We start from the raw sequence: 57,671 nt of genomic DNA on the forward strand, positions 1-57,671 counted from the left end.
TTATCAAGATACCAAAAATACTGATCATCCTGGCTTATTATATTATCACTGGTCACGCAATAATAATCAGTCAGCACTTACTAAGTTGCTTGCGCTTGAAAACGATCCCAGTGTGACACAAAGTGCTGAAATGCAGTTTTTCTTAGCCAGTTACTTTATTAAATTTGATGAAGAAAAGACTATTGATTTACTTTATAAAACTTTAGAGTTAAATAAAGCAAACGAAACTCCCAACCCTGAAATTTACACCACTTTGGTCAGTTTATTTTATAAACATGAAAAATATAAACACGCCTATACTTTTGCCAAGGTTGCACAGCTTTCTGGAATAACCAATGTCGAAATATTTCCGATTGAACAACAATTAACTGCGGCAGGAAAAAGTCTGGATAGTTTAGATACATTGGCACAGCAAACTTATGACAGCATCCAATCCGGTCAGTTTGTCTCACCACGCGAATTTTAGGCTCAATATTTAATACTGATAAATTTGCGCAATAGCAAAGAAAAAGGCAGCTTACGCTGCCTTTTTTAATTTATTTGCTCGTGCCGACTTCAACACGAGTTTTCAGCTTTTGACCCGGTCGAAAAGTCACAACACGTCGCGCCGAAATAGGGATATCTTCCCCTGTTTTCGGGTTACGGCCAGGCCTTTCTTTCTTGTCACGAAGATCAAAGTTACCAAATCCAGAGAGCTTAACCTGCTCGCCTTTTTCAAGCGCTGAGCGGATTTCTTCAAAAAACGCTTCAACTAAATCTTTGGCATCCTTTTTATTGATCCCCAATTTTTCAAATAGGTGTTCAGCTATGTCGGCTTTAGTAAGCGCCATATCTAGTCCCTCAACGATGCATTAAACTGTTCGGCCAGTGCGGCCACCACGTTATCAACTACTAGATTGATATCTTTCTCTTCGAGTGTTCTATCAACCGCCTGCAGTGTTAGAGCAATCGCCAAACTCTTGTAATTTGGCTCAATACCTTTGCCCTTATACACATCGAATAAGTTTAGGTCAACCAATTGATTTCCGCCAACTTTTTCTATCACTGATAAAATGTCGCCAGATTTAACCTGATTTTCCACTAAAATCGCGATGTCGCGGCGGTTTGAAGGGAACTTCGAAACTCCAACAGCCTCTGGTAAATTTCTTTTTTCAATGGCAGACATTTCAATTTCAAACACATAAGTCGCATTATTGATATCTAACGATTTTTGTACTTGAGGATGAATAGCACCAAAAAAACCAACTTTTTTACCATCAACATAAATCACTGCAGATTGACCCGGATGTAGGCCATCTGATTGTTCTGCTTTGATCTCAAAACGTGTTATATCATTGGTTAATGAAAGTAATGCTTCAACATCACCTTTTAAGTCATAAAAATCAACGACACGTTTTTCTTCAATCCAGTGCTCACCATGGGCAAGACCGGTGATCGCACCACCAATAACCGCCACTTGATTAACGCCATTTTCAGCATTCTCATCACGTAAAAATTTAAGGCCATGCTCAAATAAACGAATACGTGGTTGCTGACGGTTTTGGTTATACATTACTGACGCAAGTAAACCCGGCATTAAACTCACTCGCATTGCCGACATTTCAATCGAAATAGGATGTGGTAAAACGAGCGCATCGCTATTTGGGTGCAAAATAGTTTGTGCTTTAGGATCAACAAAGCTGTATGTGATTGCTTCTTGGTAACCACGAGTCACTAAGGTATTACGGAATTTATTCACCGCAATTGTCGCTTCATTGTGCGTAGTCATTTTTAATTTAGCAGTTGGTGCTACATTTGGAATGCTATTGTAACCATATACACGAGCAACTTCTTCGATTAAGTCCTCTTCAATACGGATATCAAAACGGTAGCTTGGTACATCCGCGCTCCACACACCATCAACAATTTTAACATCAAGGCCTAAGCGGGTTAAAATGTCTGTTACTTTCGCATCATCAATATGATGGCCAATAACGCGGTCTAAACGTGCACGACGCAGGCGCACTTCGGTGACCTTAGGTAACTTATCAGCTGCAACAGCTTCAACCACAGGACCTGCTTGACCGCCTACGATTTCAAGTAGTAAGGCTGTTGCACGCTCCATTGCATCATGTTGTAGTGCAAAATCAACACCTCGCTCATAACGATGCGATGCATCAGTATGTAAGCCGTAGCTGCGAGCTTGACCTGCAATTGCTACCGGATTGAAAAACGCGCTTTCTAATAAAATATCAGTCGTTTGCTCTGTAACGCCTGATTGCTCACCACCAAAAATACCTGCAATAGCAAGCGCTTTGTTATGATCGGCAATCACTAATGTCGATTCATTTAACTTTGCTGTGTTGCCATCAAGTAATACCAGCTCTTCCCCAGCGTTGGCGCTACGCACTTTGATACCACCTTCAATAGCATTTAAATCAAACGCGTGCATTGGATGACCAAGTTCAAGTAACACATAATTAGTTACATCGACGACAGGATCAATTGCGCGCACACCACTACGACGCAGTTTTTCAACCATCCACAGTGGCGTTTGCGCGTCTAGGTTAATGCCTTTGATCACACGCCCTAAGTAACGTGGACACGCATCTTCATTGACCAATTCAATCGATACTTTATCGTCAATTGTCGGTGTCACCGCAGGAATATCCAGTGCTTTAACATCAATGCTGTTAAGTACACCTACTTCACGGGCAATCCCTTTAATACCAAGGCAGTCGCCACGGTTAGGGGTTAAATCAACATCAATGATGTTGTCATCAAGGCTTAAATACTCACGTAAGTCGGTGCCCACAGGTGCATCACTTGGTAACTCCATGATGCCGTCGCCTTCTTCGCTAATACCTAGCTCTACAAACGCACACAGCATACCGTGAGACGGTTGGCCGCGTAGTTTGGCTTTTTTAATCTTAAAATCGCCAGGTAACACAGCGCCAACAGTTGCTACAGCAACTTTAATGCCTTGACGGCAGTTTGGTGCACCGCACACAATATCGAGTAGCTCATCGCCACCGACATTAATTTTTGTTACGCGTAATTTGTCTGCATCTGGGTGTTGGCCGCACTCAACCACTTCACCGACAACCACGCCTGAAAACTTTGCAGCAGCTGACTCTATACCATCTACTTCTAGGCCAGCCATCGATAACTGTTCCGAAAGAGCCTGCGTGTCAATTGCAGGATTAACCCACTCTCTTAACCACTTTTCACTAAATTTCATGTTATTTCTTCACTCTTAACGGAACTGATTAAGGAATTTTAAATCGTTTTCGAAAAACGCTCGTAAGTCGTTCACACCATATCGCAACATGGTTAAACGCTCGACACCCATACCAAAAGCAAAGCCGGTGTATTTTTCAGGATCGATACCTACAGATTTAAGTACATTCGGGTGCACCATTCCGCAACCTAATACTTCTAACCATTTGCCGTCTTTGCCCATTACGTCCACTTCAGCTGAAGGCTCTGTAAATGGGAAAAATGAAGGACGGAAACGAATTTCCATGTCTTCTTCAAAAAAGTTACGTAAGAAATCATGCAAAATACCTTTTAGCTCTGTGAAGCTAACATCTGTATCAACCATTAAGCCTTCCACCTGATGGAACATTGGTGTGTGAGTTTGGTCATAATCGTTGCGATATACACGCCCAGGCGAAATAATACGCAGCGGCGGTTGTTCGGTTTCCATGGTACGAATTTGCACGCCACTGGTTTGCGTACGTAAAACCAATTTTGGATTAAAATAAAAGGTATCGTGATCAGCGCGAGCTGGGTGATGCTCAGGAATATTTAACGCGTCAAAGTTATGAAAGTCATCTTCTACTTCAGGGCCTGATTTAACAGCAAAACCTAATTCACCAAAAAAGCTTTCAATACGTTCAATTGTACGTGTTACTGGGTGTAAACCACCTGTTGGCATAACACGCCCTGGTAAAGTTACATCGATTGTTTCAGCAGCGAGCTTTTCTTCAAGGGCTTTGCTAGCCAGTAACTCACGTTTTTCATTAATTGCAACTTGCACGTCTTGCTTGGCTTGGTTGATCACTTGACCAGCTTCTTTGCGTTCTTCAGGGGCAATTTTACCAAGGGTTTTTAATAGGTTAGTGATTTCGCCTTTTTTACCAAGGTAGTTAACCCTGATATCTTCAAGCTGCGCGATTTCACTGGCACTGGCGACCGCCTCAAGTGCTTGCGCTAATATATTTTCTAAGTTCATTCGATACCTGATCTTTCACAGAGGTGATTGCATTTTAGTAATAGCTAATGATAACTGAAAGCACAGGCTAGATTCTAGACCTTATACCAATCTTCTTGAATTCTTTCCCATTCTGATTAAACAAAATGGGAACATTCGCAGATTTAACTAGAGTTTGAGGGTGGATTTTATGAACGGGATGGTGAGTTTACGTTGTGCGGCCATTGATGCATGATCGAGTTTATCAAGCACATCGAGCAGTGCTCGCATATCACGACTTAAGCGGGTTAATAAAAACCGCGCACATTCATCACTAAGTTCTAAACCTCGCATATTGGCACGTTTCACTAAAGCTTCGGCTTTATCATCATCACTCATTGAGCGAATTTGAAATGTGGTGCCCCACTTTAGCCTTGATTCAAGATCTGGCAGACTAATGTTAAGCATGTCAGGGAGCAAATCAGCGGTCACTACTAGGCACTTACCCGGTTCATTAAAACGATTAAAAAAGTTAAACAGTGCTTTTTCCCAAGCATCGTTGCCAGCGACTAAGTGCACATCATCAATACACAACACATCGAGGGTATCTAAACCATCAAGCACCATAGGACCAAAATCAATCACTTCTCGCATGGATAACAACATAGTCGATAAGCCATGCTCTTGGGCATGAATACAGGTCGCATACAGTAAATGTGATTTACCCGAATCCCCCAAGCCACACAAGTAAGTATACTGAAATGTGGTCGACAAACTTGCAAACGCATTTTTTAAATGGCTTACTTCCAGTGAGTTTTCGCCGCCAAAGTAAGAGGCAAAGGTTTCATCATCTGGTAATGTTACCGGTAATGCCATTTGCACCGGTTCCATTGCCTGCATTAGAGACCAACCCACTGATATTCTAGATCGTTTTTCGCTGCTACAGGGTAAAATGCACGCGGGTCCACAAAGGGTTTAAAGGCACGGTCAAGTTCTAATGCTTTTTGCAAATCATTCATACTTCCAGTGTGATTTAGAGCAAAACTAACCACCTCAGGTGTACGCGAGATAATAGTCACTTGTGTCACTACACTTAGACTTTGTAACTGACGTTTTGCCAATTCAATATCAACAAAGTTGTTGGTGCCTTTTAATTTAAATACCGCTTGAGCCTGCTGCGATGTGGAGTTTGGATCAACCGCGTACTCAGTTGCCAACCCTGCGGCTAAACTGTCAATCATTAAAGCGATTGCTTGTTGTTTATCCCCAGAGACTCTATTTGCTTCGAATAAGTCGTCGTTTGTAAATCGCCAATCAAGTAGCCATACTTCGCTGTCTGCTTGTTTGTACAATCGTGCGGTAATGCTGCGTTCAGCACTGTAACGACTTGACGCCTGCTCTACCGGCTCAGAGAAGTTCCCCCACACTTCTGGTATACCTACCAGCGCACGGTCTTGTAAATCAAGTAACGGTACCACAACAGGCACGCCACGACGGGCCGCGGTACTATAAATTAATTGCTCTAGTTGTGGGTAGCTTTCTTGTGTCACAAGCTCACGGCGCCAATTGTCTTCAATGGCAAGCCAAATAGCCACAAGTGGACGACGCGTCCCCCACAACGGCAGGCCGAGTTCTTTGACAAGGGCGTTGATCTTATTCGCCTCAAATTTAACCACCAAATTCAGTTGACCATCTGCTTTTTCGTCGTACTCAAATTTGAGCATGTAATCTGAAATATCTTTGCTGCGTTGCTGAGCGGCAGGATTTTTATCCGCGTCGGGATCACCGCTGACCTTGACCAGTACATTGAGTAACGCTTCACGGCTGGCATTCAATCGAGCATCACGAGATTTGTCAGATACTTTTAAAACATCTTGATATAGATCAGTCACTTCAACCGCTGTCGCAGTGAAGCTTAGGAAAATGGCGGCAATAACTATAAGTAATCTAGACACAGGGCATTAGTTCTTGGTTTTAAACTGATTTGATCCTAATTCAAAGCTACCAACAAAGCAAAAATATATTAGTAAAAAAACCACTTACGAATAAGTGGTTTTTAACAAGCTGAAATAAGTAAAAATTAAAAATTCCAGTTCAAGCCAACATAAAAGTTACGCCCGGTCGTGTAGTTATTACCTGCAACCTTTTCTTTACGCTGCGTGTAATAAGCTTCTTGTCCTTGAGGAATACCACCTTCTGGCACTTCAATTTGTTTACGAATGAAATAATATTCTTGTGCTTCATCCAGCAAATTTGTTACTGAGAAAGTTGACATAATATTCTCAGTAATTTGATAAGTCAGTTTCATATCAATTGACTGCCTATCATCAACCACAAGGTCTGATTGCGAGTCAGGGCCAACAAAATACTGTGAGCGATAATTATAAGAAAGGCGCGCGGAAAACGATTCATTTTCAAAATACACTTGTGCATTACCTGTGTGTTTTGAGTTACCTTCAGAGCGAACGTTTTCAGTGTAAGGTGTATCAGTTTCAAAACCAGTTACAATAACATCGCCATTATCATCGGTTTCAGTGATTGGTGTATAATCTTGCGAAGTAAATTCTTCATCAGGCACATTGATAAAAGTGTAATTACCTTGTACTCCAAAACCATTACCAAAATCATGCTGTAGCTGCACTTCGTAACCATTAATTTGCTGCTCACCAACATTATAGTTAGAGGTAATTGCGTACTCACCTTCAGCCAGCTGACCATCATTAGTGTATAAACCTGCTCCCGTTAAATCACGGATGGAGGTTTGGCTGCGGATGATATTTTTTAAGTCTTTATAAAAAGCCGTAATACCAACTAGCGACGAATCAGTAAAGTACCACTCTAAACCAAGTTCAAATTGATTTGCTTGATATGATGCTAAATCAGGGTTACCCACAACACCTACGCGCTGTGCATCCTCTTCGTTAACCGCACCTTGATCATCATAAGTACCACTAATATCGTAACCATCTCGTAATTGTGCCAAGCTTGGGTGATCAATCACTTTAGAGGCCGCTGTGCGTATAACTAACTCGTCGGTCAAATTGTAGCTTAGGTTCATACTTGGCAATACGTCTTGCGTATCTGATTGAGTAGATACAGGCTGCCAAATAGTATTACCAAGTTCATCGACCCCCACACTTTGATAGTTAAGTGATGAACGCTCAGTATCTACAAAACGAACGCCGATGTTACCACGCCATTTTCCACCACCAATATTTGCCATAATATAGGCTTCGTTGATATCACTGCCTTGATCGTAAAATTGCGCCTGCTCTTCTTGGAAGCCGGTACGACAACCACGATAACCAGACCCATCCGCAGCTAATGCTGCTTCACAGTTATCTAAATTATCAACAACTAGATGATCATTTTGCCAAATATCATCACGCACATTTTTATCCACATCAAAAAATGCTTGCGGGAAAGTACCTACGCCGTCACGGACACCTGAAATAGTCCCACTGGCAAGCTCTCCTGCAATAATTCGCTCTCCTTCGCCACGCTTAGAATTAGCAAGATAACGTGAGTTTTGTGAGGACTTTTTACGAATTTTAAAGCCTGATTCGATAGATGTGATATAGAATTCATTATCTAAAGACCAAGTAATATCACCTTGAAAATAGTTTTCATTATTTTCTCTAAATTGCTCACGTTTAAAAAAGCCATTGAGGTACATTTCAGAGGTTGGGTTTGCAAGCCAGTTTTCGGCTCCCCCTGTTACCCCCCAGCCCGGCGTATTTGAGTCAGCATCATAATCATAATATACCCCCACATCGCTGAGACCGGTATCCACGCCTTCTTGAAAATTTAAGTTAAACTCAGTACCAAAATCAGACACGTAAGACTCTGAAGTAGAACGGCCAACTTGAAATTTAACAAACACATCATCAAACTGATAATCAACGGTAAAGTTTAATTGATCATTACTGGCATCGCTGCCATCTCGATCCTGAAACTCCATCGCAAGTAAGTTATTGATAGGATCGCCATAGCGAACCCCCTGCGAATTAACAGCGGTAATATCATTTACATTACCTTGCGCATGCAATAGCAAATCTTGAATACGGTCAACATCGTAGCCTGGAGCCGAGTTAGCTTCACCCGTAGAATAAGCCCAACGTGCTAAGTAATAGTTGCGCATAAGCATCGCGTGCGATTCGTTGTCATTATCGTTGTAGTTATAGGTATAATCTAAATTAAAGTTTAGCTCATCCGTTGGTTGATATTGAAAAGCAAGCGTACCATTTAAACGTTTTTTCTCACGAAAGAAGCGAGCGGAATTAGGTATCCCCCAATAAGCGCCTGGCTTTTCATAAGTATCACTGCTGGTGTTATAGACGTTGTTATCATCAAGCGAGTTATTTATTTGGTTCGGTTTATCATTACGATAATAGCCATACCAACCACCAATCGCTTCATTACCATCGCGCTGGGTATTAACTTCTTGGTAACTGAGGTTGAGTGATGTACCAAATGAGCCTTCTTCATTTATCCAATTGTAAAGACCGCTCATCTGTGGTGACGTTTTATCATACGCATCGTTATAGTTCGCTTCAGCTTTAAGGTAACCAGAATGATTTTCACGCTCTAATGGCTTTTTCGTATGTAAAATTACGGTTCCGCCAATACCACCAGCTGGTAGATTGGCTTGCGGTGATTTAAATACTTCAATCTTAGATATTTGATCAGCAGACATCGATGAAAAATCGAATGAAGCGCTTTCTTCCCTTAATGGAAGTGAAGCTGCTGATTCAAGAGACTGACCGTTTAACAGTGTATTAGTAAATTGTGGTGCAGTACCACGGATTGACACTTGTGAGCCTTCGCCAAATTCATTCGTAATTTGCACACCTGGTACACGCTGTAAGGCCTCTGCCATATTGCGGTCGGGATTTTTAGCAATATCTTCCGTGTTTATTGAGTCAACAATTGCGTCAGAAAAGCGTTTATTATTTAAATTATCACGTAATGAACCACGAATACCAGTGACTTGAATCACTTCTACATCGTTATCTATTTGCTTTTGCTGATCTTGTTCGGCGGTTGATGGCCTTGCTACTTGATCAAGTTCATTTGCAAATGTTGTAACAGAAAAAGCAGATCCTAATAATAAGGCGATTTGCGTCGCCACTATGGTTTTTTTTACCGTTTTTTGTTTCATCAAAACTCCAAAACATAGTTTATCTATCAAGACTGAAGAACATTTGAATGCTTCTTTTACTAAACTGATCAGCACACGTGGTGAATATAAAATCACCAGAAATAGATAAATAATGAATAAATGATTAAGGAAGCGTGAAGTTAACAGATCCTTTTATTACATTCAAATAATTTATTCCAATCAACAAAAACAATTAAATTAAAATATTTACATCTAAATAAAAACAATTATAACTAAAATTGAGCTTTAAAAAGTTCTAACTACTGGTTTATAAGCATTACAAAAACCATTACTATTGCGCGTTCTAAGCATATAAACAACGGATATCGACATGTTCGACTTAGCTGTATTGGCAGCATTTATACCAACCTTCTTTTTTGTCTCTATTACTCCTGGGATGTGTATGACCTTAGCCATGACCTTAGGAATGAGTATTGGTGTACGCAAAACCATGTGGATGATGATCGGTGAGTTACTTGGTGTTGCCATTGTAGCGATTGCCGCCGTGGCAGGGGTTGCTAGTATGATGCTCAATTACCCAACTGTTTTTAATGGATTAAAATGGCTTGGGGCAGCGTACTTAGTCTATATTGGTATTGCAATGTGGCGTGCAAAAGCAACCATACAACTTAGCGAACAAAACCCTGTAAAAGTCAGCCGACAATCACTTTTTTCGCAAGGTTTTATCACCGCCATTGCCAATCCCAAAGGCTGGGCATTTATGATTTCCCTGTTGCCGCCATTTATTAATATTGATTATGCCATTGCACCACAACTGAGTATTTTAGTGGCTATTATTATGCTCAGTGAATTTACCTGCATGATGCTCTATGCCACTGGCGGAAAAAGTTTAAGGTTATTTTTAAATCGAGGCGACAACATAAAATGGATGAATCGAATTGCTGGCTCTTTAATGATCGGCGTAGGTGTTTGGTTAGCAGTTAGCTAATACCAATCGGCTTAAATATTTAACCATTCTAGCGAGCTAAATAAAGCGCTAACTGCGTTATAAATGGTCTGTAACTTATCACGATTGGTATAACTTATTTTAAATTGTCTAATAAAAAGCCTGCAAATGCCTGTCTTTAGCTTTCAAAGAGTTTTTAGAGCGATAAAACTAACTTTGGCTGACAACACGTCGGCCACTAAAAGCATGCATTAAGGTCATACCATCGAGTAAATCAAGTTCCCCGCCAACTGGAATGCCATGTGCAATACGTGATGCAGCAACGTTATAGCGATGGCACAGCTGAGCGATATAATGCGCTGTGGTTTCGCCTTCAACCGTCGGGTTAGTTGCCAAAATCACTTCATTGATGCCGCCTTGCTGCAATTTTTGCTCAAGCACGTCAAGGCCAATTTCATTAGGGCCAATGCCATCAATGGGTGATAGGTGTCCCATCAGCACAAAATACAGACCTTTGTATTGCCCTGTTTGTTCGATTGCCAACACATCAGTAGGTGATTCAACCACACATAAAATACCACTGTCTTGGCGCTTTGGACTCAAACAAATTTCACACTGTGGTTGCTCTGCAAATGTACGGCACGATTGACAATGACCAATCGCGGTCATTGCTTTGCTCAGTGCAGCACCTAGCTGAGCGCCACCTTTACGGTCACGCTCAAGTAAATGAAATGCAATGCGTTGTGCAGACTTTGGTCCAATGCCTGGCTGACAGCGCAACGCTTCAATGAGTGCAGAAAGAGAAGTTGATAATTGCATAAAATACTTTTAGCACCTTAATAATGACGAAAGTGATTGGCTTATTCATAGGATATACCCAAGCCGATTAAGGATACAAAATTCTTCATCCTTAATCATGCTACATACGCGATAATATCAGAAAACATTCCGCTTAGGCAGCTCGAAAAACATCACTGCACAACTATTAATAAAAACTATTTTCAAAAACATGTTCCCAAAAGTGATTAAACCCTGATAAAATTGATACGTTATAACATTTTACAAATCACAATAAAAATATAATCTTTAGCCAGGAACATCATGAACCAGTCTTTAATTACAATCAGTGCCTTCGCGTGCTTGGTTAATTCAAATAACTTGATATCTAATGAATTAGAAAGAATAGAGGTTAACGGTACACGTACTCCTTTGTACAGCACTCGCGATATTAACGCGTCAGCCCTCGGCCCTAAAGATGCACAGAATATCCCGATCTCAATTCAATCTTTCTCTGAAGAGCTAATTAGCAACCAACGCGTAAAAACCCTAGGCGAGGTATTAGCTAATGATGCATCCGTACAAAACACTTCAATAGGAACAGTATTTGATTTTGTTAGTTTACGAGGCTTTCAGCTCGACTGGACCAATGGTTTGCGCCGTGATGGTTTAGCCTTAGCGCCTTATCAAGATGTGCCCCTTGAAAACATCCAACGTATTGACATTATCAAAGGGCCTTCGGGTTTACTCTCAGGCTTTAATAACCCTGGCGGCTCTATTAACTTTGTCACTAAGCGCCCTACTTTAGAATCATTTGTTGATGTAACCGCAGAGCTGCGTAGCCGCGATGGAAAATACCTACATGTTGATACTGGCGGTGCTATAGCCAATAATGAAAATATCGGTTATCGCTTTAATGCTGCAGTTGAAAAAAATGGCGACTTTACCGGCGGTGATGATTTAGAGCGAACATTTTTAAGTGCCGCTTTTGACTGGCAGCTATCTGATAAAGTGTTTTTACGTTTAGATGCTGACTACCAAGATAAAGAAACAGTATCACAACCGCTTATTGGCCTCGCTGTCGACCCTAACGATGAAAGTAAATCAGTACTGCCCCCTTATGTTGATACCAGTGACGTTTTACTTGGTCAACCTTGGGCCAAATATAAAACCGAAACCTATAACCTAGCTGCTCGCTTAGATTATTGGCTGTCAGACGATTGGCTGTGGGTTAACCAAGTGGCTTTTTCGAGTAATAATCGCTTTACTATTTTTCCTGACATTTACCAAGTTAATATGCAAGGTGATGTTTTATCGGCAGCTATTCATGTCACACCTGATGAAGAATACAGTGCTATCTCAGCTCATAGTTTTATCAGTGGTATTGTGCAAACAGGTTCAATTGAACATGAATTAGTAATGGGTCTGAGCATTCGCGACTATCAATCAAAAGACGGTCGCTGGTTTGAATTAGAAAACCCTGTTGGCAATATTTTCAATCCAATTCATACCACAAAGCCTGATTTTCCCGAGTATCCCGATGCAACAACCACAGATACCAACGAAAGCTCGCTGTTTATTACCGATACAATGCATTTTAACGAGGTATTCTTTGCCACGGTGGGGCTGCGCCATATTCAATATGTTAAAAAACAACGTGCGCCAAATAGCAGCCAAGAAACCCTCGAAGATCGCCATTTTAACACACCAATTATTGGCCTAAATTATAATCCATCACAACAACTCGCTTTTTATATTAGTTATTCTGAAGGAGCCGGTGAAGGCGCAGTCGCTGTTATTGGCAGTGGTGCCATTAATGAAGGTGAATCTTTAGGTCCGCAAGAAAGTGATCAAATCGAAGTCGGTGTTAAATACCAAACTCAAAGCATGAACTATTCTGCGGCGCTATTTCAAATTGAAAAAATGCTTGAATATCACAACCGTAATAGTAATTACTTTGTACAAGATGGTGTGCAATCTCATCAAGGGATCGAGTTCAATTTAAGCGGTGAGCTGAGCGATTCATTGTCGAGTGTAACCTCTTTTACTTTGATGAACGCATCACTTGATGACCTTGCTGGCGAACAAAATTTAAATGGTAATCGCCCCGCTAATGTTCCTAAGTTCCAAGCAAATACATTTTTAGATTACACCTTACCTTTTATTGAGGCGCTGAGCGTCAATGCCGGTATTTTTTATGTCGGTGAGCGTGAGCAAAATGTTTTTAATACGCTGACCTTACCTTCCTACACACGCACTGATTTAGGCGTTAAATATTATGCCGCTCCTCTGAATGCAACTTTTAGAGTAAAAGTTGAGAATGTTTTCGACAAACACTATTGGCTCTCTGGAGGCGCTAAAGGCATTGACTGGGGTGTCGCACCGGGCCGTGGCAGAACATTTATTGCGTCTGCATCATTTAGTTTTTAAGGAATGAATAATGAATGACATTAGCACTCATGATCAACAATGTAATGAATTGGAAAATGTGATTGAAATTAGTCAGCTTAAAAAGCACTTTGGCGATTATCAAGCACTTAATAGCATTAGCCTTAACGTTCGTAAAGGACAAATATTGGCGTTACTCGGCCCTAACGGTGCGGGTAAAACCACGACTATCAATTGCTTATTAGGTTTTTTAAAACCAAATGCAGGTTATGTGAAAATTGCAGGCGTAGACCCTCAGCACGATGTGGTCTCGGTGCGCAAAAACTTGGCCTATATTCCTGAACAAGTTGCACTCTATCCTCGTTTAACGGGGCTAGAAAACCTAGTCTATTTCAGCAAAATGGCCAACGTGCATAAATCGACTGACGAATTTTTATCGTTACTTGAATACGTGGCATTACCTAGGCACGCGATCAATAAACCCATCAACAGTTACTCAAAGGGCATGAGGCAAAAGGTAGGCATTGCTATTGCTGTAGCAAAACAAGCAAAAGCGCTAATATTAGATGAACCCACATCGGGTCTTGATCCTTCTGCAAGTTATGAATTTAGCCAGCTGATTAAGCGCTTAGCCCAACAAGATGTGGCTATTTTGATGGCTACTCATGATCTATTTCGTGCCCAAGAAGATGCCCACAATGTGGCTATTCTAAATCAAGGGCGCCTTGTTGATTCACTCAGTTTTGAACAAATTCAAACCGTGCAACTCGAGTCAGTGTATTTACAGCACATAAAGGCGGCACAATCATGCTAGTGCTAACTGCAAAAAAAGAGTGGCTTGATGCAGTCCGACAAGGGCAAGCTGCGTGGATCTGTGCCATTGCAACATTACTACTTTTACTGGCCTCTATTGCCAGTTGGCAAAGTCATCAAAACTACAGCGTAACCAAAACGGCAGTAGCTAAATCAGAGCGTACGCGCTGGCTTGAACAAGGCGAGAAAGGCCCGCATTCTGCGGCCCACTATGGTGTGTATGTGCTCAAACCTGAATTGAGTTTAGCTATGCTTGATCCTGGCCTGCGAGATCATCAAGGTAATGTCTTACGTCTTGAAGCACATAAACGTAATGACACTGTTTTTCGCGCCATTCAAGACACGATTCCAATGCAACGCTTTGGTACGCTTTACCCATCATTCGTATTACAAGCGTTGCTGCCTTTGTTGATTATTTTAGTTGGCTACCCGTTAATTGCAGGAGAACGAGAACAAGGCACACTTAAACAACTACTCGCAGCGGGATGTTCACCAACAAGACTCTTTTTTGCAAAGGCTGCACTATTAATGTCAGTGGCTTGTGTGATGCTAATACCCTTTGCATTATTTTTACTGTATAGCGGCCTTAGCCTGCCAAATACTCATTGGTTAAGAGTCAGTTTGTTTGCACTGAGTTATGTCTCTTATTTATTCATTTGGTGCGTATTAACCATTGCTATCTCAAGCATAATGCCAACAGCAAGACGCGCGCTAATCGTTTTACTTGCGCTGTGGGCCACCAGCAGTTTATTACTACCAAAAGTGGCTATTAGTATCGCAACCTCGAAACACCCCATTGAATCAGGCCAATCATTTCAGGCTAAATTAGAATCACAGGTGTATACCCCTGAACGCCTGCAAGCAATTGCACAATTTAAACAAGACACACTACTAAAACATGCGGTAACAAACACAGCCGACCTCCCTTTTGATTGGTCAGGTGAACAACTACAATTTGGCGAGCGCTATGCTGATAAAATTTTTGATACACTCTTTGATACCCGCACTGCAAAGCTTAGTCAGCAGGCACAAAGTTACCAATGGGCCGCACTGTTAAGCCCTTACATTGCGCTGCAAAGTTTATCAATGGGCTTTGCAGGCACCGACCATATGCATCATCAACACTTCACCAGTGCCGCTGAGCAACATAGAAGAATGATGCAGCAAGTGCTTAATTTTGATCAGCGCGATCATGGCCATAAATCATCAGGCCAATATGTAGCAGATCAAACATTGTGGAGCGCCATTCCTACTTTTAATTATCAAATTCCTCATTTACAACACATGATAAATCATTATTACGTGGCACTATTTTGTTTATCGGTTTGGCTTGTATTGATCTGCCTGTCTAGTGTTTATGGTATTCGTCGTTTAAGTAAAGGAATGCAAAAATGAAGCAATTAATAATCGCAAACGACTTAAAAAATTTATGGCGCGAAAAACTCGTCACCTTTGTTATTGCAATCAGCCTTATATTCGCTGTATTAGCTTTTTATAATGGCTATCAGTTTAGTCAATCACAACTATCAGTTATCGATACCGCAAAGCAACAGCAACAAACAGCAATCGACTTAGCCAAGCAAGGTTTAGCTGCCAGACTCAACAATAACGATGCCATTAATTGGTGGGATGATGTGTATGATTTACGAGGCCAAGCTTTTTATTTAATGATTAATTATGCTACCAAACAACCGCTTGCAACGGCTCCCATAGCTACCGGTCAAGCCGACGTGTTCCCCTATTACTTTCGGATGTTAATCACCGAAAAACAAAATATAGTACAGCAATATGATTACGTTAATCCGTTGCAATTGTTACTAGGTCAATTTGATCTCGCATTTGTGATCATTTACTTATTGCCATTATTAATTATCGGCCTTAGTTACAACGCCTTGTCACAAGAGCAACAATCTGGTCAATTAAGATTGCTATTACTGCAAGGTGCAAACCCATGGGTATTGTTATACAGCCAATTAATACTGCGCGTATTATTAGTGTTACTACCCTTTTTAATTGCCGCTAATAGCCTACTGTTTTTTTACAGTGAAAGTTACACCGTTACCGATGCGGTGGCTTTCTCTACTACCGTGGTAGTTTATTGCTTATTTTGGAGCTGTTTATGCGGTTTTATAATCAGCCGAGGAAAAAGCGCAGCAAACAACGCCGCCATACTGATGACTAGCTGGCTAAGTTTAGTGATCATTATCCCCACCACTTTCAATACCATTAATCTAATGGCAAACCCAACCCCATCAAGGCTGCACTATATCGACTCTTTGCGCAGTAACACTGATGCTGCCAATAAGGCGTCGGAAAAAACCTTAGCAAAGTTTTTTTCCGATCACCCTGAACTGGCAGCCAATAATGACGGCTCAAGTGATTATGCCACAAAAAAGATTGCCACAATTATTGCGATTGAAAAAGCAATGCAACCTTATGATGAGCAATTTGCACAGGCTACAACAACACAACAGCAATACGCGCAAAATTATAAATTTTTATCACCTGCCACCATAGTGTACTCCGCATTAGTTGAACTTGCCGGCAATGGGCTTACGCGTCAGCATGCCTACATGTCAGCGGTAGAGCAACACCATCAAAAGCTGCAGCATTTTTTTAAAACAGAAATTGTAAAAGCAAGTCAAGCAGGTGATTTCTCTCCTTGTAACGGCTGCAATGCCAAACCTACATTGACTGATTTAGCAACCATTCCTCAATTCAACATGCCAACAAGCACAATTCCTCTTGCCATTTGGTCTTTAGCTTTACTATTTTTGATAAGCTTTGGTTTAGCTATAATTACCAAACGCAGAGTGACTCAAATCGGCTTAGCAGATGCTCAGCAGGTAGTAGTGTAAATCCATCAGTAAGGACTTTTAGCTTAAAAACACAAAAGCCCAAGTAAAACTTGGGCTTTTAAACAACGGTTGTGTTGTAATAAATTTAGAACGGCATTTTCATACCAGGTGGTAATTGCATACCACCTGTTACTTTACTCATACGCTCTTGTGTTTCTTCAGCTACACGGCGTACCGCGTCATTACACGCCGCAGCAAGTAAATCTTCAATCATGTCTTTGTCGTCTTCCATTAAGCTTTCATCTAGCTCAACGCGACGAACATTATGGTTACCAAGCATCGTTACTTTGACTAAACCAGCACCGGCTTCTCCAACCACCTCTAAGTTAGCAATTTCGTCTTGGGCTTTTTGCATGCGCTCTTGCATTTGCTGCGCTTGCTTCATCATATTACCCATTCCACCTTTAAACATAACTTTCTCTCTTTCTATTTCTAATTGCCATGAAGATAAGGGCTATTGCAGTGAATTACAATGCCTGAATACTGTTTTCATCGATAATTGCAGAAAATAGCTGCTGCAACTGCACGATGTTTTCATCATTGTTGATCACATCGATCGCTTGCTGATGACGTCCCGCATCTATTTTTTGCTGAATTAAATACGGCGAGTCAATTACTCCTGCTGCAAAGTTAATTGTCAACTCAACATTGTGCTCATAGATAGCTGCAAGTGCTGCACTTAACTTTTGCCGTAACATCGGGGTATCGAGGTGTTTTTGTGATTCATCCACTTCTAAATGCAGTTGTTGTTGCTGTTTAGAATAAATTGAATGCAATGCAAACTGACGCATCCGCCCACCAAGCCCCATACGCTTAATTAAATAAGCCCACTCATCTTGCTGATGCGCAAAACGAATATCGCTGATCGGACTTTGAAAATCATCCGGCACTTGAATATTTATTTCAGGCTCTGCCTCAGCCACCACTTTTTGTGGATTAATTTGCTCCAATAACTCGGGCGCTAAATTTTCTACTATCGTCTGATGCTTTTCTTTAAAGTCAGGCTTGATAACCTTTGTTGGCATACTCTTAGGTGTGTAGCTGCCAGCCTCGGCTTGACTAGGTGCCCCCGTTATCTGGGGTTGTGACTTTTTTTCGTCAGGAGTACTCTCAATTTCGGGAGGGGGACTCGTTTGCACTTGAGTTGATGCTTTTCCACCAGATAAAGTGCCTGCACCTGAAATATTTCTATCACGTAAAATACGAGCAATTGCAGACTGTGCTTGCGCTTCTTGTTGACTAATATCTGTCGCCATTGGTTCCACTGACGAATTGCTACTGTGTAAAGCCGAATCTGTTTGTTCACCATGATGAGCATTGTCAGGCTGAAAACCTTGCTCAACCGCGTTACTCATCACATCATCATATTGTGATGCTAACTGTTGCTCAAGTTCGGCCTCTGATGCGTACTCAGTGTCATGTATATTGTTCAATTGCGGCGTCATTGACGTCGCTTGCATAAGCTGATTATTCGCTACGCTAAATGGCTGTTGTTCCTGCTCTTGTTCTTGCTCTATAACTTGGGGGGTATCAGTATTCCTAATTGTTTTTTCATCATCAACAACCGCAGATGAAGTGGCGTGCTCAGTTGTTTGATCAGCAATAGATTCTGATGGTGTAGGCTTATTTTTATTAAGAATATCCCTGAGAGAGCCCGCACGATCACGCTTCTCATCAGCCAATGTGGCTGTTGAGGTTGTGCTGACAAGTGCTTGGTTATCAATTGGTTGAAATGCCAGTAAACGCAGCATGATCATTTCAAAACCTAAACGTGGTTCAGGCGCCCATTGTAAATCTTTTTTACCGTTAAGCAGCAATTGATAATAAACCTGAATTTGCTGTGAGTCGCAGCTAAGCGCTACTTCACTAATAAATTCTCGGTTGTAATCATCTAACTTGGCTGCATCAGGCACTAATTGGCTTAACTGCACTAAATGTGTCAGACCGATAAGATCGTCTAACAAAGCCGTATAATTTGCATGCTTGCTGGCAACTTGCTCAATTTGCGCCATTAATGCAGCGCCATCTTGGGCTAATAATGCGACCAACAAGTGTTGGCTATAATGGTTGTCCATCAAGCCTAACATTGCTTGTACTGCTTGATGCTTGATATCACCATTGGTTTGTGCAATTGCCTGATCGGTTAAGCTCAATGCATCACGCATACTACCATCAGCCGCTTTGGCGATAATTTGCAGTGCTTGTGTTTCAAAACGGAGTTTTTCTTCGCCTAATACATACTCAAGTTGTTGGCGTATTTCAGACTGCGATAATGAATTGAGATTAAATTGCAAACAACGTGATAAAATTGTGACCGGAAGTTTTTGTGGATCAGTGGTGGCGAGTAAAAATTTAACGTGCTCTGGGGGTTCTTCAAGCGTTTTTAATAATGCGTTAAAACTATGCTTTGAGAGCATATGCACTTCATCGATAAGGTACACTTTGTAGCGACCACGAGTGGGGGCATATTGTACGTTATCAAGAATTTCTCGGGTGTCTTCAACCTTCGTCCGTGATGCCGCATCAATTTCAAGCAAGTCAATGTAACGCCCTGCTTCAATATCTGTACAGCTACTACATTGCCCGCAAGGTTGTGCCGAAATCCCTTCGTCACAATTTAAACTTTTTGCGAAAATTCGCGCGATGGTGGTTTTACCCACCCCGCGAGTCCCAGTGAATAAATAAGCGTGATGCAGTCTATTTTGTGTTAAAGCATTGACTAATGCTTGTTTCACATGTGACTGTCCAACCAGTTCATGAAAGGTCTGTGGTCGCCATTTTCTCGCTAGGACTTGATAACTCATTAATTATTCGCCTTCGAATTCAACCAATTTAAGAATTTTAATACCCATTTTTTCAATACGTTGCTCGCCGCCCAGTTCAGGTAACGATACTACAAATGCTGCATCTGTCGCATGACCACCTAATTTGTTCACTAACTTAGCAGTCGCTTCGATCGTACCACCAGTCGCTAATAAGTCATCCACTAAGAGCACTTTATCACCAGGGACAATCGCATCTGTATGTAATTCTAAAATATCTTCACCATATTCTAGCTGGTAATCTTGAGAGATCACAGCCCGTGGCAACTTGCCCGGTTTACGCACAGGAATAAACGGGATACCAAGCGCATATGAAAGTGGTGCACCAAAAATAAAGCCACGAGATTCAGTACCAATGATTTTGGTAAAACCTTGATCTTTATAGGCACTAATGAATGCATTAATAGTTGCTTGGAATGCAGCCGGATCAGCCATTAACGTTGTTACATCACGGAACATAATGCCCGCTTTCGGGTAGTCCGCAATAGTAGTAATACTATCTTTGATGATAGATGGAGTTACTTGAGTCATAATTTAAATTATTTTATCTGTAATATTACAAAGCAAATAAGTATAACATCACAAAAATCAGTTGTCGGCAGGAAGTTTAGAAAAAGATAAGGCTGCAAAGGCAGCCTCTGAATTTGCTTGGTGCAAAATTAAGATACTGTGGTGATCCAACCTAGGATTGCATTTAAGCAGCCGATCCCAACAAACACAGCTAAAAATGCAAGAAAATACATTGCATTAAATGGGTCTTTAAAATCTTTATCTTCAGACATTGGTACTACCTTTTATTAAGCGCGACAAATTAAGGCGCTCATAATAGACGATGTAAAATAATCAATAAAGGTTTTAAGCGTGATTTTTTGTCACGATGACGCCACGGTCTGCCATCGCACTTAGCGTCGCAATTGCACCTTGCTGTAATTGTTCTATTGTAAATTGTTGGGCGTGCTGCGCAACTTGCGCTACCAGAGCAGATAATTGAATACCCGGTGTACTATCTATAATAGACAACAGCAAAGCTGTCATTGCATTGGTCGCAAGAAACTGCACTTCATCGTCTATATCACGATACACCACAAAGTAATGAGGCTGCTCACTAGGCTGCTGTGGCTGAAAATCAGCACTGATATGCTGTACAGGAAATTGATAACTTAGATTTCTAGCGCTACTACTTAAGTATAACGCCGCCTCACATAACTCCCCAGTAATGGGGCACTCCATTAAGTCTGTTTGCACTATAGATACATCAAGCTCAATCCATTCATAATGGGCAAGCTCCAGCATAAATACAGGATCACTTGCTTGAAATGTGTAGTCACTGCTTAAATATGCAACAAATTCAGCGGCAATATCCAAAAAGTAAGGTGATTGACAATCGTGCTCAGCAAAAAAACGCCGAATTAGCTGTAACCAGTCATCATCACAGTAGAGTGTTTTTAAAACTGGGAAGCCTGAGGAAATAAAACCGTTGATATTATTAAAAAATAAATCACGGTAAATCGCCATGCGACGATCTTCGATACCATCAGGCTTTGCTTGTCGTTGCGGGTTTCGTATATGCGCCATAAAGGCATTTTGGGTATCAATCAAACTCATATTAAGCACTTTCTTTATTTTCAGTAATCGCATGCTTCGCTTGTAACTGATGAATTATATCTAATTCTTTTATAAGCTCAGCTACGCTTGGAATATTAAAGTCACGCTCTAATAAAGTAGGAAACACACCGTGATGTTGGTATGCAAGATCAAGTAGGTGCCATACCGGATCAATCACATCGGCACCGTGAGTATCAATAATTAAATCATCCGCTTCATTATAGTGTCCTGCAACATGCCCATAAGCAATTCGATGTGAGGGCAAATTTGCTAAAAAGTGTTCACTGTCGTAACCATGATTGATTGAATTCACATATATATTATTTACATCAAGGAGCAATTTACAGTCCGCTTGCTGCAGAACCTCATTAGTAAAATCCAATTCGCTGATCTGCTGATCTGGCGCGGCATAATAAGAAACATTTTCAATGGCGATTTGCTGCTCTAAAATATCTTGTACTTGCTTAATGCGCGGTACAACATGCTTAATTGCCTCTTCTGTAAAGGGAATAGGCATTAAGTCATACATATGACCGCTACCAGAGCAATAACTAAGGTGTTCACTAAAAAGTTTAATATTATGGGTGTCGAAAAACACTTTTAACGATTTTACAAATTCAATATCTAGCGGTTCAGCAGAGCCAATAGACAATGATAAACCATGGCAAACGAAATTATTTGTATCTGTCAGTTGCTTAAACTGTTTGGCAAATCGTCCTCCCAACTTTAACCAATTCTCTGGTGCCACTTCCATAAAATCAATTTGACTTGGTATTTGGGTGAGCAGCTCGTCGAGCATCTCACGGCGCAAACCAAGACCTACCATGCCAAATTCATCTTGTTTCATTTCTGCCATTTTAATCTCCACCAATAAAAAGGGCCTATGCAGGCCCTTATTATGCATTGCGACTAATCGTAAAACTTAATTAGCTACGGCCACCGCATTTACCTTCGCCGCACTTACCTTCTTTTTTGGCCTTTGCGTCTTTAGCATCGCCACCGCATTTGCCTTCGCCACACTTGCCTTCTTTTTTCGCTTTTACGTCTTTAGCATCGCCGCCACATTTACCTTCGCCGCACTTACCTTCTTTTTTGGCTTTTGCGTCTTTAGCATCGCCACCACATTTGCCTTCGCCGCACTTGCCTTCTTTTTTAGTTTTGTGCTCTTTTGCATCACCACCGCATTTACCTTCGCCACATTTACCTTCGGTAGCATCAACTTGGTAACCCGTTACCATTTGTTGAAATTCAAAAGGGTTAGCTTGAGCATCTGCAGAAATAAAGCTTGTGCTGCCAACTACGACTGCGCCTAATGTTAACGCAATTGAATTCTTTTTAATTGTATTCATTTTATGACTCTCTCTAAACAAAGGATGTATACCCAAACCACCTCAAGATACTAATTCTGTATCTTGAGGTGGTTTGGGTATATTAGTAGACCTCGCTACAAAAAATAATATTTCACTTGCTCGCAAGTTTTTACATTATTTTTGCTTTCACGGCAAAAGTCACACAACTGACGAGATTAACTATGGGAGTAAAATCGGGATTTATCAATATATATTATAACTAAGCATTTATAGCTTAGCTGCATGATTGGCATCTTGAGGTAGCTTCAGTATACAGGTAGACTACGCTCCCTTTGCAGTAGTATTAAGTGCCTCTATTATGAAATTAGTTTTAGCGCCTATGGAAGGAGTTGTCGACTTTAAAATGCGTCAACTACTCACCGATATTGGTGGTTTTGATCTATGCGTAACAGAATTTGTTCGTGTAATAGATGCTTGTCTACCTGACAAAGTGTTTAATCGCTACTGCCCAGAGCTTACCAATCATGGATTAACTCGCGCTGGTACACCTGTACGTATCCAATTACTTGGTCAAGTGACACATGCTTTAGCTGAAAATGCGGTAAGAGTAATCGAATTGGGTTCCCACGGGGTTGACCTTAATTTTGGTTGTCCAGCGAAAACCGTCAACAAGAGCAAAGGCGGGGCTGTGCTACTCAAAGATCCAGAGCACATGTATGAAATCATCAAAGCAGTCCGTGATGCAGTACCTAGTGAGCATCAAGTCAGTGCCAAAATTCGCTTAGGCTTTGATGATGATAGTAATAGCCAAGAAATTGTTGATGCTGTTGTTAGCGCTGGTGCTACAAGCATAGCTATCCATGCCCGTACTAAACGCGATGGCTACAACCCCCCTGCTTATTGGGAAAAAATTCCACCACTGATTAAAGATAAAAACATTGCGGTGGTCGCAAATGGTGAAATTTGGCAAGTAGAAGATGCATTACTTTGCCAACAGCGTAGTGGCTGCACTGACTTGATGCTAGGGCGCGGCGCGCTTTCTCACCCTGATTTAGCGCGAAAAATAAAAGCACATGTCAATAGTGAGCACTATACAGGCTTGCATTGGGAACATATTCTGCATCATTTAATTAATTCTGCCATACACCATGATCCTGCCAAAGATGAAAAGTATTTTGCTTCTCGTACAAAGCAGTGGTTAGGTTATTTAAAGCGCCAATATTCACAAGCTGATGCTTTGTTTGACGAGATCAGACGTTTAAAAATAAAAGAAGATGTCGCTAATGTTTTGAAAAAATACGCTATTGCACCTTAATTTGACACACATCATAGTAGACTTTTTTTAATTAATGAATACTGCAGCATTGCTCAATCAGGATAATGATAATGGTCAATGCTCAACACCACCTACAACATTTAAATCAAGAGTTAGATCAAGTTAGGGCTTCTTTGCTCTTCACACTATCAAACTCAACTAACCTATTACATCAATCACTTGCTGAAACCTTGCAACAGAATAACCCTGAGCAATGGTTAGAGCTCATGCAAAAACAGCTTGGCACTGAATATAAAGAAAGTATTACTCGCTTAGAAAAGCTTGAAGCTGCGGTATGCCAAATAGATATTGGTCAATATGGTTACTGCTGTGATTGTGAGGAAAAAATTGACTCGCAACGGCTTAATGCCGATCCAACTGTACAACGTTGTATACGCTGCGAGTCAAATTCATAATGTAGTTACTGCGGTGTAAGTAATGAGGCAAACGAGAAGCTTTGTGCTGGGTAAAAAATGATATCAGCAAGTAAATAATCAACTTGTTGTGGCGTCATTTGTAAATGTTTCAGTAAATTCACTCTCGCTTGTTGCACAGTCCAAGCATGGTAATGGATCCCCAAGTCGGTTTCCATCATAGCTAACCAAAATGTGCGCTCTTCAGGCGTTAGCCGTGTTGCGATTTGTGCTGCATTAAGTGTGAGCTCATGGTAATTCTGTGCCCAATCAAAACCAGCTGTGTTCTGCTTAGATAATGTAAAACGTTGTGCAAGTACTGAATGCTGATGATTCTCAGCAAAAGTAATCATGTAAGGGACTTGCTTCATGTCCTTTAGCTGAGCTTGTATTGCAACTAACCAGTTTATTGGTGCTTTAGTTATACCAGAAAAGTAATTTAATTTACTTTGATACCAAGGCCCGCCATTAGATAAGCCATATAAACCAACACTCCCGCGTGGCGTATAGCTTGCTAAATAATCATTAAACTGAATAAGTGTGCGCTTAATTGTCTCAGGTAAGTCACTACGAGCAAGGCTTTTCGTTACCTGTGACTGTAGCGCAGTAAGTTCAATTGAATTGAGTCTTAGCTTACTTTCTTTAGCTGCTACTAGTTGTTGTTGAGTAAAGCCAATCCAGTTATTAATAGCGTCAGTAATGTCGTTATGCTGATTGTGATCCAGCATATTATCCAGCACTGGAATATGTGCAGGCCAAGTAAAATAACGCTGCGGAAAACGCTCTGCAATAATAAGATAATCCAATGAGCTCTGCGCAGCTGGTGTTAACTCAAGCCCTTTCATAGCTTTATAGATATTGTGCCGCTCCTTTAAATAGGCAGCACTGAATGGAAACTGTGACTCAGACACACTGCTAATTGCATCTGTTGGTCTTAGAAATTGATTTAATCTCTGCAATGCTTGTTGAGCTTGCTCTTTATTTTGATACTGGTTGTTTGTATCACCGCATGCACTCAAAAAAAGCACTAAGAGACATAGCCATATTAGGTGTTTTATCATCAGTGTAATCCAATAAAAAAAGCCCCTGAGGGGCTTTTTAATAATTGCTATAGCAAATTAAAGTTAAATTTTAACACCGTTGCGAGCGGCTTTATCTTTAATAAATGTAGACCAACCTTTAGCAAACTTGCGAGTGCGAGGGTCATCCATTGCTTTAGTAATTGCAGCATAAGCTTGCTTATACTTTTCTTGATAGTAATAAGCTTCTGCTAAATCTGAATAAATAGTTCCTTGCTTATCAGAACCTAATTCAAGCGCCTTGTTCAAACGAACCACGGCTGCACTATAATTCTGCGACTGCAATAATAATGAACCTGCTTTGCGGTAAAGCTCAGCGTCGTCATCAAATTTTGCGGCTTCTTCATAGTACTTAGCTGCTTTTTCAATATCTTTAGAGCGATGGTAGTTACTTGCCACTGCGCTGATATTTTGTTTAGTACGTTTAACAATCTTATCATCAATTGACTTCTCTAAAACCTTAGCGGCTTTATAAGGAATTTCATTCAATGAATAGAAGTTAGACAAAACTTTATAATCAACTTCAGCTTCAAAGTAACCGTTTTTGTAAGCTACTTCCATCGTCGCAAGACCTGTTTTATAGTCTTCCGTCTGAAGGTAGTATTTACCTAAACTTACCCATGCTTTTTTATCGCCAGGCCAGATACGAACAATTTCTTCACCAACTTTAACCATATTTTTATAGTCTTTAAGTTCAAAGTAAGAACCTAATTTAAGTTGATAAGGGCCTTTATTAGGCTCTTTTTGAAGTTTAATTGCTTTATCAGCAGGTGAAAAAACGTCTTTGAATAATCCTAACTGGTAGTTAGCTTGGGCTATACGAGTATAAACCGTCGCATCTTCTTCACCAGTAAAATCCATCCACGCTACGTAAGCTTTTTTAGCTTTTTCATACTGCTCAGTACCCGCGTACATATCGCCTAATGTTTTTAAACTTTGCTCTTGATCAGCAAAATTTAAAATATCAGGGGCAACAGCTAACTCTAGGTGTTTAATCGCAGTTTTATACTGCTCTTTTTGACCATACATACTACCTAAGTAGCGGTTAACGGTTGCTTTGTCGAAATCATCAGACGCTTCGATTTCTTTCAACATGGCGATTGCTTCATCAAGCTTTTCTTCGTTATACAAGTCAAACGCTTTAATAACTTTTTTACCAACGCGCTCACCCATAACTCTAGTCTTAGCTTTTTTGCGCGCTTCAATCTTTGCGGCATCCGGCGCTGCTAGAACTGGTGCAGTAAATACTGCACCCGAGAGAGACATAAGTACCGCAAGTGCTGTTACTTTAGATAAATTTCTCATTACTTGCCTCCTTAGTTGCCTTGGTTAATTTTAAAGTCTAGCTGAACTTGTAAACCAACTTGCTTTTGCGGCTTACCGTCAATGATTTTAGGACGGTATTTCCACTTGCTCAGTGCACGCTTAGCTTCTCTATCGAAGATGCGTTTAGGGTCTGCGTCAATTACTTCAACATCAGTTACCCCACCCAGCTCATCGATTGAGAACGAAAGTTGTACCCAACCTTCTTTACCATCACGTGCCGCTTGTGTTGGATATTTTGGTTCAATACGAACGATAGGTGTCGCATCACCATCTCGTCCAAATGCCCCTGGACCACTTAGACCACCGGCCGAACTTCCCACATCGATGCTGCCCATATTAAATGACATTGCACCCGGATTAGGGTTGTTGTTTTCCGGCTGTGGCGGCTGCGGTTTAGGCGGCTGCTTTGGCGGTGGAGGCGGCGGAGGCGGTACACGCTTCCGTTCCTGCACCTTAGATTCAGGCGGATTCGTCATAATTTCGACTATGATCTGCTCTTTTTGTTCCGTATTACGGTCAGCCCCACCAGAGATGAGGAAGGCCATGAAGTAGAACAAGCCGAAAGTAACTGCCCCACCTGCAATCAGTGAAAACAGAAAACGAATCATTACTGATCTCCAGCTATTGAAATTCTCAGGTTATCACCCGTCGCTTTGATCTGGTCCATAACTTTAACCACTGTGCCGTGTTTTGCTTCTTTATCAGCTTGCAAAATTACAACTTCAGTAGGTTGTTCTGCTAGTAAGCTTTCAATTTTTGCTGAAACACGTTCAACATCAACTTGTTGCTTATCAATCCAGATCTCGCCGTTGTTACGAATCGCAATAAAAATGTTAGCATTTTTTTGCTTCGTAGCTTGGGCCGCTTTTGGTTTATTGACCTCGATACCAGCCTCTTTAACGAACGATGTAGTTACGATAAAGAAAATAAGCATGATAAATACGATGTCAAGCATTGGTGTCATATCTACCGCTGCTTCTTCTTCTTCACGAAAACGTTGTTTACGTGCCATATTTAATTCTCTCTCTAGTGATGAGGCATGCTATCTACAAGTTTGGCTTTCACCATTCTCGCTCTTGCCTCAAGGCGTGAGCTAAAGAATACTCCAGATAGTGCCGCAACCATTCCAGCCATTGTTGGGATTGTTGCCATTGAAATACCTGATGCCATTAAACGTGCATTACCTGTACCTTGGCTGGCCATGGTTTCGAAAACCGCGATCATACCCGTTACTGTACCAAGTAAGCCTATTAAAGGACAAACAGCTACTAATGTTTTAATCAACAACATACGCTGATCTAATTTTTCAGACGCTTCAGAAATCCATGCTTCACGGATTCTGTGTGCGTACCAAGACGTAGTGTCTTGGCGGGCATCCCACTTAGCTACAATTTCCTTCGACATGCGAGGAAACTCAGCAAGTAAGAACCAATAGCGCTCAATCATTAAAACCCACATAAGAAAGAGTGCTATCGCGACCACGTATAAAACCTGGCCGCCTGTGCCAACAAAATCCCTGATAGATTCCCAGATCTCCATCAGGACTAGCATTAGGCTTTCTCCTTCTCCGCGTGAGTCGCAACGATACCCGCGCTTTGCTCATCAAGGATGTGTAATACCGACTTACTACGACCCGCAACAACAGCGTGAAGAAGAATAAGTGGTAATGCAGCAATTAGACCTAGCGCAGTAGTTACAAGTGCTAGAGAGATGTTACCTGCCATGATTTTCGGATCACCTGTACCGAACAATGTGATTGTTTGGAACGTTAAGATCATACCGATTACCGTACCTAATAGACCAAGTAACGGCGCGATTGCAGCAAGAATTTTAATGATATTGATACCAGCTTCAATGCGTGGCGTTTCACGAAGAATCGCTTCATCTAATTTAAGCTCAAGGTTTTCAACGTCTTGGTTCTTGTTATCATGGTACACTTTAAGAATACGACCCAGTGGGTTGTTTGTATTCGGTGTAGCAACATTTTTAAGTTGGCTCTTAATCTTACTTGTAGTAAGTGTAAGGTCAACAAAACGAACTGCAGTGATTAAGATACCTAAACCTAATAACGCAGTGATGATGTAACCAACTACGCCACCTTGGTGGAAGTATTCTTCAAGCGTCGCTTTTTGTGTATTGATACGTAAGATAGCACCACGTGTTGGATCCACGTATACACCTGCATAGTTATCAGCAGAAGTATTTGCTAACTCATCGATACCAGCAAGGATATAGCTATCAGGTTGCTTACCTAGCGGCTGAATTGATTTAGTTTCTGGTGAATAGATTAAGTAGCCGTCGTCTGTAACTAAGTTAAAGTTACCGATACGTGTTACTTTTTTCACTGATGGGTTACCGTCAAGACCAGCAACTTCAGTTTCAAATGTAGAAACTTTAGCAGACTCAGTCATTTCAGTTTGTAGTGAAATCCAAAGCTCTTCTAATTCACGTACTGTTGGAAGTTCTTTAGCAGCAGCTAATGAACGTAAGATTTCAGCACGGCCTGGCTTTTCAGCAGAAACAAGTGATGCTTCGATTGAACCGATTGCATCTTGTGCTGCACGACGTACAACACCAAACATCTCACCTAAAGTACCTTGTGCACTTTGAAGAGCTGCTTCTTTTTCAGCTAAGGTGTTTTCGTTTTGTGCATATTGCTTTGTTAAGCTATCACCACGTGCTTTTTCAGCAGCTAATTGGCTTTTCGCTTTGTTAAGTAACGCTTGCTTATCAGCACGATCTGCTAAAAACTCTTGCTCACGTTGCTTATTGATTTTGCCTTCAGAGATACGCTCTTGCTTTACTTGCTCAAGGATTTTATCTAAAGCATCTGTATTTGCATGTGCATTAAGCGCGGTACCTGCAGAAACAGATAGTACTGCTGCAACAGCAAAACCTTTAAATAGTTTCTTCATTATTGATTACTCCGCGCCAAAGATTGGTAGTTTAACAAGTTCTAATGTCGCTTGCTTACGCGCCATACGAATAACTTCTTTAACAGGTTTTAGGTATTCATCACCTAATTCTTTCCACTGCTTAGTGTTGTTATCCCATACCCATGCGTGCTTTAAGTCAAACGATTGAGCAACGTAAGTGATACGACCTAGTTGGCCGAAATCAACGTTGATGCTCTTACCATCAATCTCTAAAGTACCTTGTGATGCAGCAACTAAAGAGCTGTATGCTGCTTCAATTGTGTATGCTTCTAATACTTGACGGAACTTCTCTGAAGTCGTTACAGAAGAAGAAACCATTGTTTCACGTAATCTTTCAACACGCGCCAAACGATTGTCACTGTTAAACGGAACGTCCGCTTTGATGAATTGCTCAAGCGTATCGATCATGCGATACATCAAAGGCACAACGTTTTGTTTTGTGTTGTCGATCGTCGCGATTTGACGGTCAAACGATTCAATTTGTGCATTTTGGTCAGCGACCAAACGTGCAACGTGATCGTTGTATACTTTCAAAAGCTCAGATTCATCAACTACGCTACGGTACTCAGCTAATAGCTCTTGAGTTTGACCATATACGTTGTCAATTTTAGTTTGAGACTTAACCGCAGCCGTTTGAATTTGTAGACCTGCTTTTTGCACGTCATTCAAAGGATCTGCAATCACATTGCTGCTTGCAAATGCAAACGCGCCAACCAACGCAGTTGCTACAAGACTCTTTCTGATTTTAACAGACATAGTTCCCAACCAATTAAGTAATGTTACTTTTATAATTTAATTACCTCCCGAAGGAGACAACCCTGATATCTTTTAATAGATATCAACCCTCCAATAATGCTAAATGCAATGCACGCTGTCAACTTGATGTTTGGAATTAGCTGGAAATAAATTAATTCAATCACTGCAAACTAAAACACGAAAAACAAAGGATTAACATTATTGTAACAGCAGTAATTTCCCATATAGTGTAAAAGCCGCTAACTAAGGAGTGTTTTATCTACTTTAGTTAATTGCAAAACATTAATGTAACATTCTGTCTGTAATTTTTAGGCGCTAAAAAAAGTTAATAATATTTTTAAATAAGCGTAATCATTCAGTAAAAAAGCCTTTTTATGCAGAAGTTCATTCACACCTGTGTTTAAAAAAACTTCAAATCAGAACATCAACTAAAAAAGTGTACTGACATTTTTACATCCAAAACTGCGTGTATGCTTTTTTATGCTGATAATAATCGTAACGGGTGATATTTCTATGCCGCCACGATTTAGTTTTATTTAAAAGCCTCTCAATGAATAACCTTAACTATCCCCAATAAGCAAACAGGGTTAATACCAATCGACTTAAATATTTAACCATTCTAGCGGGCTAAATAAAGCGCTAATTGCGTTATAAATTTTTCATGTACGACTGCATGGATGCAGGAGGTAGAGCAATGCAGGAGCAATTGCCGAGAACAACTACATGTCAAAATTTATGCCTTGTTATCACGCCATTTATCTGTCGCTATAAATGGTCAGTAACTTAACACGATTGGTATAACTCGTTTATGAGGATGAACTTTTCCCACCTGATACATTTTCTGACTATATAAATACAAAAGGTCCATAACAACCAGATTGCTGCTTGCTTCATACTCAATACAGTGCTTAATTACGAGGATTTAAATGAAATAGCGGTTACGTAGAATAAGTATTTTAATGTAGAAGAAAGCAAAGGTAATAAGTAATAGTAGTCAGGGAGTTTTACGAGTAAAAGATTTTTATCTAACGAGATACAGAGCAATTTTGCATTGGTATCTATAAAAGTGAAGAGAGGAAATAGTATTAATAAAGGGGGAATTATGGTGAAACAGAGTCCTGTTTCACCAAGTTGAACCTAGGTTCACATAATTGAAATTATGCTACTTCTACATTCTCAGCTTCAGGGCCTTTTTGACCTTGCTTGATGCCGAAAGACACTTGTTGGCCTTCGCTTAGAGTGCGAAAACCTGAGCCTGTAATAGCGCTGAAATGTACGAATACGTCAGGACCATTTTCTTGTTCAATAAAACCAAAGCCTTTAGCTTCGTTGAAGAACTTAACTTTACCAGTAACCGTGTTTGACATACCAAATTTTCCTGTAAGTCAATAATTAAAATTCAGCCAGATTGGCTATATCCTCCCTGAGTGAGTGCCCAATAAATAGCTGGGATAAAGTACAGGAAGAAGTAATAACCATTAACCGGAAACCTTACACGCCGCACATAAACCAAAAATTCAATACGCAAATACTCAAAGCAAGTTAAGGTTAACACAATATAATTGTTTTAGCTCTATTAATTAAAAAATATTTTAATTGCCCTATTTCTATAGATAAAACAGGACTAAACGATTAATTATAAGGCTAAAATACCTGATACCGTGTTAATGATAAGCGGCTTATTTTACTTGCCAATCAATTACTGACTCAGCTTTAATTGGAACAACATGATCATTACCCAGCGGGTAGCTTGCAGGTACAGTCCATGGTTGCTTAACTAAAGTTACAGTATCTGTGTTTCTCGCAATACCATAAAAATCAGGACCAAAGTGACTTGCAAACCCTTCAAGTTTATCTAGCGCACCTGCATCTTCAAATGCTTCAGCGTATAACTCAAGGGCAGCATGTGCCGTGTATGCACCTGCACAACCGCACGCAGCTTCTTTTTTATCTTTATAGTGTGGCGCCGAATCCGTGCCCAAGAAAAACTTGGTACTGCCACTGGTGGCCGCTTCTATTAGCGCTTGTTGATGCGTATTACGCTTTAAAATAGGTAAGCAATAATAATGTGGGCGAATGCCTCCCGCTAACATATGGTTACGGTTATACAGTAAATGGTGGGCTGTGATAGTTGCGGCCACATTAGCGGGTGCATTATTTACAAAATCAACGGCATCTTTAGTGGTGATATGCTCAAGTACAATCTTTAAGCTAGGAAAGTCTTTTACTACATCAACCAAGATCGTTTCTAAAAATACTTTTTCGCGGTCAAATATATCAATCGACGAATCGGTCACTTCCCCATGGATCAACAGTAACATCCCAACTTCTTGCATAGCGTTTAGTACTGGGTAAATATTCTTCATTGAAGTAACCCCAGAATCTGAGTTAGTTGTCGCACCTGCAGGGTAGACCTTTGCGGCAACAATTTTTCCGGTAGCGTGCGCTTTTTTGATCTCTTCAGGAGAAGTATTGTCGGTTAAATAAAGTACCATCAAAGGCTCAAAATTACCTTGTGGTCCAGCTGCCATGATGCGTTCACGGTACGCAAGAGCCGTATCCGTACACACTGCCGGAGGCACTAAATTAGGCATTATAATTGCTCGTCCCATGTAGCGACTAATATCACGTACTGTGTCTTTTAACTGATCACCATCACGTAAATGTACGTGCCAATCATCCGGACGAGTTAGGGTTAATGTAGCTGTATTTTGAATTTCTTGATTTGACATTACTTTGTTCCACGGCTGAATTTAGTCGATCATAGGCATATGCCCTAGCCGAGTAAAGATTTTATTCTGGTTTTTAATGATGCTCATTAACTATACATCACTCCATCAATAACTTGGCCTGCGCTTGTGTTTACAGCTAAGCACCTAAAATTTTTAATTTTTCTTTGTTTGTAAGTTAACAATCCGTTAATGTGGGACTATATTGATGACAAGTAAACGGTATATTCACGCGTGCCACATGCAAAGTAAAATAGACTTATCTTCAGCGCTTGAGGTTAAAACAGAGCAACTGAGTATTATTAATCAGTTTTCATCAAGCTTACTGCAACTAGATAAACTCGATGAACTGTTCGACTATGTCACTACAGAAGTCGTCAAACGTTTAGGCTTTGTCGATTGCGTTATTTATCTCGCCGATAAAAGTGGTACCGCCTTGCATGAAGTCGCATCTATGGGTGTATCACACGCTAACAGTGACTACACTATTGAACAAAAGACCATTGCTTTTAATCAAGGCATCACAGGTCATGTGGCTTCAACAGGTCGCGCTGTTATCATTGGTGATGTCAGTACCGACAGCCGATATATTGCAGACATGCGCCCTGCTATGTCTGAGCTGTGTGTTCCTTTGGTATATAAACAACAGGTTTTAGGGGTTATTGACTGCGAACATCCTGCGCGTAACTACTTTACCGACGCCCACCTAGAAATTTTAACTACCGTAGCGCATTTGCTCAGCGCAAAAATAAATCAGGTCAACACTGTAGAAAATTTACAGCAAACAGTTAGCCAACTAAATAGCGCGCAAAAGCTCGAAGGCACATTACTACAAATCGCTAATTTAACCTACCAAGCCAATGATTTAGATGCTTTTTTAGCATCCTTGCACACTATTATGACCAACTTACTGCGCGCCGATAACTTTTTGGTAGGCTTATATAATAAAAATCTCGATATCCTGGATATTGTTTATATTGTAGAAGAAGGTGTGCGCTCAAATGCCCATAAAAAGATTTCTAAAGAACAGCTAAAACATACAGCATCCTACTACCTATTAAACTCCGAACAATCACTACTATTGAATAAACAAGAATATCAGCAATATATCGCAGCGGGTCATTTTAAAATGGTCGGCAGACAATCCGAGTCTTGGCTTGGTGTGCCCTTTAAGGTAAGTGATTATATGAGTGGTGTTATTGTGGTCCAAAGTTATGATAAAACCCACCACTATAATGAGCATGACCGAGCTTTACTCACTTATGTAAGTCGTCAGATCAGTATGGCTATTGATCGACAATTGTCTCGCCAGGCACTTGAGCACCGTGCTTTACATGACGAGTTAACGGGTCTTGCAAACCGTTCTTTACTTATTGACCGTATTAAACATGGGATCTTACGACTTACCCGCACACCTAAAGGGACCTATCATGCTCTGTTGTATTTAGATTTTGACAGATTTAAAAGCATCAATGACTCGTTAGGTCATGAAGTGGGGGATCATTTTTTGATTGCTATTTGTAAATCAATTCAAGGGACTATTCGTAATACCGACACATTTGCGCGGCTCGGCGGTGATGAATTTGCCATTTTTATGGAAAACATCACTCATAAAAACCAAGTGAATGATGCCCTAAAGCGGATCAAAAAAGCACTGGCTGCCCCACTTAATATTGATGGTCACTTATTGCAAGCCTCTACCAGCATTGGCGTTGCATTTTGCGAAAGCGAAAACGATAAAGCCTACCAACTACTTCAGCACGCCGATGCCGCAATGTACGAAGCTAAATCAACAGGTCGTGGACAGGTAAAGTTTTTTAATAATACCATGCGTAAAAAGCTAAAAAGCCATGCAGACATAGAAAATGACTTGCAGCATGGTATTGAGCACAATGAATTTGAACTTTATTTTCAACCTATTTTTAGCATTCAACACTGTAAAGTGATAGGTTTTGAAGCTTTAGTACGTTGGCATCACCCTAGTAAAGGCTTTGTAGCCCCCAATGATTTTATTCCCATAGCTGAAAGTACTGGGCAAATCATAAATCTAGACCTTCATTTACTAGAGCTGGCAGCAAAGCAAATTGCAGCTTGGCAACAACAAGGTAAACGGTTTTTGCGGATCACGGTAAATGTCTCATCCAGGCACTTTGCAAGCGTTGACTTTATCTCGCAGATCCACGCTATTTATAATAAATACGCACTCGAGTTAGGATCTTTATGCTTGGAGATCACAGAGTCAGGGTTAATTGAAAATTTAGAGTTAGCTACCAAGATAATTGAAGGTTTAGCACCATTAAAAGTGAAATTATGCTTAGATGATTTTGGCACTGGCTATTCGTCACTCGGGTATTTGCACCAACTCCCCATTCATGTATTAAAAATCGATAAAAGTTTTATCGATCACCTAACCGATACAGCCACCCCACTCGTTGACGCTATTTTATCACTTGCAGCGTCACTAAAATTAGATGTTGTTGCCGAGGGAATTGAAACCCAAGAGCAGCTAAGCATCTTACAAAAAACTCAGTGTGATTTTGGTCAAGGTTTCTTAAAGGCCAAACCAATGCCCGCAGCACAAGCAATCTTACTAATTGATAAGCCACTGTAACGTTTGCATAAAAAAGCCCTGCATTGCAGGGCTTTCTCAGTAATATTACTTTACCCGACTAACCAATGCGCCATAAGTGCAATCACAGGAAGGGTGATCAAAGTTCTAAGAATGAATATTATAAACAACTCAAAAATATTCACCGGAATTTTACTTCCCAATAAGAGCGCACCAACTTCAGACATATAAATCAATTGGGTAACACTCATTGCAGCAATGATAAACCGAGTAACATCACTTTCAATGGTGCCTGCTGCTAAAATTGATGGAATAAACATATCGGCAAAACCTACCATAATAGTTTGCGCAGCGGCTTCAGCTTCAGGGATCTGTAATAACTCTAAAAATGGAATGAAAGGTTTACCTAGGTAAGCAAAAATTGGCGTATATTCAGCAATAACTAACGCAAACGTGCCCACCGCCATTACGATTGGTAATACCGCAAAAATCATGTCTAATGCGTTGTGAATACCTTCTTTCAATGTACCGGTAAAACCTGGTGAATGCTTTGCTTTATTAAGCGCGACATGTAAAGCATGGGTAAGAATATTTTTGTCATGAGGCACGCGCTCTTTATGCGGATCTGGCTGGCTGCCATCAATAAACACATCTTTTTTAAAGCTCAACGGCGGAATGCGCGGCACAATCAATGCAGCAGCAACGCCAGCCAAGCACACAGTTAAATAAAACGGTGCAAATAGCTTCTCAAGCCCTACTTGCCCTAACACCACTAAACAGAAGGTAATCGAAACAGCAGAAAAAGTAGTTCCAATGATAGCCGCTTCACGCTGGGTGTAATGCTTTTTCTTCATATTGGCGGGCAGTCATTAAAATACCCACACTGCCATCCCCCAACCACGATGTTGCGCAATCAACCGCACTTCGCCCAGGTACACCAAATAGTGGCCGCATTACTTTAGTCAACAATGTTCCCACTAATTCAAGTAAACCAAAATTCAGCAGTAAAGGCAGTAACAGACCCGCTAAAATAAACACTGAAAATAACACTGGCAGTAAATCTTTTAATACTAAGCCACCGGTATTTTCTGAAGTAATACCGGTAAAAATAGGCTGTAGCGGCGCAGGGAGTGCCGAGGTTATATCCGGGTTATTAAAACTTAAAACGGTCAGAATAATAAACGCCATACCAAATAGACGGATCACTAACCATAACCAGTGCACATCAAAAAGGTGTTTTAAAAGTGAGGATTTCATTAATGCCGCTGGTTTAAATAGTTTCATCACTAATGATAAAACCCCCGTGATACAAATAATCACAGTGAGTAATAAATCAATATAAGATGCGACAGCCGCCTTTACAGCTTTAGCCAGAACGGCAATGGGAATAGTCATCGCTCCATCCATTGGCACTGGAGTCATGAACAAGAATACACCGATCAGTGACGGAATGATAAAAGTTAACCATACCTTTAAGTCAAACTGCTCGGTAGAAGGAGTTAGATTAGACATTGTTTTCAACCTGTAGAAACCACAAAAAGAGCAAAAGCTCTTTTTGTGGTTTAATTTTATTTATTATTAAATTTTAATACCGCGTTGACGCAAAGCATTTTCTAATGCTTGTTGTAAATCATTCATCGTACCCGGCTCTAAGGTTGTTCCTTCATCATCCATCCACGTCAAGCTCGTCCCACCATCTTTGGTACGGCTCACCAAGATTTGATATTGGCCTTCTTCAATCGGTAGTTCTGCAAGTTCTTCGCCCCAAATTGAATCCCATACACTTGATTCTGGTTTGTTGTAATCAGCAGTGATCAAACCACGTTCTTGATCTATTTCAACGATTGTAAAAGATAGTCGCTCTAAAAATCCTGAGAAACGATCAAAAACAGCAAAGTAGTCTTGCTCAGTCACTAATGCCGCATTACCTTTATTGTCAAAGCCCATTTCTAGTGAAATGATGCCTTGTTGCTTACGCATTTCAACTTCAAGTTGACGATATCTATAATCGAATTCAGCCACAACTTGGTTTAGTGCACGCACTTCTAATTGCTGCTGTAAAATAGGCGTTAATGGCACATCTTTACTGTCATATTCAGCTAATTTAGCACTCAATGCGGCAGTACGTTGGTGCGACTTTTCCTCAATACTGAAGATAAAACGCTGCTGAGAAACTTCTGTTTCACTATCCCATAGCCAACCTTCTTCTGGCTGAATTATTGCGTACCAATCTGTTTCTATTGAGCCTAGTAATTTATCTTCTTTTATTGCTTTAGTTTGATGTTCTGTTAATACCGCCTGAACTGAATCCCAAATAAATTCATCTAAATCAGCAATACCATCATTTTTATCAAAATAAACACGTGCTTGTTTATCTCCTTCTTCAACCCAACTGCCTTTTGCAACAGTTAATACTTGCGCTGGAGGGCGATAGTTTGTTGAATCAGGATTATTATCATATTCTGCCACTTCCATTTTATAAATGGGATCTTGAGCTGGCTGCGCCAATTGTCCTGGCACTTTTACCGGCTCACCGGCACGGTAATTACGCTTATGATGCGCTTCGTCAGTGAACACACCACACCCTGACAAGCTAACCAATACGCTTACAGCAAGCGCTTTTGGGATCCAATACTGCACAGATAATTCTCCTTAGCATACCCTTAATTGTTTTAACAAATATATGAGTGGGTTATGCCGATTTGGTTCAGTGTAAAGTCAATATTAACTTTACGTATCTTGTTTTATGCAAAACCCGTTACTTTGGGATCCGGCTAAATAGCTATGTTAGCCAGCCAATATGCAAAATTTTAACTATGGTACTTTCCCATGCCGTTAAAAACAAGAAACACCGTGCTTTAATGACAGCTTAATTAACTCACTCTGTAGTTTAGTGGTTGTTTTGTGTTAAACTTCGCCGCCGTGTGGTAGTAATTGCCGGCTTAGTTCACTCTGACTGTTATTAAAAATATAACCTAGGTACTTGAATTCATGACTACTTTTTCAAATCATCAGATCGTTTTAACTGCCATTGGTGATGATCGCCCCGGCATTGTCAGTGAATTAACCCAATTAGTCAGTGACTGTCACTGCAATATTATTGATAGCCGTATTGCCATCTTAGGTAATGAGTTTACCTTTATCATGTTGTTATCGGGTGATATGTCAGCAATTAGCCGTATTGAGCACACCCTGCCTCTCAAAGGTATGGAACTCGGTTTACTGACTATGATGAAACGTACTGCCAGTCATACTCAAAGTGAATTTTGTGCAGGCTATACTCTTGAATATACAGGAATAGATACACCAGGCACGTTAAGTAAAGTCACCCGCTTTTTTGCCGACAAACATATCAGCATCTGTTCTTTAAAATCAGATACCTATGATGAAGATGCGGAAACAAAAATGCGCTGTGAACTAGAGTTTAATATTCCTGTTGAGGTTGACATAGACAGCTTTAAAGTCCAATTTGAAGACCTTTCACGTACTCTTAATGTCGATTATATTTTTCGACGCATTCGCTAAGGAGCAAAGCATGAACACTATTAATCCATTACAAGCTGGCGATAAAGCCCCCGCATTTAGTTTACAAAACCAAGATGGCGAAACCATTAGCCTTGAAGAGTTATTAAAAGAACAACAGGTATTAGTGTACTTTTATCCAAAAGCTTCAACACCAGGCTGCACAGTGCAAGCTGAAAACCTTCGCGATGAGAAAGACGTATTAGCACAGCTTAATACGCGTGTGGTTGGTATTAGCCCTGATCCTGTAAAAAAATTAAAGAACTTTGAAACTAAAAAAGAACTTAATTTTGATCTACTTTCTGACGAAGACCATGCCATTGCTGAAGCATTCGGTGTGTGGGGCTATAAAAAGTTTATGGGTAAAGAATACGACGGCATTCATCGTTTAAGTTTTCTAGTCGGTCAAGACGGTACAATTAAGCACTTTTTCGACAAGTTTAAAACCAAAGACCACCACCAAGTAGTGTTGGATTATTTAACGAAAGATTAAGCGGTAAAAAAGTTACAAAAGCGTTGCCAATGGGCAGCGCTTTTTTGTTAATGCCGTTAAAAAGTATAGGGCTAAATATTAAGCGCTTATTGCTGTTCACACTCGCGTAAAAATTTAATACAATACAGCAACTTCTTTTTGATGAGATTTATATGCTTAAGCCATATACCAACATGTTGGCTGTGTTTTTGATTTTGTTTGGGTTTGCCGAACAATCAATGGCGTATAGTGTCTCTTCTCATTCTGATTTTTTCACTACTGCACACACTCCTGCTGGATTGATGGTCGACACCCCACTAATTGACGTGCCGCTCATTAAAGCAAGCGAAGCGCAAGAAACTGACGATTGCTGTGATGTAGAGTGTTGTGAAATAAACTGTATTTGCCCCGCAAATACCTGTATGCCCGCGCTATATTTACCCACTGCTATTTGCTCAGCACAAGTTATTGTCCAAAATCATCCCTCTTTAAAGCTTAATGCTAAACACCCTATTTCAATCTCTGCATTTGTTTACCGGCCTCCCATTTTTATCTCATAAGGGGCTCCCCTTACGTACGCTATAGATCAAAAAGTAGTTAATTAATTTGCGCTTATGCGCTTCATTTTTAATACCTGCGAGATAAAAATGTTTTATAAATACTCTAAGTTAGCAGCGGCTATGCTGTTATTGCCGCAGTTTTCATTGGCAACTGAGCAACACCATGATCACGATGAACATGAACACAAATCGATTGAAAAAATTCAAGTAACCGCATCACGATTAGGCCGTATTGTAAGCGAATCGGCCACCCGTACAGAGATAATAAACGGCGAAGAAATACACGAAAAAGCGCTGATGCGCCCAGGTAATATCTCTATGCTGGTCGCTGAAACCGGGGGGTACGAGTGCAAAACACCTCTCCAGCTTTAGGAAGTGCAAATATACGTTTGCAAAGCCTTTATGGCCGTTATACACAATTATTAAGTGACGGCTTGCCTTTATATGGCGGCCAAACTGCATCGATAGGTTTACTGCAAATTCCCCCCACAGATCTTGCCAATGTTGAGATCATCAAAGGTTCAGCCTCTTCATTATATGGAGGCTCGGCGTTAGGTGGGGTGATCAATTTAATTTCTCGCACTCCAAGTGATGAGTTTGAAGGAGAGGTATTGCTAAATGCAACCTCAAAAGATGGCCAAGATATTACCGCTTATCTTGCCGCACCACTGTCAGACTCTTTCAGTGCTTCAGTAACCGCAGGGTTACATCATCAGTCAGAGCAAGATCTCGATGATGACGGCTGGCTGGATATGGCAAGTTATAATCGTGCAAGTGTAAGGCCTCGTTTATATTGGCAAGGTGAGCATGGTGCTAATTTATATATCACCGTTGGCGCGATGACAGAGCAACGCGATGGCGGTACCACTGATGGTGCTATCATGCCCGATGGCAACCCATTTGCACAAACTCAAGACTCGCTCAGACTTGATTCTGGTTTCATCTTTGATAAACCAATAAATGAGATAATGAACTTAAATATCCGCGGTTCAGCTATGTCGCAAGAGCACGACCATCAATTTGGCGATAGCAAAGAAGACGACAGCCATGAAAGCTACTTAATTGAATCGAGCATATCTGGCTATACAGATAAAACGGCATGGCTGGTTGGGATGGCGTATCAATCAGAAAAATTCAGCTCTGTGGATTTCTCTGAATTTGACTACAGCTATGAAGTTCCAGGGCTGTTTTCACAACTAGACTACGAAGCAAAAGACGATATCAAACTATCTCTCAGTGCCCGTGCCGACTGGCATAATGAATACGGTACTCAATTTAGCCCGCGTATTTCTTTACTATACCACCCAGAAAATTGGACTGTGAGAGGCTCATACGGACAAGGCTTCTTTGCACCAACTCCTTTTATTGAAGATATCGAAGACGCAGGTTTATCTCATTTAGAGCCATTGGAAAACCTAAACGAAGAGCGCGCTACGACTGCTTCCCTTGATATTAGCTATGTATTCGACAGCTTAGAAACCAGCGTCACCTTATTCAGTTCTGATGTTGAGAATGTCACTGAGCTAGAAGTAATTAATCAACAACTTACGCCATCCGATAAACAGGTTCGAATTATTAACGCACCAGGGCAAAGTGAAATTCGCGGCAGCGAATTGCTACTACGTTATCGTTGGCACGACATAAAATTTACGGGTAGTTACTTATATACCGACGCCACCAAAGCAAGTGATATCAGTACTGCTCGCTTACCATTAGCGCTCACCCCACAGCATTCAGCGGGTGCGGTGATCATGTGGGAAGAACACGGCAGCCACCTAGTTGGTTTTGAAGCCTACTACACTGGCACTCAGCAGCTAGAAAACAACCCCTACCGAGACAAAAGTGAAGCTTACTGGCACTTAGGTTTACTAGGACAAATCACCATTGGCCGCGTAAGTTACTTTATTAATGCTGAAAATTTACTAAATGTAAGGCAAACCAGAGAAGACTCATTAGTGCTACCGCAACAGGCGCCGAGTGGACGCTGGACTACTGATATTTGGTCGCGCAATGATGGCTTTACTGTTAACGCCGGCGTGCGTATTAAATTTAATGATTAAGAAAAGATAATTAATGCTGGTTTATAACTCATATAAACCAGCATTTTTACAGCCTAAATAAAACCGTAGCTACAATTAATTCCCCCCACAACAAGCCGATGCCTACTAAACAACGCTAAGGCCCTAGTACATTTGATGGTTTTAGAGAAATATAATCTTAACCTAACCAGTAAGGCTTATTTTAAATTTTTACACAAGTAAAAATGGCATTGCCCGATTTTTCAGCCCACGGGGTAATTGTTTCGTAATCATGTTCAAACACATATATTTCGAAGTAAGGTTGTAAAGCCTTTTTTAGCTGAGTGAAATTAAACGCAACCATCGGATGTTCGTCATGCCATATGAGTGTTTCATCTGCTGATGCTTTTTCAATACTAAGCTTTAACGATTGCTTCTCGCCAGTGCCACTATAATTCCAGCCAGAGCGAAAGGTAAATACACTATCTTCACTTACAGCGCTATGTTCCACAAAGGAGGCATTATCAATGTGGTTTTTATCAACAACGTTAAAACAAAATACACCACCGACTTTTAGTGCATTGTGAACACTTACAATACACTCTTTTAACTTATTAATGCCATCACAGTAATGAATTGAATATAAAAAACAGGTAATTAAATCCAATGGCTCTGTAACAATAAAGTCACTCATATTTTGTAATGAAAATTGTGCTTCAGGGCAGCGGATCCCAGCTCTATCTAACATAGGCTGATTAATATCCAATCCACCACTTTGATAACCAAAGTTAATAAAATGACGTACATGCGGCCCAGTTCCACAGGCTAAATCAAGGTGCATATTTCCGTTATTACCAAAAATCTGCTGGAGCCTGTGAATACCATGACTTTGCGCTTGATAGTCTATATCGGCGCACATTAAATCATAGTAATCAGAAAGGTCTGTGTATAACGCGTTCGCGGACATATAAGGCCTAATAATTTGTAGGAGGGTACGTTAAGGCGCGCATAATAAACTAATTATCACCATTAACGAAGCTGATTGAACGAAAAGAGATTTGTTGGGTTTCGTTTCACTCAACCCAACGTTTATTGTAACCATTAACTTAAAGCTTACCGCTCGCGGCTTTAGTTTATCCCTAAATACTTATGGACTTGCACAGACAAGCGCCAGTTTTTTTCAATACACGTTTCAATTGCAAGTTTAGTCGCGGAAACTTTTTGGCTAATGGGCTGAAGATAAACAAGTTTAGGGCTTACGCCTGTTTTGTTAAACAACGCTTCAAGCTCTTCAACGTGTTTTTGCATGGCAATTGGGTGCTTGATCTCATTAGCACGTTGCATTGCAGAGGTTAGTACCTCGTAGCCACCGCGCATATTGATCTTAGGCGATACTGTGACCCAAGTTTGCTCTGGCGCTAAAATCTCAAAGGTACCACTTGTTTCTATTTGCGTACTATAGCCATTAGCATGGAGTAGCTTACACACAGGATTTAAATCGTACATACATGGCTCGCCGCCAGTGATCACCACATGCTTTGCACGATAAGCGCGCTCTACAAATAGGTTAAGTATTTGCTCTGCGGATGCATCCGCCCAATGATCTGAATCAGCTTTTTTCTCTACCGTGTCATCCAGTGATACTTTATACACATCATCCACTTCCCACGTTTGCTTTGTGTCACACCAAGCACAGCCAACAGGACAGCCTTGTAAACGTAAAAAGATTGAAGGCGTACCCGTAAAGCTCGCTTCGCCTTGAATGGTTTCAAATATTTCATTTATTTTGTACAAAAGTATCTCACTTACTACTTGGCATTAATTATGAGCGTCATTAATTATTGAGCATAAAGAAAGACGATTTGAAAAAATCAAAAATCACGGTCAAAAATTGTTATTTATGCTCCAGCCGTGTAGTATATCGCGCCCTGATATAAACCTCTATTAAAACTAAGAGCAAAACAGTTATGACGCAAAAAGTAGTTGTGATTTATTCCGGCGGTATGGATTCATTTACCGTATTAAATAAAGCCCTGCAACAAGGCCATGAAGTGTATGCCCTGTCATTTGACTATGGTCAGCGTCATGTAAAAGAGCTCAAAGTTGCTGCAAATGTCTGTGAAAAGCTCGGTGTATCACATAAGATAGTTGATATTTCTGCGATCAATCAATTGATCGGTGGCTCATCATTAACGGATGATATTGATGTGCCTGAAGGCCACTACGAGGCCGAAAATATGAAAAGTACCATAGTACCTAATCGCAACATGATTTTATTATCGTTGGCGGTAGGCTATGCGGTATCACTCAAAGCTAGTCAAGTTTATTACGGCGCACATTCTGGAGATCATGCTATTTACCCTGACTGCCGTCCTGAGTTCGTTCAAAAAATGGATGATGTTTGTCGTATAGCAAATTACGATGCAGTAGAAATTTTCAGCCCATATTTAAACGATACGAAAATCGATATCTTAACTGATGGTATCAAAATGGGCTTAGATTATAGCCAAACTTGGACCTGCTATAACGGTCGTGAAAAAGCCTGCGGTAAGTGTGGTGCGTGCCAAGAACGCTTAGAAGCATTTAGTCTGAATAATATAACTGATCCTATCGAATACGAATAGGCACTAAAAAGGCTATCATCTCGATAGCCTTTTTCTTACTGCTAAGCCTTACTCACAGTTTATAACCAACGTTTTACTTGTAACTTATAATCGCTATAGTCTTTGCCAAATATCTTTTGTAACTTTCGCTCTTCAGGGATAATTTGAAACCAAGTTAAATAGCCTATAAACGCAATTACGCACAACAGTGCCCACAACGATGTTAACCACACCCCCCACGCTGTCAGTATAAAGGCAAAACCGACATACATTGGGTTACGAGAGATCCTATATATACCTGTAGTCACCAATCTCGATGCCAGCTCAGGTTTTCTCGGATCGACGGTTGTATTCGCTAAGCGAAAACTAACCACGCCAGCGATACAAAAAACACACCCTATCACCAGTAGAATAATTGCGCTGTAAAAAATAAAAGCCGTAAAATCAATGACGCTATAGTGAGCTATTACGGCCATCACTAGAGCAAAAAAGCACACCATTATTACCGGAGGAATTTTATTGTCTAACATACTAACTCGCTGTTTTAAAATAGTTTAGTGTTTTATAAACACATATTCAGATAAGCCAATTAAACACTCAATACACTGTATCACTCATGAATAATTTGCCAACCCCATTATTTCGACAAATAAAGTTACAATTGTCAGCTTCATCAATCTGGTATTTTGGTTATACTTTAATCATTAACTAACAAGGATAAGGTAATAAAATGTCAGGAACAACAATGGTAGTGATGATCGTATTTATCTCAGTTGGATTTGGGGTGATGTACGATATGTATAAAAAACATTTAGAGTTCAAGCATCGTACACTTACTGATAATAAAGAATCGAATAATCAAATTGCCGCAATAACAGCTGAAATGTTAGCACTTAAAGAACGAGTGCAAACGCTTGAAGCCATCGTTACTGATCAAAGTTATAACGTAAAACAAGAAATCAATAAGTTATAATTCATGCTGGCGGCGCTAGTACCTGAGCATAGCGGTTAATCACGTGCTGGTAATAAATTGGATTTTGATTAAGCATACGTTGATAGTGTGTAAGTAATTTTTGCTGATAGCAATGATGCTGCGGTTGTCCACTATGCCACATACTAGAGCCTGTCAGTGTTAAACGGTGCTTTGCCTGTTTACTTATGTGGATAACCTCATAAAAGCGGTTATTCTCACAAACAATGGCTTCATTTATCAACCTCATCCCTTGCTCTAACAAGCCTTCACGTACTTTATAAGTATGGTGCACAGGGCAAATAATAAACTCCAGCTCGGCTAATATTTCACCTTTATTTATATTCGCAAACTGTTGCTGTGCGGCTAAGATATGATTAATAAAACGCAATAATAATTCACCACCGACTCCTGCGATGATCACTAAGTTTCGCTGCTGGAAGTTAATCGCTATGTCAGCAACATCTATACAATGAACTTGCCAGTGCGCCGCACCTTGAGTTGGGCTGTAACGAGTAAGCTTAGCTGTCAGCTCGTCCATTAATGCAGGCACAATATCAACAAAGTGGATTGTATCGGCAGCTTCTCGTTCAACTAACTGCATTCCCAATAAACCATGATCGCAACAACAATCCCAAATTGCTTGAAAACCAGGTTTAATAAAACTGTCTATTGTTGCTAACCGTTTACTTAAACGCATCGTTATTACTGCGCAGCTGTTTGGTAAATCAAGGCCTTTAAACTACGGTCGCTATCAACATCAACAAAACCAAGAGTCGGCGCTAAACGCTCTACAAATTCAATCGCACCTTGGGTATGCTCAGCAATCAGCGCTTTAAATGCGGCTTCACTGAGCTCGGGGCTATTAGCGCAAAGCAACAGCTTAGTATTATCATTGAGGAGCTCAGGTAAGCGGCGCAACACTTTTTGGTAATCTTTAGTTAAAATAAAACTGCCTTTTTGAAAGCTTGGCGGATCAACAATAATTAAGTCAAATGGCGCCGCTTTTTTGAGCTTACCAAACGACTTTAAAATATCGTGCGGTAAGAAGCTCACACCACGGTCAAAACCATTTAGTTGGTGATTTTGTTTACCTGCGCGTAGTACCCCTTTATTCATATCCATGTTGATCACACTATCGGCACCACCATGCATTGCAGCAACCGAAAAACCACAGGTGTAAGAAAATAAATTCAACACTTTTGCATGTTTACTATGTGCCTGTACAAATTCACGGCCACGGCGCATATCAGGGAAAATACCCGTGTTTTGACGGCTCATTAAATCAACTAAAAACTGGCACTGCCCTTCTTTTACTACATGAGGACTAGGCAATTGACCATATAACAAAGTGTTTTCTGTTTGTTGCCCTGCACGCTGTTGAAAAACCAGCGAGGTAACAGCATCAGCGGCATGTGTTTGTGACCACTCCCATAGTAGCTGACTAAGCTGCTGTAGCTCACTCGCAGGAATTTCCTCATAAGAGACAACAAATAAACACGGTGGATAAAAGTCGATATTTAAATGGCTTAACTGCTCAACACTGTGACCACGGCCATGAAAAACACGGCACAGTTCGTGCTCAGTGAATGGGGCACTTTCAAGTGCGTTAATAAGGGGCGTAAAATTAGGCATTTTTAATTAACTGTTGTTGTAATTCATGGATTTCATCGCGTACAGATGCGGCTTTTTCAAACTCTAAATCACTGGCATAAGCATGCATTTTGGTTTCGAGTTGCTTAATTTGCACTGCTATTTCTTTCGCGCTAAGTACGTGTTTAGATTCTTTGCGGATCAGCTGTAAATTATCTTGTGGACCTGCACGTTCACCCACATCCATAACATCAGTAATCTTTTTAAGCAATGCTTGAGGTTCAATACCATGCTTAATATTATAAGCATGTTGAATATCACGACGACGCTGTGTTTCATCAATCGCTTTAGCCATGGATTTAGTGACATGGTCACCATATAAAATAGCACGGCCATTTAAGTGACGAGCAGCACGACCAATGGTTTGAATTAACGCTCGAGCTGAGCGTAAGAAGCCTTCTTTATCCGCATCAAGTATGGCAACTAAGGACACTTCTGGCATATCCAAGCCTTCTCTTAGTAAGTTAATACCTACTAACACATCAAACACACCAGCACGGAAATCACGTATAATTTCAACTCGCTCCACGGTATCAATGTCTGAGTGTAAATAGCGTACTTTCACATCATGCTCAGATAAATAGTCCGTTAAATCTTCCGCCATACGTTTGGTTAACGTAGTGACTAGCACACGTTCATCTATTTCTACCCGCTTATAAATTTCCGACAATAAATCATCGACCTGCGTCGCTACAGGGCGAACTTCAATTTGAGGATCGAGTAACCCTGTGGGGCGAATTACTTGCTCCGCAATTTCATCACCACAACGCTCTAATTCAAAGTCACCCGGTGTAGCTGATACATAGATTGTTTGCGGTGCAATCGCTTCAAACTCTTCAAAGCGCAGCGGACGATTATCCATCGCTGAGGGCATCCGAAAACCATATTCCACGAGGTTTTCTTTACGACTGCGATCACCTTTGTACATAGCACCAATTTGCGACACCGTAACGTGGGATTCATCAATAATCATTAATGCATCATCAGGTAAGTAATCAAGCAAAGTTGGCGGCGGATCACCCGGCGTACGCCCAGATAAATAACGACTGTAGTTTTCTATACCAGAGCAATAACCAAGCTCGGTCATCATTTCAATGTCGTATTGAGTTCGCTGTGCCACACGTTGCTCTTCAACTAATTTATTAGCACTAAGTAACTGTGCTCGGCGTTCTTTTAGTTCTGCTTTGATGTGCTCAACTGCGTCAAGAATTTTCTCTCTCGGCGTCACATAGTGGGTCTTCGGGTAGATAGTTGCACGCACAATGTGTTTTTCAACAGCACCGGTGAGCGGGTCAAAAATACTCAGACGTTCAATTTCATCGTCAAACATTTCTACACGCACTGCAAAGGTATCTGATTCGGCGGGGAAGATATCCACCACTTCACCGCGCACCCGATAAGTGCCACGGCTAAAATCAATATCATTACGAGTGTATTGAATTTCGGCTAAACGACGCAGCATATCTCGTTGATCAACTTTTTCGCCCACTTTCAGCAATAGCATCATCTTCATGTATGATTTTGGATCACCCAAACCATAAATAGCTGAAACCGATGCCACAATAATAGTGTCTCTACGTTCTAATAATGCTTTGGTTGCGCTTAAGCGCATTTGCTCAATGTGTTCATTGATTGAGGCATCTTTTTCAATAAAGGTATCGCTGGCAACCACATAAGCTTCCGGCTGATAATAATCGTAATAGGAAACAAAATATTCCACCGCGTTATGCGGGAAAAACTCTTTCATTTCACCGTAAAGTTGTGCTGCAAGGGTTTTATTATGTGCCATGATGATCGTTGGACGATTCAAATCACTGATAATATTGGCCATGGTAAAGGTTTTACCCGTACCCGTTGCTCCCAATAACGTTTGATGAGCCAGTCCAGCTTCTAACCCCTCGCATAACTGCGCAATCGCGGTGGGTTGATCCCCTGCGGGCTTAAATTTAGAAACCAGTTGAAAATGGTCACTCATGCTTGGCACTCCTGTACAGCCTGATTACTGATCATATTCAGTTCTTTAATAAACCATTTATACGCTACTATGGCAGTAAATAAATTACCTACCGCTGCGCCTATTAGTAAACCCGGTAAACCGGCATATACATTACCAATATAAGCAAATGGAACATAAAAAATAAATAATCGGATAACACTTAAAATTAGCGCATTCATCGGCTTATGTAAGGCATTAAACGATGAGTTTGTTAAAATAATCACGCCTTGTAAACCGTAGCTCAATGGCAAGGTGAAAATAAATAAGGTGATCACATCGATAACCAATTGCTCTTTACCAAATAATTGGCTGATCACGCCTGAAAATGCAATTAGCAATAAATAAATAATAAATTGCCAAATCATCACAAACTTTAAGGTTGTAGTATACGCGTCTTTAACACGGCACAATTTACCAGCTCCAAAGTTTTGACTAATAAACGGTGGTAATGTCATCGATAATGCTAACACCACAAGACTGGCAATTGACTCAATTCGGCTACCAACACCAAATGCTGCAACAGCCTCAGGGCCATGATACGCCACCATCGCGGTCATTATCGCCATAGCTACCGGTGTTAACATGTTTGCCCCTGCTGCGGGTAAACCAATTTTTAATATTTTACGAATCGAACTTAATGGCGTTTGGCTATTTGCTTTTAAGCTTAATAAGCCTTTTTTAACTGCTAATAAATATAAAATAATAATTACCGCAACCGCCCACGCAATAACGCTGGCAATTGCTGCGCCTTGAATACCCAGCGCAGGGATAGGCCCAAAACCAAAAATTAACATCGGATCGAGTACCGCATTAATAAGCCCTGCCCCGCCCATCACAATACTTGGGGTTTTAGTGTCTCCGCTGGCACGCAATACTGAATTTCCTACCATGGGCGTTATTAAAAATACACTGCCTAAAAACCACACACTCATATAATCGTGGATCAATGGCAGTACAACATCCCCCTGCCCCTAATAGTTTAAAAATGGGGGCGATAAGGAGGTAGCCAAATAACGACAAGCACACCACCATAACAACCGCTATTAGCAACGCCATACTGGCATCAAAGCGTGCTTCTTCAATATTATTGCTACCAAGCGCTTTAGCTATCACCGCGGAGGTGCCAATGCCTAAACCAATTGCAAGGCTAATCACTGTAAAGGTAACGGGAAAGGTAAAGCTAACTGCAGCCAAGGGTTCAGTACCGAGTAAACTGATAAAAAATGTATCTACAATATTAAACATCATTAAAGTGATCATCCCAAAAATCATCGGGATCGTCATTTTCTTCAATGTTGGCACGATGGGAGCATTTAATAAATCGGGAGCTGTGTTAGTCTGCAAAGTTGCGCGCATGGGAATAAATAAACCTCTTTTATTAAGCGTGGTATTTTAAAGCATCGAGGCTTGGCAAGCCATGCATTTATCAAGTGATTATGAATTGCTGATAAAAATGCCTAAAAAATAATAGAAAAGTGTGCTTTTTACGTGCTTTAACGCAATTTCAGTTCGAACCATAGCTAAAAACAATAAAAATACATTTTTGTAACCTTTATCACAAAAACATCGCGACTGGCGGTGCATTTTTACACAAAAATTGCGCTAATCGAATCGTCACGAATAAATTTACTCATCAACCAGACTACTTTCCGCTTATTTTTACAAGTCATTGTTTTAAAATAAGATAAAAAAACTGATTTAAATGCTTGATATCCTCACAGCACCCTAAAAACATGGCTCTGACAACGTTCTTAAAGTTTCATAAACAGAGTTATCCACAGAAACCGTGGATAACTCTTGCAAAGCCACGCTAATAAAGGCCTACAAAGGGGCGACTTAAATCGCCTCGTAACAATGTTGGCAAATACTAACTTTAGACAATTTGCCACAAACAGCTCAGAAAACATACTTAACTGCTGTAGCAAGGTGCTATCGGGATTAATTAAATATCAATATACGATCTAAACATACAACTAACTCAATGATAACAAACAACAAAGAAAATGTTTTTTGCGATTTATTTCATCACTATGCTAATAATATAAAGAGTGAGATCTCCAGATAATTTTTTTTCAATAAAGGACTGGGTTAATGAATTGCTAAATTGAATCTGGCTAAGTTGGCGACTGTACTCAGTTGCGCTAAAAAAGTGCATTTCATAAATTTATTCATACTAAAGTAGATAAATGATCACTTTATATAATTTTCATCGTGGTCAAATTGATTGTTTATTAGTCTTGGGAATTAGCAATTCTATAAAATTGGTCGATCTAATACTGTAAAATAAGGACAAAAAAAGCCACAAAACAGCCAGATCGAACATAAAAACATCGAACAGACTGCTTTTTTTTGTTTATAAGGTTTTATGTGTTGACACTTTGCAGCGCGGTCATTAATATTTCGCCCCGTTGAAAGGCACATACGCTTCCCCCTTAGCTCAGTTGGTTAGAGCGACGGACTGTTAATCCGCAGGTCCCCCGTTCGAGTCGGGGAGGGGGAGCCAATCTTTTCAGCCATAAACGATTCCCCCTTAGCTCAGTTGGTTAGAGCGACGGACTGTTAATCCGCAGGTCCCCCGTTCGAGTCGGGGAGGGGGAGCCAAGTTTATGTATATGATATTGTTCCCCCTTAGCTCAGTTGGTTAGAGCGACGGACTGTTAATCCGCAGGTCCCCCGTTCGAGTCGGGGAGGGGGAGCCAAATCATAGAAAATTAAGTTATTGTAGTTCCCCCTTAGCTCAGTTGGTTAGAGCGACGGACTGTTAATCCGCAGGTCCCCCGTTCGAGTCGGGGAGGGGGAGCCAACTTAAAGAATCCATTAGACTTTCCTAAACAATTCCACTACTCTACTAATGTCAAAACATTTATTCTGAATATACAATTAACCTGTATAAAAATATTTTGATTAATCAAGGATTTGATTCCTTTCCCTTTGATCTACTAAAAGAATAAGACATGGCTGGTTTTAAAAAACTCATATTTATTCAGTTAATATCTTGGCTGTTGTTTGCGAGTATTGGTGGTTACTTTGTGGCTGCGGCGTTTGACAATGCAACAAGTAATGCTCAACACAAAGCACAATTAGTCGTTAATAACTATATTAATAAACATTCGATTGCGGATATTTCCCCTGAGAAACTTCAGCAAGTTCTTGCTGATGGCAATACTTTTTCCTCATTTATTTTGCGTGATCAGCAAGGTAAAGAAGTCGTAAATATTCAATCCCCTACTCCTTTACCTGCTATTGCACAATTAGTAGAAAGCAGTTTTAACTCAATTCGACCGCAATTCGCTGTAAACCAAGCATCAGATATTAAAGTTGAATTCATGATAAATGCCAACAACCTCGGACTGTTACTACAGCAAGGGTTATTTATTGTGATTTTAGTGTCAGGCTTAATGGCAATTATTCCCATTGTTTTCATGAAAACCATGTTCCGCAAATTAAATCGCAATATCAGTATGACTGTAGCTGATGTTATTGATGTGTATATCAATCAAAATCAACTCAATAGCGGCCTTGATACTGCAATTAATAACAGCAAAATAAAACAATTGGGGGTTGATTTAATACCCAGCTTTAATCGACTTTCGCACTTTTTACAAAGTAAACATGATGATATTCAAAATGCGGCTCACACTATCAAACAAGAAGCCTATAAAGATGTGGTGACTGAGCTTGGCAATCGTAATATGTTTGTCGAATATTATGAAAAACACATAGAAAGCAGTGAAAAAAGTACCTTTGGATCACTTGCGATGGTTCGTTGTAGTGAATTACAAGCAATAAACCAAACCCGCGGCTATCAAAAAGGTGATGAATATGTCAAAGCAGTTGCTGACATCATTAAGCATATTAGTGGCACCTATACTGGCAGTAAGGTTTTTCGTTTAAATAGTTCAGACTTTGCTATTGTGCTGCCCAACACGCCACTCAAAGAAGCTGAGCGCTTTGGTGATAACCTGCAATCCCGCTTTACGCAGTATCAACAAAATCAAGAGTTAAGCTCAGTAGCAAATACAGGTATTGTAGGCTACGAAAAAGGTAAGCCATTAGGTGAACTACTTTCAATCGTAGACAATGCCATGAGTATGGCACAATCCAAACAAGCTAATGCATGGCATGTACAACGTGAAACAGATTTAGTAAATAATGTCAGCGCTGGGTTTGGTAATCAAAATTGGCGTAAAGTGATCAATGAAGTTATTGAGTCTGAACGCGTACATTTAGTCATGCAAAACATTATGCCTATTGGTAAAAGCATTAAAGCTTACGCAGAAATTCAGGTACGTTTTAAAACGGCTGAGAATCAAGTGTTGCCTACAGCATCATTTTTGGCAATGGCTGAAAAACTTGATATGGCAATGGAAATTGATCGATTGATTATTGACTCGTCTCTTGAAAAAATTAAAAGCCGTAACTTTTCTGAAAAATTCTTTGGCTTAAATGTGACCGCTTCAAGCGCGCATAACGATCAGTTTGTGATTTGGTTAGAACGCCGCTTATTAAAAGATACCAATATAGCCTCAAAACTGGTCTTTGAAGTCAGTGAATTTGGCTTACAACAAAACATCAAAGCCAGTAAACGCTTTATTGATATGATTCATCGTGTTGGTGCGCGTATTACTGTTGAACGCTTTGGTGTGGGCTTAACCTCATTTAAGTTCTTCCGTGATTTAAAACCTGATTTTATCAAGATGGACGCAAGTTATACTCGCGGCCTTGAAGAAGATAAAAACAATCAATACTTTATGCGTTTAATGGTGGATCTGGCGCACCGCATTGGTGTCAGTGTGTTTGCTGAAGGCGTTGAAAGCCAAGAAGAAAAACATATAATAGAAACCCTTTGTTTAGATGGTGTTCAGGGTTATTACATCGAAAAACCCAAAGATATTTAATCCATGTAAAGGTGCGTTTGCGCACCTTTATACTCCAAGCCTTAGTGTAACTCTGCACGGTAAACTATTCCTCTTGTCTCTACTCATTGCCCTATTGCAGGTATTTTAGTTAATAAACCGTAAATGTTTATTTAGCAATCAGAAAATTTTTAATGCAATTAACTATCATTATTAAATGAGCGGTTTATTTGCCCGCTACGTGTTGTTAAACCGACAATAAAAAAGGATAATGACGACGTTTATTATAGCTTGAGGCGAACATGACAGAATATGTCTTGCTGTTGATCGGCACGGTACTGGTTAATAACTTTGTGTTAGTACAATTTTTAGGTCTATGCCCATTTATGGGAGTGTCTGGTAAACTAGACACCGCAATTGGTATGTCCTTAGCAACCACATTCGTGTTAACGCTTGCCTCTGTAACAAGCTATCTCGTTCATCAATATATTTTGATCCCACTTGATATTACCTACTTGCGCACCCTTAGCTTTATTTTAGTCATTGCGGTGGTCGTGCAATTTACCGAAATGGTGGTTAGAAAAACTAGTCCGACACTTTATCGCCTGTTGGGTATATTTTTACCTTTGATCACCACAAACTGTGCGGTATTAGGTGTTGCACTGTTAAATATCAAAGAAGATCATACATTTTTACAATCTGCGGTCTTTGGCTTTGGCGCTGCCGTTGGTTTTTCTATGGTACTTGTTTTATTTGCAGCACTTCGTGAGCGCTTAAACGCAGCAGATGTACCTACCCCATTTAAAGGTGCATCCATTGCGATGATCACCGCAGGCTTAATGTCGATGGCCTTTATGGGTTTTACAGGATTAGTGAAGTTTTAACATGACCTTGTTTTATGCCTTGATTGCGCTGGGTTCACTGGCACTTATTTTTGGTTTGATCTTAGGATTTGCCGCGGTACGTTTTCGTGTGCAAAGTAATCCTATTGTCGAACAAATCGATACTATTTTACCGCAAACCCAATGTGGTCAATGTGGTTACCCTGGTTGTCGTCCTTATGCTGAGGCGATTGCCAACGGCGACGAAATAAATAAATGCCCGCCTGGGGGCGATGCGACTGTAAAAAAATTAGCAGATTTAATGGGCGTAGAAGCAAAGCCACTAGCCGGTGGTGAACAAGCAGAGCCAGTTAAAACGGTCGCTTATATTCGAGAAGACGAATGCATTGGTTGTACTAAATGCATTCAAGCCTGCCCTGTAGATGCCATTGTGGGTGCCACACGCCAAATGCATACGGTATTGATTGATGAATGTACAGGCTGTGATCTATGTGTTGAACCTTGTCCTGTTGATTGTATTGACATGTTGCCAGTGAAAACCACAAAACAAACGTGGAAATGGCAACTTGATGCAATCCCAGTTACACAAATTGATTAAGGGGCACACATGGAAAAGCTAATTGCACAAATAAAACAAGGTAAAGTGTGGCCATTTCCAGGAGGTATACATCCACCTGGACAAAAAACGATTTCCACAGGCCAAGCCATAACCCGCTTACCTTTACCTGACAAGCTTGTTGTACCTTTAAAGCAACACATTGGTGCCAATGGTAAATTAATCGTCGACAAAGGTCAGCAAGTATTAAAAGGCCAAGCGCTTACAAAACCTGTAGCTAATTGGTCAGTGCCAATTCATGCTCCAACGTCTGGTGTGATCGCTGATATTTGCCAAATGCCTTCAGCGCATCCGTCCGCACTACCTGAATTAAGCATAATTATTGAACCCGACGGTCAAGACCGCTGGTGTACATTAAACCCCGTGCCAACACCAAGCTTGCTTTCACACGAGCAGTTAATCGATATTATTCATGATCGTGGTATTGCAGGCATGGGCGGCGCAGGATTTCCGACTTATATCAAAGCTGATAGCCGTAAAGCTATTGAGTATTTTATTGTTAATGCGGTCGAATGCGAGCCCTACATTACTGCTGACGATATGCTAATGAGAGAGTATGCCAGCGGCATCATTGCTGGTATCGAAATCATGCAACAACTTCTTACACCAACGCTTACAATTGTTGGTATAGAAGACAATAAACCAGAAGCCATCGCAGCCATGCAGGCAGCAGCGGCCCATAACGATAAGATAATTATTCAAACCGTCCCAACGGTTTACCCGTCTGGTGGTGAAAAGCAATTAATAAAATTACTTACCAATAAAGAAGTGCCCAGTGGCGGTATTCCTGCTGATATTGGTGTACTCGTGCAAAACGTTGGTACTTTATTTGCGGTTAATCAAGCGGTGTTCGAGGGTAAACCACTGATTGAACGTGTTATTACGGTAACAGGCAATACAATTCATAACCCTGGCAATGTGTGGGCCTTATTAGGGACTGAAATAAAGCATTTACTTGACTGCCAAGGGTTTTCACCCGTGCCACAACAGCGTGTTGTGATGGGCGGGCCTATGATGGGCTTTACCTTACCTACTGTGCGCATTGGTGTAGTAAAAACCACAAACTGTATTTTAGCGCCAGATCATGAGGAACTTGCAGAGCCCGGCCCTGAAAAAGCCTGTATTCGCTGTAGCGCCTGTGCAGACGCCTGCCCCGCTTCATTATTACCGCAACAGCTGCAATGGTTTGCTAAGTCAAAAGAATATGACAAGCTAAAAGAACATAATCTATTTGATTGTATCGAGTGCGGCGCTTGTGCCTATGTGTGCCCTAGCGAAATTCCACTCGTACAATACTACCGTGTTGCTAAAGTTGAAATAAAAGAGCAACAAGCTGAACAAGTTAAAGCTGAGCGTGCAAAAGAACGCTTTGAACTTAGAAAGCAGCGTCTTGAGCGTGAACAAGAAGCACGGCAAAACCGTCACAAACGCAAACCTGCCACTGAAAAGTCAGCAGACGAAAAGCAAAAAATTGCCGATGCACTCGCCCGAGTTAAAAGTAAGCCAGCAAAGGACGACGATAAATCTGCCGTTGCAGCAGCAATAGCTCGCGCTAAAGCAAAAAAACAAAATCAAGGTGCGGACTTAGAGCCTGATAATAGTGACGTTGCTTTAGAACGTGCAGC

Annotated in this window: 48 protein-coding genes, 4 tRNA genes and 3 pseudogenes (2 of these 55 only partly in view); 23 read left to right on the plus strand and 32 right to left on the minus strand. The window is 40.7% G+C overall.

Going from position 1 to position 57,671, the window contains the following annotated elements:
• Positions 1–466, plus strand: the 3' portion of a protein-coding gene (locus KAN5_RS08120) for a DUF2989 domain-containing protein (protein ID WP_244390887.1). Its footprint begins 335 nt before the window's first position; 466 of the gene's 801 nt are visible here — the last part of the coding sequence; its start codon lies off the left edge, out of view; the stop codon is at positions 464–466.
• A 70-nt stretch (positions 467–536) separates the two neighbouring features.
• On the opposite strand, the gene ihfA is transcribed toward KAN5_RS08120, so the two are convergent.
• The 6 genes from ihfA to KAN5_RS08150 all read right to left on the minus strand — a co-directional run bounded on the left by ihfA (position 537) and on the right by KAN5_RS08150 (position 9,335).
• Positions 537–830, minus strand: coding sequence for an integration host factor subunit alpha (gene ihfA, locus KAN5_RS08125; RefSeq protein WP_016707763.1), 294 nt, complete (start codon positions 828–830; stop codon positions 537–539).
• 2 nt (positions 831–832) lie between these two features.
• Positions 833–3,220: a phenylalanine--tRNA ligase subunit beta gene (pheT, locus tag KAN5_RS08130; RefSeq protein ID WP_016707764.1), complete on the minus strand. Its 2,388-nt coding sequence runs from the start codon at positions 3,218–3,220 to the stop codon at positions 833–835.
• Between the two features lie 15 nt (positions 3,221–3,235).
• Positions 3,236–4,216 carry a phenylalanine--tRNA ligase subunit alpha gene (gene pheS, locus KAN5_RS08135; RefSeq protein WP_016707765.1) on the minus strand — a complete coding sequence of 327 codons (981 nt, stop codon included), beginning with the start codon at positions 4,214–4,216 and terminating at the stop codon, positions 3,236–3,238.
• Positions 4,217–4,363: 147 nt separating this feature from the next.
• Positions 4,364–5,074 (minus strand): DnaA inactivator Hda, encoded by a 711-nt coding sequence (hda, locus tag KAN5_RS08140; RefSeq protein WP_016707766.1) that lies wholly within the window; start codon positions 5,072–5,074, stop codon positions 4,364–4,366.
• Positions 5,074–6,129 carry a DUF2066 domain-containing protein gene (locus tag KAN5_RS08145; protein WP_244390888.1) on the minus strand — a complete coding sequence of 352 codons (1,056 nt, stop codon included), beginning with the start codon at positions 6,127–6,129 and terminating at the stop codon, positions 5,074–5,076. The genes hda and KAN5_RS08145 overlap by 1 nt, the downstream gene beginning before the upstream one ends.
• 125 nt (positions 6,130–6,254) lie before the next feature.
• Positions 6,255–9,335, minus strand: coding sequence for a TonB-dependent receptor (locus tag KAN5_RS08150; RefSeq protein WP_244390889.1), 3,081 nt, complete (start codon positions 9,333–9,335; stop codon positions 6,255–6,257).
• A gap of 331 nt (positions 9,336–9,666) precedes the next feature.
• On the opposite strand from KAN5_RS08150, the gene KAN5_RS08155 reads away from it, so the two are divergent.
• Positions 9,667–10,284, plus strand: coding sequence for a LysE family translocator (locus KAN5_RS08155; RefSeq protein WP_016707769.1), 618 nt, complete (start codon positions 9,667–9,669; stop codon positions 10,282–10,284).
• Between the two features lie 168 nt (positions 10,285–10,452).
• Here the strand turns inward: KAN5_RS08155 and recR are convergent, their stop codons facing one another.
• Entirely contained in the window at positions 10,453–11,061 is a 609-nt protein-coding gene (gene recR / locus KAN5_RS08160; RefSeq protein ID WP_016707770.1) for a recombination mediator RecR, read from the minus strand.
• A gap of 282 nt (positions 11,062–11,343) precedes the next feature.
• On the opposite strand from recR, the gene KAN5_RS08165 reads away from it, so the two are divergent.
• The 4 genes from KAN5_RS08165 to KAN5_RS08180 are packed head-to-tail and all read left to right on the plus strand — an operon-like array spanning position 11,344 to position 17,078.
• Positions 11,344–13,449, plus strand: coding sequence for a TonB-dependent siderophore receptor (locus KAN5_RS08165; protein WP_244390890.1), 2,106 nt, complete (start codon positions 11,344–11,346; stop codon positions 13,447–13,449).
• 10 nt (positions 13,450–13,459) lie between these two features.
• Positions 13,460–14,221 (plus strand): ABC transporter ATP-binding protein, encoded by a 762-nt coding sequence (locus KAN5_RS08170; RefSeq protein WP_244390891.1) that lies wholly within the window; start codon positions 13,460–13,462, stop codon positions 14,219–14,221.
• Positions 14,215–15,615, plus strand: a complete 1,401-nt coding sequence (locus tag KAN5_RS08175; protein ID WP_244390892.1) for a DUF3526 domain-containing protein — start codon at positions 14,215–14,217, stop codon at positions 15,613–15,615. The genes KAN5_RS08170 and KAN5_RS08175 overlap by 7 nt, the downstream gene beginning before the upstream one ends.
• Positions 15,612–17,078 carry a DUF3526 domain-containing protein gene (locus KAN5_RS08180; RefSeq protein ID WP_244390893.1) on the plus strand — a complete coding sequence of 489 codons (1,467 nt, stop codon included), beginning with the start codon at positions 15,612–15,614 and terminating at the stop codon, positions 17,076–17,078. The genes KAN5_RS08175 and KAN5_RS08180 overlap by 4 nt, the downstream gene beginning before the upstream one ends.
• 85 nt (positions 17,079–17,163) lie before the next feature.
• Here KAN5_RS08180 and KAN5_RS08185 read toward each other — a convergent pair whose 3' ends face one another.
• The 7 genes from KAN5_RS08185 to KAN5_RS08210 all read right to left on the minus strand — a co-directional run bounded on the left by KAN5_RS08185 (position 17,164) and on the right by KAN5_RS08210 (position 22,854).
• Complete coding sequence (locus tag KAN5_RS08185; protein WP_016707773.1) at positions 17,164–17,490, minus strand: YbaB/EbfC family nucleoid-associated protein; 327 nt, start codon at positions 17,488–17,490, stop codon at positions 17,164–17,166.
• A 55-nt stretch (positions 17,491–17,545) separates the two neighbouring features.
• Positions 17,546–19,882 (minus strand): DNA polymerase III subunit gamma/tau, encoded by a 2,337-nt coding sequence (gene dnaX / locus KAN5_RS08190; protein WP_244390894.1) that lies wholly within the window; start codon positions 19,880–19,882, stop codon positions 17,546–17,548.
• 3 nt (positions 19,883–19,885) lie between these two features.
• A complete protein-coding gene (gene apt / locus KAN5_RS08195; RefSeq protein ID WP_016707775.1) occupies positions 19,886–20,431 on the minus strand; it encodes an adenine phosphoribosyltransferase in 546 nt (181 codons plus the stop codon).
• A gap of 128 nt (positions 20,432–20,559) precedes the next feature.
• The gene (locus KAN5_RS17535) at positions 20,560–20,682 is read right to left on the minus strand and encodes a hypothetical protein (protein WP_016707776.1); all 123 of its coding nucleotides are present in this window, start codon (positions 20,680–20,682) and stop codon (positions 20,560–20,562) included.
• Positions 20,683–20,755: 73 nt separating this feature from the next.
• A complete protein-coding gene (locus tag KAN5_RS08200; protein WP_016707777.1) occupies positions 20,756–21,505 on the minus strand; it encodes a putative DNA-binding domain-containing protein in 750 nt (249 codons plus the stop codon).
• Position 21,506: 1 nt separating this feature from the next.
• Positions 21,507–22,361, minus strand: a complete 855-nt coding sequence (locus KAN5_RS08205) for a DUF692 domain-containing protein (RefSeq protein WP_138555192.1) — start codon at positions 22,359–22,361, stop codon at positions 21,507–21,509.
• Positions 22,362–22,431: 70 nt separating this feature from the next.
• Positions 22,432–22,854 carry a hypothetical protein gene (locus KAN5_RS08210; protein WP_138555191.1) on the minus strand — a complete coding sequence of 141 codons (423 nt, stop codon included), beginning with the start codon at positions 22,852–22,854 and terminating at the stop codon, positions 22,432–22,434.
• A 319-nt stretch (positions 22,855–23,173) separates the two neighbouring features.
• Here KAN5_RS08210 and KAN5_RS08215 point away from each other — a divergent pair, with 319 nt between their 5' ends.
• Both KAN5_RS08215 and KAN5_RS08220 read left to right on the plus strand, forming a co-directional pair.
• Positions 23,174–24,130: a tRNA-dihydrouridine synthase gene (locus KAN5_RS08215; RefSeq protein ID WP_244390895.1), complete on the plus strand. Its 957-nt coding sequence runs from the start codon at positions 23,174–23,176 to the stop codon at positions 24,128–24,130.
• A gap of 71 nt (positions 24,131–24,201) precedes the next feature.
• Positions 24,202–24,546, plus strand: a complete 345-nt coding sequence (locus tag KAN5_RS08220; protein WP_016707781.1) for a TraR/DksA C4-type zinc finger protein — start codon at positions 24,202–24,204, stop codon at positions 24,544–24,546.
• 5 nt (positions 24,547–24,551) lie between these two features.
• Here the strand turns inward: KAN5_RS08220 and KAN5_RS08225 are convergent, their stop codons facing one another.
• The 9 genes from KAN5_RS08225 to pyrC form a co-directional block, all read right to left on the minus strand.
• Positions 24,552–25,562 (minus strand): hypothetical protein, encoded by a 1,011-nt coding sequence (locus tag KAN5_RS08225; protein ID WP_138555189.1) that lies wholly within the window; start codon positions 25,560–25,562, stop codon positions 24,552–24,554.
• A 105-nt stretch (positions 25,563–25,667) separates the two neighbouring features.
• Positions 25,668–26,927, minus strand: coding sequence for a hypothetical protein (locus tag KAN5_RS08230; protein WP_016707783.1), 1,260 nt, complete (start codon positions 26,925–26,927; stop codon positions 25,668–25,670).
• Positions 26,928–26,938: 11 nt separating this feature from the next.
• On the minus strand, positions 26,939–27,556 hold the full coding sequence (locus KAN5_RS08235) for an energy transducer TonB (RefSeq protein ID WP_016707784.1): 618 nt from the start codon (positions 27,554–27,556) through the stop codon (positions 26,939–26,941).
• Positions 27,556–27,960 (minus strand): biopolymer transporter ExbD, encoded by a 405-nt coding sequence (locus tag KAN5_RS08240; RefSeq protein WP_016707785.1) that lies wholly within the window; start codon positions 27,958–27,960, stop codon positions 27,556–27,558. Before KAN5_RS08240 ends, KAN5_RS08235 begins: the two co-directional genes overlap by 1 nt.
• A gap of 14 nt (positions 27,961–27,974) precedes the next feature.
• Positions 27,975–28,499 (minus strand): MotA/TolQ/ExbB proton channel family protein, encoded by a 525-nt coding sequence (locus tag KAN5_RS08245; RefSeq protein ID WP_016707786.1) that lies wholly within the window; start codon positions 28,497–28,499, stop codon positions 27,975–27,977.
• A complete protein-coding gene (locus KAN5_RS08250) occupies positions 28,499–29,863 on the minus strand; it encodes a MotA/TolQ/ExbB proton channel family protein (protein WP_016707787.1) in 1,365 nt (454 codons plus the stop codon). Before KAN5_RS08250 ends, KAN5_RS08245 begins: the two co-directional genes overlap by 1 nt.
• A 6-nt stretch (positions 29,864–29,869) precedes the next feature.
• Entirely contained in the window at positions 29,870–30,640 is a 771-nt protein-coding gene (locus tag KAN5_RS08255; RefSeq protein WP_016707788.1) for a DUF3450 domain-containing protein, read from the minus strand.
• 1,157 nt (positions 30,641–31,797) lie between these two features.
• Positions 31,798–32,007, minus strand: coding sequence for a cold-shock protein (locus KAN5_RS08260; RefSeq protein ID WP_016707789.1), 210 nt, complete (start codon positions 32,005–32,007; stop codon positions 31,798–31,800).
• A 312-nt stretch (positions 32,008–32,319) separates the two neighbouring features.
• On the minus strand, positions 32,320–33,372 hold the full coding sequence (gene pyrC, locus KAN5_RS08265; RefSeq protein WP_244390896.1) for a dihydroorotase: 1,053 nt from the start codon (positions 33,370–33,372) through the stop codon (positions 32,320–32,322).
• 238 nt (positions 33,373–33,610) lie between these two features.
• On the opposite strand from pyrC, the gene KAN5_RS08270 reads away from it, so the two are divergent.
• Positions 33,611–35,980: a GGDEF domain-containing protein gene (locus tag KAN5_RS08270; protein ID WP_016707791.1), complete on the plus strand. Its 2,370-nt coding sequence runs from the start codon at positions 33,611–33,613 to the stop codon at positions 35,978–35,980.
• 50 nt (positions 35,981–36,030) lie between these two features.
• Here KAN5_RS08270 and KAN5_RS08275 read toward each other — a convergent pair.
• Positions 36,031–37,450, minus strand: a pseudogene (locus KAN5_RS08275) (YjiH family protein).
• Between the two features lie 66 nt (positions 37,451–37,516).
• Positions 37,517–38,578: an outer membrane protein assembly factor BamC gene (bamC, locus tag KAN5_RS08280; protein ID WP_016707793.1), complete on the minus strand. Its 1,062-nt coding sequence runs from the start codon at positions 38,576–38,578 to the stop codon at positions 37,517–37,519.
• Positions 38,579–38,929: 351 nt separating this feature from the next.
• On the opposite strand from bamC, the gene KAN5_RS08285 reads away from it, so the two are divergent.
• From KAN5_RS08285 to KAN5_RS08300, 4 genes and pseudogenes are all read left to right on the plus strand, one after another.
• On the plus strand, positions 38,930–39,463 hold the full coding sequence (locus KAN5_RS08285; RefSeq protein WP_138555008.1) for an ACT domain-containing protein: 534 nt from the start codon (positions 38,930–38,932) through the stop codon (positions 39,461–39,463).
• A gap of 10 nt (positions 39,464–39,473) precedes the next feature.
• A complete protein-coding gene (gene bcp / locus KAN5_RS08290) occupies positions 39,474–39,953 on the plus strand; it encodes a thioredoxin-dependent thiol peroxidase (protein ID WP_244390897.1) in 480 nt (159 codons plus the stop codon).
• Positions 39,954–40,105: 152 nt separating this feature from the next.
• The gene (locus tag KAN5_RS08295) at positions 40,106–40,492 is read left to right on the plus strand and encodes a hypothetical protein (protein WP_244390898.1); all 387 of its coding nucleotides are present in this window, start codon (positions 40,106–40,108) and stop codon (positions 40,490–40,492) included.
• An 87-nt stretch (positions 40,493–40,579) separates the two neighbouring features.
• Positions 40,580–42,552, plus strand: a pseudogene (locus tag KAN5_RS08300) (TonB-dependent receptor).
• A gap of 181 nt (positions 42,553–42,733) precedes the next feature.
• Here the strand turns inward: KAN5_RS08300 and KAN5_RS08305 are convergent.
• Both KAN5_RS08305 and queE read right to left on the minus strand, forming a co-directional pair.
• Complete coding sequence (locus KAN5_RS08305; protein WP_244390899.1) at positions 42,734–43,477, minus strand: methyltransferase domain-containing protein; 744 nt, start codon at positions 43,475–43,477, stop codon at positions 42,734–42,736.
• Between the two features lie 161 nt (positions 43,478–43,638).
• Entirely contained in the window at positions 43,639–44,304 is a 666-nt protein-coding gene (gene queE, locus KAN5_RS08310; RefSeq protein WP_016707799.1) for a 7-carboxy-7-deazaguanine synthase QueE, read from the minus strand.
• 173 nt (positions 44,305–44,477) lie between these two features.
• Here queE and queC point away from each other — a divergent pair, with 173 nt between their 5' ends.
• The gene (queC, locus tag KAN5_RS08315) at positions 44,478–45,134 is read left to right on the plus strand and encodes a 7-cyano-7-deazaguanine synthase QueC (RefSeq protein WP_016707800.1); all 657 of its coding nucleotides are present in this window, start codon (positions 44,478–44,480) and stop codon (positions 45,132–45,134) included.
• A 59-nt stretch (positions 45,135–45,193) separates the two neighbouring features.
• Here queC and KAN5_RS08320 read toward each other — a convergent pair whose 3' ends face one another.
• The gene (locus tag KAN5_RS08320; protein WP_016707801.1) at positions 45,194–45,643 is read right to left on the minus strand and encodes an isoprenylcysteine carboxylmethyltransferase family protein; all 450 of its coding nucleotides are present in this window, start codon (positions 45,641–45,643) and stop codon (positions 45,194–45,196) included.
• Positions 45,644–45,843: 200 nt separating this feature from the next.
• Here KAN5_RS08320 and KAN5_RS08325 point away from each other — a divergent pair, with 200 nt between their 5' ends.
• The gene (locus tag KAN5_RS08325; protein ID WP_016707802.1) at positions 45,844–46,086 is read left to right on the plus strand and encodes a hypothetical protein; all 243 of its coding nucleotides are present in this window, start codon (positions 45,844–45,846) and stop codon (positions 46,084–46,086) included.
• A gap of 1 nt (position 46,087) precedes the next feature.
• Here KAN5_RS08325 and KAN5_RS08330 read toward each other — a convergent pair whose 3' ends face one another.
• From KAN5_RS08330 to KAN5_RS08345, 4 genes and pseudogenes are all read right to left on the minus strand, one after another.
• Positions 46,088–46,783 carry a tRNA (adenine(22)-N(1))-methyltransferase TrmK gene (locus tag KAN5_RS08330; RefSeq protein ID WP_016707803.1) on the minus strand — a complete coding sequence of 232 codons (696 nt, stop codon included), beginning with the start codon at positions 46,781–46,783 and terminating at the stop codon, positions 46,088–46,090.
• Between the two features lie 5 nt (positions 46,784–46,788).
• A complete protein-coding gene (locus KAN5_RS08335; protein WP_016707804.1) occupies positions 46,789–47,718 on the minus strand; it encodes a class I SAM-dependent methyltransferase in 930 nt (309 codons plus the stop codon).
• Positions 47,711–49,711, minus strand: a complete 2,001-nt coding sequence (gene uvrB, locus KAN5_RS08340; protein ID WP_016707805.1) for an excinuclease ABC subunit UvrB — start codon at positions 49,709–49,711, stop codon at positions 47,711–47,713. The genes KAN5_RS08335 and uvrB overlap by 8 nt, the downstream gene beginning before the upstream one ends.
• Positions 49,708–51,088: pseudogene (locus KAN5_RS08345) on the minus strand (MATE family efflux transporter). The gene uvrB and the pseudogene KAN5_RS08345 overlap by 4 nt, the downstream one beginning before the upstream one ends.
• Before the next feature lie 1,070 nt (positions 51,089–52,158).
• Here KAN5_RS08345 and KAN5_RS08350 point away from each other — a divergent pair.
• From KAN5_RS08350 to rsxC, 8 genes are all read left to right on the plus strand, one after another.
• A tRNA-Asn gene (locus KAN5_RS08350) sits at positions 52,159–52,235 on the plus strand.
• 21 nt (positions 52,236–52,256) lie between these two features.
• Positions 52,257–52,333: transfer RNA gene (locus KAN5_RS08355), tRNA-Asn, on the plus strand.
• 21 nt (positions 52,334–52,354) lie between these two features.
• Positions 52,355–52,431 (plus strand) — tRNA-Asn (locus KAN5_RS08360).
• A gap of 27 nt (positions 52,432–52,458) precedes the next feature.
• Positions 52,459–52,535, plus strand: a tRNA-Asn gene (locus tag KAN5_RS08365).
• Positions 52,536–52,686: 151 nt separating this feature from the next.
• A complete protein-coding gene (locus tag KAN5_RS08370) occupies positions 52,687–54,630 on the plus strand; it encodes a GGDEF domain-containing protein (RefSeq protein ID WP_244390900.1) in 1,944 nt (647 codons plus the stop codon).
• Positions 54,631–54,890: 260 nt separating this feature from the next.
• Positions 54,891–55,472, plus strand: coding sequence for an electron transport complex subunit RsxA (rsxA, locus tag KAN5_RS08375; protein WP_016707855.1), 582 nt, complete (start codon positions 54,891–54,893; stop codon positions 55,470–55,472).
• 1 nt (position 55,473) lies between these two features.
• On the plus strand, positions 55,474–56,028 hold the full coding sequence (rsxB, locus tag KAN5_RS08380) for an electron transport complex subunit RsxB (RefSeq protein ID WP_016707856.1): 555 nt from the start codon (positions 55,474–55,476) through the stop codon (positions 56,026–56,028).
• Positions 56,029–56,037: 9 nt separating this feature from the next.
• Positions 56,038–57,671, plus strand: the 5' portion of a protein-coding gene (gene rsxC / locus KAN5_RS08385) for an electron transport complex subunit RsxC (RefSeq protein ID WP_244390901.1). Its footprint extends 919 nt past the window's final position; the window shows 1,634 of its 2,553 coding nt (coding positions 1–1,634); its start codon is at positions 56,038–56,040; its stop codon lies beyond the right edge, outside the window.

The organism is Pseudoalteromonas sp. KAN5, from assembly GCF_022846535.1.
GTDB classification, from domain to species: domain Bacteria; phylum Pseudomonadota; class Gammaproteobacteria; order Enterobacterales; family Alteromonadaceae; genus Pseudoalteromonas; species Pseudoalteromonas haloplanktis.

Excerpts from the sequence above, each read along its gene's own strand:
- KAN5_RS08180 (WP_244390893.1), top strand. The coding sequence starts at position 15,612 with ATGAAGCAATTAATAATCGCAAACGACTTAAAAAATTTATGGCGCGAA.
- KAN5_RS08305 (WP_244390899.1), bottom strand. The coding sequence starts at position 43,477 with ATGTCCGCGAACGCGTTATACACAGACCTTTCTGATTACTATGATTTA.
- KAN5_RS08335 (WP_016707804.1), bottom strand. The coding sequence starts at position 47,718 with ATGCCTAATTTTACGCCCCTTATTAACGCACTTGAAAGTGCCCCATTC.
- KAN5_RS08370 (WP_244390900.1), top strand. The coding sequence starts at position 52,687 with ATGGCTGGTTTTAAAAAACTCATATTTATTCAGTTAATATCTTGGCTG.
- recR (WP_016707770.1), bottom strand. The coding sequence starts at position 11,061 with ATGCAATTATCAACTTCTCTTTCTGCACTCATTGAAGCGTTGCGCTGT.
- KAN5_RS08150 (WP_244390889.1), bottom strand. The coding sequence starts at position 9,335 with ATGAAACAAAAAACGGTAAAAAAAACCATAGTGGCGACGCAAATCGCC.
- KAN5_RS08165 (WP_244390890.1), top strand. The coding sequence starts at position 11,344 with ATGAACCAGTCTTTAATTACAATCAGTGCCTTCGCGTGCTTGGTTAAT.
- KAN5_RS08325 (WP_016707802.1), top strand. The coding sequence starts at position 45,844 with ATGTCAGGAACAACAATGGTAGTGATGATCGTATTTATCTCAGTTGGA.
- KAN5_RS08270 (WP_016707791.1), top strand. The coding sequence starts at position 33,611 with ATGCAAAGTAAAATAGACTTATCTTCAGCGCTTGAGGTTAAAACAGAG.
- KAN5_RS08155 (WP_016707769.1), top strand. The coding sequence starts at position 9,667 with ATGTTCGACTTAGCTGTATTGGCAGCATTTATACCAACCTTCTTTTTT.
- KAN5_RS08245 (WP_016707786.1), bottom strand. The coding sequence starts at position 28,499 with ATGCTAGTCCTGATGGAGATCTGGGAATCTATCAGGGATTTTGTTGGC.
- bcp (WP_244390897.1), top strand. The coding sequence starts at position 39,474 with ATGAACACTATTAATCCATTACAAGCTGGCGATAAAGCCCCCGCATTT.
- pyrC (WP_244390896.1), bottom strand. The coding sequence starts at position 33,372 with ATGTCAAATCAAGAAATTCAAAATACAGCTACATTAACCCTAACTCGT.
- uvrB (WP_016707805.1), bottom strand. The coding sequence starts at position 49,711 with ATGAGTGACCATTTTCAACTGGTTTCTAAATTTAAGCCCGCAGGGGAT.
- KAN5_RS08205 (WP_138555192.1), bottom strand. The coding sequence starts at position 22,361 with ATGGCAGAAATGAAACAAGATGAATTTGGCATGGTAGGTCTTGGTTTG.
- apt (WP_016707775.1), bottom strand. The coding sequence starts at position 20,431 with ATGACTCAAGTAACTCCATCTATCATCAAAGATAGTATTACTACTATT.
- rsxB (WP_016707856.1), top strand. The coding sequence starts at position 55,474 with ATGACCTTGTTTTATGCCTTGATTGCGCTGGGTTCACTGGCACTTATT.
- ihfA (WP_016707763.1), bottom strand. The coding sequence starts at position 830 with ATGGCGCTTACTAAAGCCGACATAGCTGAACACCTATTTGAAAAATTG.
- KAN5_RS08250 (WP_016707787.1), bottom strand. The coding sequence starts at position 29,863 with ATGAAGAAACTATTTAAAGGTTTTGCTGTTGCAGCAGTACTATCTGTT.
- pheT (WP_016707764.1), bottom strand. The coding sequence starts at position 3,220 with ATGAAATTTAGTGAAAAGTGGTTAAGAGAGTGGGTTAATCCTGCAATT.
- KAN5_RS17535 (WP_016707776.1), bottom strand. The coding sequence starts at position 20,682 with ATGTCTGAAGATAAAGATTTTAAAGACCCATTTAATGCAATGTATTTT.
- KAN5_RS08185 (WP_016707773.1), bottom strand. The coding sequence starts at position 17,490 with ATGTTTAAAGGTGGAATGGGTAATATGATGAAGCAAGCGCAGCAAATG.
- queC (WP_016707800.1), top strand. The coding sequence starts at position 44,478 with ATGACGCAAAAAGTAGTTGTGATTTATTCCGGCGGTATGGATTCATTT.
- KAN5_RS08230 (WP_016707783.1), bottom strand. The coding sequence starts at position 26,927 with ATGAGAAATTTATCTAAAGTAACAGCACTTGCGGTACTTATGTCTCTC.
- rsxA (WP_016707855.1), top strand. The coding sequence starts at position 54,891 with ATGACAGAATATGTCTTGCTGTTGATCGGCACGGTACTGGTTAATAAC.
- KAN5_RS08210 (WP_138555191.1), bottom strand. The coding sequence starts at position 22,854 with ATGAATACAATTAAAAAGAATTCAATTGCGTTAACATTAGGCGCAGTC.
- KAN5_RS08235 (WP_016707784.1), bottom strand. The coding sequence starts at position 27,556 with ATGATTCGTTTTCTGTTTTCACTGATTGCAGGTGGGGCAGTTACTTTC.
- KAN5_RS08320 (WP_016707801.1), bottom strand. The coding sequence starts at position 45,643 with ATGTTAGACAATAAAATTCCTCCGGTAATAATGGTGTGCTTTTTTGCT.
- hda (WP_016707766.1), bottom strand. The coding sequence starts at position 5,074 with ATGCAGGCAATGGAACCGGTGCAAATGGCATTACCGGTAACATTACCA.
- KAN5_RS08330 (WP_016707803.1), bottom strand. The coding sequence starts at position 46,783 with ATGCGTTTAAGTAAACGGTTAGCAACAATAGACAGTTTTATTAAACCT.
- KAN5_RS08240 (WP_016707785.1), bottom strand. The coding sequence starts at position 27,960 with ATGGCACGTAAACAACGTTTTCGTGAAGAAGAAGAAGCAGCGGTAGAT.
- KAN5_RS08175 (WP_244390892.1), top strand. The coding sequence starts at position 14,215 with ATGCTAGTGCTAACTGCAAAAAAAGAGTGGCTTGATGCAGTCCGACAA.
- KAN5_RS08200 (WP_016707777.1), bottom strand. The coding sequence starts at position 21,505 with ATGAGTTTGATTGATACCCAAAATGCCTTTATGGCGCATATACGAAAC.
- KAN5_RS08170 (WP_244390891.1), top strand. The coding sequence starts at position 13,460 with ATGAATGACATTAGCACTCATGATCAACAATGTAATGAATTGGAAAAT.
- KAN5_RS08220 (WP_016707781.1), top strand. The coding sequence starts at position 24,202 with ATGGTCAATGCTCAACACCACCTACAACATTTAAATCAAGAGTTAGAT.
- pheS (WP_016707765.1), bottom strand. The coding sequence starts at position 4,216 with ATGAACTTAGAAAATATATTAGCGCAAGCACTTGAGGCGGTCGCCAGT.
- KAN5_RS08255 (WP_016707788.1), bottom strand. The coding sequence starts at position 30,640 with ATGTCTGTTAAAATCAGAAAGAGTCTTGTAGCAACTGCGTTGGTTGGC.
- KAN5_RS08260 (WP_016707789.1), bottom strand. The coding sequence starts at position 32,007 with ATGTCAAACACGGTTACTGGTAAAGTTAAGTTCTTCAACGAAGCTAAA.
- dnaX (WP_244390894.1), bottom strand. The coding sequence starts at position 19,882 with ATGAGTTATCAAGTCCTAGCGAGAAAATGGCGACCACAGACCTTTCAT.
- KAN5_RS08295 (WP_244390898.1), top strand. The coding sequence starts at position 40,106 with ATGCTTAAGCCATATACCAACATGTTGGCTGTGTTTTTGATTTTGTTT.
- KAN5_RS08285 (WP_138555008.1), top strand. The coding sequence starts at position 38,930 with ATGACTACTTTTTCAAATCATCAGATCGTTTTAACTGCCATTGGTGAT.
- KAN5_RS08215 (WP_244390895.1), top strand. The coding sequence starts at position 23,174 with ATGAAATTAGTTTTAGCGCCTATGGAAGGAGTTGTCGACTTTAAAATG.